Origin of the sequence: Flavobacterium sp. (assembly GCF_043756175.1) — a bacterium.
GTDB lineage: Bacteria > Bacteroidota > Bacteroidia > Flavobacteriales > Flavobacteriaceae > Flavobacterium.
Window position 1 is genome coordinate 1 of the sequence record NZ_JAYURN010000067.1, and the last position, 57,671, is coordinate 57,671.

A 57,671-nucleotide genomic window follows, 5' to 3' on the forward strand; every position below is an offset into this window, starting at 1 on the left:
AAATTAGCCGGTTTTCAATGGATTCCTAACACTAATAAATACACATATTATGTAGAAAACGGAACCAAATTAATGCTTGCAAATGCAGTTGACAATAAATCATCGCTAATACTAAGTCTCGATGATTTAAACCAATCATTAGGTTCAAAAATAAATTCATTTTTTGGTTACCAATGGAAAAACCAAAACACATTGAACATTTCAAATAGTTTGAAGTTTTATAGTTACGAAGTTTCAACAAAACTTGGTAAAACCATTCAAGAAACACCAGCATCTGCCGAAAATCAGACTTTTGATAATGCTAATGAAAATTTAGCTTTTACCGAAAATAACAATTTATTTTTCTTTAATAAAAATAAAGAAAAAATTACGGTTACAAATAATTTTGATAAAAATATAGTTTCTGGACAAACAATTTCTAGAAGCGAATTCGGAATTTCTGGAGGGATTTTCTGGTCCCCAAAATCGGCTTATTTGGCTTTTTATCAAAAAGATGAAACCAATGTAGCTGATTATCCTTTATTAGATATTACTGAAACTCCGGGGAAATTAGAAAACATAAAATACCCAATGATTGGTCAGAAATCAGAAAAGCCAAGAGTTGGAATTTATAATGTAGTAACGAACAAAACAGTTTTTATTTTGCCAAAAGGAAATCAAGAAGACTATTTAACGAATCTTTCTTGGACACCTGATGAAAAATATATTTTGATTGCAGAAGTAAATCGTGGGCAAAACGATATGAATTTGAATGTTTACGACGCTAATTCTGGTGCTTTTGTACGTACAATTCTAAACGAGAAAAGTGATAAATGGGTAGAACCAGAACATCCTGCATTTTTCCCAAATACTACATCTAATAATTTTGTTTGGATTTCAGAAAAAGACGGATTCAATAATTTATACTATTATTCGATTGAAGGAAAATTAATCAAACAACTAACAGCCAATAAATTCCCAGTTAGAGAAATCATTGGTTCAAATAACGTTGGAAACGAAATTTATTTTAAAGCAACAGGAGAAAACGGAACCAATATGTTAGCTTATAAAGTAGATTTAAAAGGAAAACAAACCTTAATCACCAAAGATTTAGGAGTACATAATTGCATTCCAAATTTTGATGGAAGTTATTTTTTCGATGAATATTCGAACCACGCAACACCAAGTAAATCATTGTTGTATGACAAAAAATTAGTTGTAAAAACACTTTTAGAAAGCAAAAATAAATACGATGGTTACGAAATAGGAACTTCGGAAGTGAAAACCATCAAAAGTGCTGATGGAACTACCGATTTATTTACCCGTCTAATCAAACCAAGCAATTTTGATGCTTCAAAAAAATATCCAGTTTTAGTCTATGTTTACGGTGGACCACATGCTCAAATGATTACAAATTCTTATTTAGATGGTGCAAATCTTTGGATGTACTGGATGGCAGAACAAGGTTATTTAGTCTTTACAGTAGATAATCGTGGGTCTGACAATCGTGGTGTTGCTTTCGAAAGTGTTATTCACGGACGATGCGGTTCTAACGAAATTGATGATCAAATAAAAGGTGTAGAGTATTTAAAATCATTGCCTTATGTTGATGAAAATAGATTAGCAGTTCACGGTTGGAGTTATGGCGGATTTATGACAAGTTCGTTAATGTTGCGTAAACCTGATACTTTCAAAGTTGGTGTTGCTGGCGGCCCAGTAACTGATTGGAAATGGTATGAAATCATGTATGGCGAACGTTATATGGACACTCCAGCTGAAAACCAGAAAGGTTTTGACGAAGCAAATACACTAAATTATGTGAAAAACTTGAAAGGAAAATTATTACTTATACACGGTACAAGTGATGATGTTGTGGTCATGCAACACAACTTTGCTCTTGTTAAGAAATTTGTAGAAGCAGAGAAGCAAGTTGATTTTTTCCCTTACCCAATGCACAAACACAATGTGCAAGGAAAAGACAGGGTTCATTTAATGAAGAAAGTTTTGGATTATGTAATTGAGAATAACAAGTAAGCATACTATACCTGACAAGTTTTGAAAACCTGTCAGGTTTTTTTTTTCTAAAACACAGACATTCCTGTTTTTGTAGTCAACAATTCTAAAGCACTCATTCCGAGCTCAGAATTTCCTTTTTCATTGAGTCGTGGTGACCAAGTCGCAACTACAAAGTTTTTAGGATATAAAGCTGCAATTCCGCCACCTATACCACTTTTTCCAGGCAAGCCCACTTTATAGGTAAACTCTCCAGATTCATCATAAAAACCACACGTTTGCATTAAAGCATTCAACCGTTTTACTTGACTTTTAGTCAAAATTTGTTCTCCTGAAATGGACATGCCTTCATTCGCAAAAAAGAAAAACGAATGAGCCAATTCTTTACACGTCATTTCTAAAGAACATTGGTGAAAATAAAAATCAAGAACGGCATCAACATCATTATTTATATTACCGAATGATTTGAGAAAGTTAGCCAAAGCTGCATTTCTAAAACCTGTATCTTTTTCAGATTTGGCTACTTTTAGATTGTAATCGATAGTTTCGCATCCAGAGATTTTATGAATAAATTTTAAAAAATCTTCTTTTGGATTCTCTAAACTAGAAACTAACATATCAGCAATAACTAAAGCTCCAGCGTTTATAAATGGATTTCTAGGAATTCCTTTTTCGTATTCTAATTGCACCAACGAATTGAATGCACTTCCCGATGGTTCTACCCCTACTCGTTCCCATACTTTTTCGTCTAAAAAAGAAAATGCCAAAGCTACAGTCAACGCTTTTGAAACCGATTGTATAGAAAATTTTTCGTCACTATCACCTATTCCAAAATCTTGATGATTGATGGTTGTAAGATGAATTCCAAATTTACTTGCCTCGATTTTTGCTAGTTCAGGTATTGATGAGGAAACACTTCCAATTGTTGGAAGTGATTTTGTTTCTTGGTATATTTCTTTTAGAATCTGCTCGTAATTCATTTCATTCTTAAATTAAAAAAACAAAGATAAAAAGTAAGGCTTCGATTTCCCGAAGCATTTTAATATTAAAAAAAACAATTTAATTCTTAATCACTTTACTTGTTGCAGTTCCTTTTTCAGAATTTACTTTAAAAAAATACATTCCTGATGGCAATTTTGAAATATCGATATTGTTAGAGGTGCTATTTAAATTTTGGTTTAACAATACTCGTCCATTGATATCGTATACTTGCAAAGTTAGATTATTCAAATCGCTAAACTGAATCGTTACATTATTTGTTGCTGGATTTGGGAAAATGCTTAATTTTGATGCTAGCTCAAAACTAGAAGTTCCTAAAGTGTTTGTAGCAAAATCAAAATACACCGGAGCAGACCAATCGCAACATAATTCTTTTACACGTAGACGCACACTATAATTAGCTGGCGATCCAACAGTTGGTACTGTCCAATTAGCAGTTTGTGTTGTGAAAGTTGCTAGAGGCGAAGCTGTTGATGCACTTGCTAAAAATACAACCCATTCATATTGAACTCCCATTGTAGTAGTATCAAACAAATAACTTGCACCTTCAGAAGTGGTCGATGACATGGTAGTATTGAATGTTGGTAAGTTTCGAGTTTTTACAATCGATACAAAATTATTGAAAGCATTCCCATTATTAATGTTTTTATAACCAATGGAATTATATGTTGTTATAATTGTTGGTGAAGTTGTTGTATAACTAGAAGTTGTCGCTGTTAAATCATTGATGAAACTTGCTGTTGGTTCTAACGCCCAAACACCTGAAGCACTTGTTAAAACAACCTCAGAATTAGTACAACCATAATAATTTGCGGTTATTGTTGGATTTGGAATAATCGTAACCGATGGCGAAGAAAATACAAAATCTGTACATAGTTGACTTGTAAACCCGCTAGCACCCGCTCTACCAGCACCGCCAGCACCGCCAGCACCGCCAGGACCACCAGCACCACCTTCACCTATTTCAGCAGTACATAATGTATTTCTAACTCCGCCGATTCCACCGTTACCGCCAGTACCACTGTTACCGCCAGCACCACCAGTTCCAAAAGCGCCATTTATTAAAGTCGTTTGAGTAATATTTGCTCCAGTTGAACTTAAAGTTCTACAGATTGAAAAAGATGACCCTCCGCTTGTTCCACTTTGACCGCCTGTTCCGCCTTGACCGCCACCTCCGCCGCCTGCGCCTCCATTACCAGGGCCATTATCACAGAATGTACAACTTTGGCTACCGCCACCGCCACCGCCTTTACCCCCGGCTCCGCCGCAACCGTTAGCTCCTGTTCCTCCCGTTGCACCAGGTACAAAAAAACCAGATACAAACGTACCGCCAAATGCAGCTGTTCCTACAACTCCTGCAGCTCCTGCAGCCCCTGAGGCTCCATTTTGACCATCACCTCCCGGGTCTCCACAACCGCCACCAAATCCACCTGTTGTACCTGCGGCAGCACCACAAGAACCATTACCGCCATTTCCTCCAGTTTTACCACTATTGCAAGCAGTTTGTCCACCCGAACCTCCGGCGCCACCGCCACCGCCATTACGGCCAGTACCTGCTGTGCCTGCTGTGCCATTTGCATTTATTACACCTGTACCTCCAGCACCTGTACCTCCGGCACCTGTACCTCCGGCACCTCCAGTTCCACCATTACCATCCACATCGCAAGAACCGTTACCGCCAATAGTTCCATTAGCACCTGGAAGTCCATTAGTACCTGGAGCTCCATTTACGCCCGAACTTGCATTTCCGCTAGTAATAACACACCTACTTATTGTGTAGTTACTGCAGTTATTTAACCAAACGGCATAGTTTGACTTACCTCTGTTTGAGGGATCTAGACCTGCAACATTGGTTGTTGTAATATTTAAATCTGTCAATCCCCAACCGCTTGTACCATTTGCTTTTATACCCATACGATGCGTAACACCTGACGCAATTTCTTCACCAGAAAAATTTATCGTTGTTGTGGCCGAACTTGATTTAGTCCAAACACCAGTCGAAACGGTGAATCTTCCCTCAATTTGTACATTGTTCGGTAAATTAATTATTGAGGACTCGTTGTAAACACCAGCCTCCATTCGAATAGAGGTAGTTGTAGCAGTGAGCAAAGTCATCGCATAACTTAATGTTTGTACTGGTAATGGTTGTGTACCTGGATTAACATTGTTTCCTGTTGTTGAAACATAGATGTAATCGCAAGTTTGAGCCAGTAAAGAACTTGTTAGTATAAATGTAAAAATACTAAGTATTATTTTTTTCATGAAATCAAATTTATATATTGTGAATGTTTGAGGTAAAACTAAACTATTAAAACGAAAAAAAACTGTTTTGCAAAAAGTAAATTCTTGAATTCAGCAACCAAAATCCGTTTTCCAGTTCTGCATAGCTAAGATCTAACTTAATAATCAGTTTTGGTTATTTTTACAAAAAATAAAACATAGTTTTCTTTTCTTAGATACACTTTAATTTTAAACGAAATTATCCTAAAAAGTTTATGTTTTCTGTTTTTTCTTTCTTGCTGCGGGAAACAATATATTATTTAAAATTAATCGGAAACCCGGCGAATTTGGGTGTAAATCTAAAACCGTAGGTTCATCACCTACTCGATGTTGAAAATCTTCGGGATCATGACCACCATAGAAAGTAAAAAAACCTTTTCCTTTTTGTCCATGTATATAACGTGCTTCTTCGTTAATTTGGTTTTCTCCTAAAACCAAGACATTTGTTTTTATTAATTGTCTATCGAAAGATGTTGTTTGCCCCATAAACCCTTTGACTAAGGATGTGTGGTTTTGGCATAACATAGTTGGAATAACATCCCATTTTGCTGAGAATTCCATAAGCGTAAAATAATCTTTTTCGAAAGGAACTTGTCTTTTTTCAGTCATATCTATATTCGAAAATTCATAATGCTCGGGTTTTCTGTCTAAGATAAAATCTTTGAAAGCAAATGTTTTCGAATAATCAATTTTCGATTGGTAATTGGCTTCGCTCACATCTCCATCAAACATAGGTTCGCAAATATCGACTCCTTCGGCAGCCAATGCAATATCGAAACTATCGGTTGCAGAACACATGGCAAACATGAATCCACCACCAATAACAAAATCTCTAATTTTCCTGGCTACAGCTCCTTTTTCTTCGGAAACTTTGTTAAATCCTAGCTTTTTTGCCAATGCTTCGGCATCTTGTTTTTGTTGAATATACCAAGGTGCCGTCCTATAAGCTCCAAAAAACTTACCGTATTGTCCTGTAAAGTCTTCGTGATGCAAATGCAACCAATCATACAAAATTAATTGATCACTCAATACTTCCTCATCATAGATTATAGTAAACGGAATTTCTGCATAAGTTAAAACCATAGTCACTGCATCGTCCCAAGGTTGCTTCCCTGGTGGAGAATAAACCGCAACTTTAGGCGCTTTTTCTAAGACGACGGTTTCCATATTTTGTGATGGAGAAGAAATATCTGCGAGGATATTATTAGTTTCAGTATCAGAAAGCACTTCAAAACTTACGCCTCGTATTTGACATTCTTTTCTAATTTCAGAAGCATCTGGCAATAAAAAAGATCCACCACGATAATTAAGCAACCAACTTGCCTTATATTGTTTATCTAGGGCCCAATAAGTAATTCCGTAGGCTTTGATATGGTTTTTTTGTGAAGTTTCATCCATAGGAAGCAAAATAAAATTTGCTTTCACAGAAAACGAAAAGAGGATTATTAAACTAACGAATAACTTCTTGAACTGCATTATAATTTTTAATTTCAAAGATAATAGTTTTAATGTATGAAAAAAGATAAAAATGTTGATTCAAAATTTTAACCAATAGATTATAAATAAAAATTAAATGTTTTATTTCTAGATTTTATTTTGAAAACTAAAATTAAACCTTATATTTGCACTCGCTTACACGGGGTGTAGCGTAGCCCGGTTATCGCGCCTGCTTTGGGAGCAGGAGGCCGCAGGTTCGAATCCTGCCACCCCGACTAAAGTCTTTTCATTTATTTGAAAAGACTTTTTTTTGTTTATTCCATTTATGTTTTTTGTTTATATACTTTAAAGTGAATCTAATAATAGGTATTATATTGGGCAATCTAACAATCTTGAAGATAGGATTCACAGGCATAATTCCGGATATGACATTGCAACAAAATCAGGCTCTCCTTGGAAATTAATTCATCATTTCCAATTACAGACTCGTTCTGAAGCAATGTTATTAGAAAAGAAAATCAAAAAAAGAGGTGCTAAACTATTCCTAGATGACTTAAATAACGAACAGTAATAGCGTCAAGCCAAGGCGTGAAGGCCGTCCCGCTTAGAAGCGGGACCACCCCGACTAAAGTCTTTTCATTTATTTGAAAAGACTTTTTTTTGTTTATAAAGCACGAAAATTACTTTACCTACAGACATACAATACATAAATGTTGTTATATTTACAATCATAATGTTTTACAATTGTACTATGGAAATATTTTCACTTGTTCTCGCTATCGGTTTTTTATTTTATATTTCTAATACCTTAAAATCAAAATTTGACAAAATAGATGAAAGATTTAAAGAGCTAAAGAAATTAGTAGAGCAATTAAAGGTAAACGAAAAAGTAACGCAGCCAATTACTTCTCCTATATATGAGAAAGAAAAACCTATAGCAACTTTTGAAGAAGCAAAACAAGCCATAATTACTCCTGTTATTGAAGAATTTAATCCAGAAATACACAAAGAAATAGTTTTCTCTCCGTTAGAGAGCCAAAATATATCAAAAACAGAAGAACCAAAACCTATCCAGAAACCTTACATTTCTGTTCCTCCCAAAAAATCATTTTGGGAGAATTTTAAAGAAAAAAACCCTGATTTAGAAAAATTTATTGGCGAGAATTTAATTAGCAAATTAGGAATCCTAATTCTTGTTCTTGGAATTAGTTATTTCGTAAAATATGCTATCGATAAAAATTGGATAAACGAACCTGCTCGAGTTGGTATTGGCATTCTTAGTGGCGCTTTGGTTATGGGAATAGCTCATAAGTTAAGACTACAATATGCTGCATTTAGTTCGGTTTTTGTAGCTGGAGCTATTGCAATTTTTTATTTCACAATAGGAATAGCTTTTCACGAATATCATTTATTTAGTCAAACAGTTGCTTTTATAATTATGGTAGCTATTACTGGATTTAGTGTGTTTATTTCCTATTCCTATGATAGAATAGAACTCGCTGTACTTTCCTTAATTGGTGGTTTTGCCGTTCCATTTATGATTAGCACTGGCTCAGGAAACTATTTTGTATTATTTAGTTATATTATTATTTTGAATGTCGGAATTTTGGCATTAGCCTATTACAAAAAATGGAGTTTGCTTAATACGTTAGCATTCATTTTTACAGTACTACTTTACGGCGGTTGGTTATCGACCGAAATAAATGAACCTAAACCTCATTATCTTGGTGGTTTACTATTTGGATTTGCCTTCTATTTTATATTTATTCTAATAAACATCATTAACAATATAAAAACAAAAGGTGTTTTTACCAAAATACAACTATCCCTTTTAGCACTAAACACTTTCTTATTTTATGCTGCTGGAATGGTAATTTTATCTAATTATCATCCTGAACTAAAAGGTTTGTTCACAACATTTATTGCGCTTTTAAATCTAACTTATGCTTGGTTCTTATACAAGAAATTTGGGTTAGACAAAACGGCGATTTATTTACTAATTGGTCTTACACTAACATTTGTAACACTTGCAATTCCTATTCAGTTTAACGGACATTACATCACTTTATTTTGGGCTGTTGAAGCTGTTTTACTTATTTGGTTAGCACAAAAATCTGAAACAACCAGTTATCGTTTTGCTTCGGTAATTGTACATTTCTTGATGTTTATAAGTTTAATCATCGATTGGGGGAAAATTTATGGAGGTAATAGTATTCTGAATATTATAATTAATCCAATTTTTATAACAGGATTATTCGCCATTGCTTCATTATTCGCTATTTATTATTTATTAAGAAATGAAAACGAAAACTATAAACAGTTCGGGATTACTTTTAACCCCGAAAATTACAGGAAACTTGCTTTCTTACTAGGAATTATTCTTAGCTATTTTGTAGGAATTATCGAAGTTAATTATCAAGCTCATGATTATATTCAGAATCCAGATTCGGCTATTGCATTTCCAATAGTTTATCACTTATTATTTCTTGCTACACTGTCTTACATTGTACTTAAAAACAAAAACGAATTTGCTTACAATTTCGCAACAGTTATAGCCGTTGCAAATATTTTCTTATTTACATTTTGGTTCTCAAATTATGCTTTTTCCGAGCACGAACAATATATCAGTACTGGAATTCATCAAAGAATTGCTTTTTATTTACATTATTTTTCGCTGGCAATTATTATTTATTTTGGATACCAATTATACAAAATGGAAAAAGATAAAGTTATTTCTGAATTCTTTAATAAAAACATCTTTATCTGGATTTCAGCCTTCTATATTATATTTTTAGCTAGTACCGAAATAATGCTTCACGGATTAGTAATCATGAATTCGCCAGTTACTCTACAAGATATAAAAAGCAGTGCTATGTATGCCGATTACAAAACGGATATTGAATATTTACGTAGTCTGATTGCTTACGATTTCATTTCAGATGCAAGAACTCGAATCTGGAAAGCTAGTTTTCCAATTTTATGGGGATTTTTAGCCTTTATTTTCCTAATTATTGGAATAAAAAAACAAAACAAAACCATACGAATAATTGCATTGTCTTTACTCGGATTAACTGTTCTAAAATTATTTGTGTACGATATTAGTAATGTTTCCGAAACTGGAAAAATTATTGCATTCATATTATTAGGTGTTTTAATTTTGATAATATCGTTTGTATATCAAAAAATAAAAGTTTTGGTTATTGATGATGTAAAGCCAGAAGAATCTGAAGAAATGAACAAAATTGATGAGAATGAATAAATTTTTTATCCTATTATTTATTGCAAACTTATCGTTTGCACAAAATAATATTACAACAGCAAAAATAAAATCTGACGGAAAAGACGGTTTACACAAACTAGTTTTACCAACGCAACTTCGTTCATTATCGAATGACGATTTGAGTGATTTTAGAATTTTTGACAGCAAGAAAAATGAAGTTCCCTATTATTTTGAGGCCAGAAGTAATCAATCTAGTAATACTAAATTTGTTCCTTATAAAATTATTTCTAAAACTGTTGTACCAAACAAAAACACGGTTCTAATTTTCGAAAATCCAAAATCGACAATCAATGAAGTAATACTAGAAATGGCTAACTCAAACATTACAAAATCCTATAGTATTAGCGGTAGTATGGACAACGAAAAATGGTTCGGATTAGTAAACGATGATTTTTTGTCACCTGTTTACCCTGAAGAATCTTCATCAGGATTTTCGACAGTTTCTATTCCAATTTGCTTTTACAAGTATTTAAAAATAGATTTCAATGACAAAAAAACACTTCCGATAAATATTTTAAATGTTGGTTATTTTAATTCGAAGACTTCAAAAAACACATTACTAAACGTTTCATATAAATCAAAATCTGTAACAGAACTTAAGCTAGAAAAAAAGACACGAATTCGAATTAATTTTGACAATCCTCAAATTTTAAATCAGATTTCATTTGCTATTTCTAATCCAAAACTTTACAAACGAACTGTCTCTGTATACAAAAAAGCAACTCGAAAAGTAAAGTATAAATTTGAAAACTATCAAGAACAATTGGCTAGTTTCGAGCTAAATTCTGAAACAAATAATACATTTGATATTTCTCAAATTTTCGAAAAGGAGCTTTTAATAGAAATAGAAAATCAAGACAATCAGCCACTAATTATTTCTAATATACAATTTTTTCAAGTTCCAATTCATATAATTACCGATTTAAAAGCTAACGAGAATTATACCATTACAACAGGAAATAAAGATTTAAACATACCTCAATATGATTTAGAAAACTTTAAAAATAGTATTTCTACAAATCTACCAAAAGCTCAAATTATTGAAACAAAACAAATTAAAAACAACGCTGAAACTACAGTAAGTAAAACATTATGGCAGGAATCTTGGTTTATGTGGGTTTGCATTTTGGTAGGAGGAATTGCCATTGCCTATTTTGCAACAAGTTTAGCAAAAGATATGAATAACAAATCTTAATTATAAAAAGATAAATTCCTATTTTTGCTCCATTAAACGACACACTTATGCTGATTATAGGAATTGCAGGCGGAACAGGTTCAGGAAAAACAACCGTAGTTCATCAAATCATGAACCAGTTACCAGATACCGAAGTAGGAATTATTTCTCAAGATTCTTATTATAAAGAAACTCAAAATTTAAGCTACGACGAACGTTCACAAATAAATTTCGATCACCCAAGAGCTATCGATTTCGAATTATTAGTACAACACCTCAAAGATTTAAAAGCAGGAAAAACAATAGACCAACCTGTATATTCGTTTGTAAAACACAATAGAACAGACGATACCATTTCTACTCATCCAAGAAAAGTAATGATTGTAGAAGGAATTTTGATCCTAACAAATCCAGAATTACGCGAATTATTTGACATCAAAATATTTGTTCATGCCGATTCAGACGAACGACTAATTCGCCGTCTAAAACGTGATATTGCAGAACGTGGTCGTGATATGGAAGAGGTTTTAAACCGATACCAAACTACACTAAAACCTATGCACCAGCAATTTATCGAGCCAACAAAAGCATTTGCCGATATTATCATTCCAAACGACAAATACAACACCGTTGCTATCGATGTGGTAAGAGCAGTAATAAACCAACGAATTTCATAAATTATTTATATATTGTCACCCTGAGCGTAGTCGAAGGGTGGAGCTATTTCCCGCTATTCGTTACAATCTTTTCTCCCGAAAAAAAAGCGGGAAAAAAGGATTTTTACTGCTATCGGGGCTAAAAACCAGTAAAAAATGAACAATCCATTCAAAAACAAAATTCCGTACAAAATCCTACTCAATAAGTATGTTATTGTATCCGTGTTTTTTGTAACTTGGATATTGTTTCTAGACAATTATTCCTATCTAGATCATCGTGTTCTCAACAAAGAGATAAACGAACTAGAAGACAATAAAATATATTACCAAGAAGAAATAAAAAAGGACAAAGACCAAATAAAAAAGCTAAAAAATCCAGCCCAAATAGAAAAATATGCTCGCGAAAAATACTATATGAAAAAAGACAGCGAAGACATATACATCATCGAATTTGAAGGAGATACTTTAGAAAAAAATATTAGATAAATCGTACCAACACAAACCATAAATACAAACATTTTGGAAACCAATTTATTCAGCGATTTCGATTCCCTTTCCTCAAAACAGTGGAAACAACAAATTCAATTTGAACTAAAAGGTGCAGATTATAATGAAACTTTAGTTTGGGAAAGTCCAGAAGGAATTAAAGTAAAACCATTTTATCACAAAGACGAAGATTATAAAACAACAAATATTGTTACTGAAGCTTCAAATTGTACAATAGTTCAAAATATCTTTGTTTTCGATATCGAAAAATCTATTCGCAAAGCAAATGATTCAATTGCACGTGGTGCCGAAAGTGTACGTTTCACGATCGAAAACGAAGATTTAGACATCACAAAATTACTGTCCGAAATAGCTTTAGATAAAATTCCTGTTTATTTAAATTTAAAATTCTTATCAGCAAATTTTATCAAAAAAGTAAACGAAATTGCATTGTCTAAAAATGCAATTATTAATTGCTTGGTCGATCCAATTCACCAATTGACTTCCGATGGAAACTGGTTTGAAAGTGAAACAAAAGACAATTTTGATGTTTTAAATTCCATTTCTAAAGAATGCAAAAATGTATCATTCATTAATATAAATGCAACTTTATATCAGAATGCAGGAGCTAATATGGTGCAACAATTGGCATACACATTAGCACATACAAATGAATATTTCAATCATATTCAAAATATAAACCAACCCATAACTATCGAAGTTTCGGTAGGAACAAATTATTTCTTCGAAATAGCTAAACTAAGAGCTTTACGACTACTTTTCAACACACTAGCTAAAGAGTATAATCATAATTTCGATTGTCATATTATTGCAACACCAACCAAGCGTAACAAAACATTATACGATTACAATACAAATATGTTGCGCACTACGACAGAATGTATGAGTGCTATTCTTGGCGGCGCAAATGCGGTTGCAAATTTAGCTTATGACGCTATTTACCACAAAGACAACGAATTTGGCGACAGGATTTCACGCAATCAATTGTTAATATTAAAGAAAGAAAGCTATTTTGATATTGTAAACAATCCAGCCGACGGAACGTATTATATAGAAAATTTAACAGCGCAACTTGCCGAAAAATCATTACTTTTATTCAAAGAAATTGAAGCAAATGGCGGATTAATAAAACAACTGAAAGAAGGAAATATTCAGAAAAAAATACAAGAAAGTGCTCAAAAAGAGCAAGAATTATTCGAATCTGGAAAAGAAGTCCTTTTGGGAACTAATAAATATCCGAACAAAAATGACAAAATGACTCATGATTTAGAATTATTTCCTTTCGTAAAAATAAAACCAAGAAAAACATTAATCACACCAATTATCGAAAAAAGATTGGCAGAAAAAATGGAACAAGAAAGACTAGAAACCGAAAAATAAAACATATGAAAACTATCCTATCATTTATAATACTATTTGTATCACTGAATACCTTTTCTCAAACAAAAAAATTAGAAGTTACCAATAACCAAACAGGTAAATCTATTCTTTTTCAAGAAGCACAACGTGTAAAAGTTACTACTGTAAAAAGAGAAAAATTAGTTGGAATCTTAACATTCGAAAATGCAGAAAGCATTGCTGTAAATGGTGTTCCCGTACAAATTGACAACATAAACAGTATTAAATACTTTCCTAAAAAAGGAAGAGCCCTAAAAAATATTGTTTTAGGAACAGGATTGGGATTAGTAGCAGGATCTGGTGTTGCAGCCGCATTTGGAAACGGAAATGCCTTTTCATTATTTGCCATAGGAGCTGGAACAACAGTTGTTGGTGGACTCATTGGTAATAGCAACAAAACCTATATTAAACAACGAAGTACATTCAAAATAATTGAATAAAGTAATGCGTAAAAACGTTCAACATATTTCATTAGAAAAGACAGAAACCAAAAACCAAGAGGCAAAAGGCAAAAGCTACCTAACAGCCGAAGGGATTGAAGTAAAATCTGATTATTCAGAACAAGACACCAAAAATCTCGAACATCTTGATTTTGGAGCTGGCTTTGCGCCAAATTTACGCGGACCTTACGCTACAATGTACGTTCGCCGACCTTGGACCATTCGCCAATATGCTGGATTTTCGACAGCCGAAGAAAGTAATGCTTTTTACCGCCGTAATCTAGCTGCTGGACAAAAAGGCCTTTCTATTGCGTTCGATCTACCTACACACAGAGGTTACGATTCTGATCACGAACGTGTCGTGGGCGATGTAGGAAAAGCAGGAGTTGCCATAGATTCGGTAGAAGATATGAAAGTATTATTCGATCAGATTCCACTCGACGAAATGTCGGTTTCTATGACGATGAACGGTGCCGTATTACCAATCATGGCTTTTTATATCGTTGCTGCTGAAGAACAAGGTGTAAAACCAGAATTGCTTTCGGGAACCATTCAAAATGATATTCTAAAGGAATTTATGGTACGAAATACCTATATCTATCCACCAACGCCTTCCATGAAAATCATTGCAGATATTTTTGAATTTACGAGCAAAAAAATGCCAAAATTCAACTCTATCTCTATTTCAGGTTATCACATGCAAGAAGCGGGAGCTACCGCCGATATTGAATTGGCTTATACTCTTGCCGACGGTTTAGAATACATTAGAACAGGACTAGCAACAGGAATGAAAATCGATGAGTTCGCTCCTCGCCTATCTTTTTTCTGGGCAATAGGAATGAATCATTTTATGGAAATTGCCAAAATGCGAGCTGGCCGAATGATTTGGGCAAAATTAGTCAAACAATTTGAACCAAAAGACGATAAATCATTAGCTTTAAGAACGCATTGCCAAACATCAGGCTGGAGTTTGACCGAGCAAGACCCGTTTAACAATGTGGCGAGAACCACTGTAGAAGCCATGGCGGCAGCCTTTGGCGGAACACAATCTTTACACACCAATGCACTTGATGAAGCTATAGCTTTACCAACAGATTTTTCGGCACGAATCGCTAGAAACACCCAAATATACATTCAAGAAGAAACTAAAATTTGTAAAACTGTCGATCCTTGGGCTGGAAGTTTTTATGTAGAAAGTTTAACCAACGAAATAGCCGATAAAGCTTGGGCACTCATCGAAGAAGTCGAAGAATTGGGCGGTATGACAAAAGCCATCGAAGCCGGAATTCCTAAATTACGTATCGAAGAAGCCGCAGCCAGAAAACAAGCTCGTATCGATTCTAGTCAAGACATCATTGTTGGGGTAAACAAATACCGATTAGAAAAAGAAGATCCGTTGCATATTCTCGATGTTGATAATCAGATGGTTCGCAAACAACAACTCGAACAATTAGACAGAATAAAAGCAACTCGTGATAACGAAAAAGTTCAGAATTCACTCAAAAAACTAACACTTTGTGCACAAACTGGCGAAGGTAATTTGCTAGAAATAGCGGTAGAAGCGGCTAGAAACAGAACCACTTTAGGCGAAATTTCGGACGCATTAGAAACCGTTTTCGGACGATACAAAGCACAAATTAAAACATTTAGTGGCGTGTATAGTAAAGAAATAAAAGACGACAAAAGTTTTGAAAAAGCAAAACAACTAGCCGACGAATTCGCCAAAAAAGAAGGTCGCCGTCCTAGAATTATGATTGCAAAAATGGGGCAAGACGGACATGATCGTGGCGCAAAAGTAGTCGCCACAGGTTACGCCGATGTCGGTTTTGATGTCGATATAGGTCCATTATTCCAGACACCTGCCGAAGCGGCGAAACAAGCCGTGGAAAACGACGTACACATTTTAGGCGTTTCCTCATTAGCTGCAGGACATAAAACCTTAGTACCACAAGTTATTGAAGAACTCAAAAAATATGGTCGTGAAGACATTATGGTTATTGTAGGCGGTGTAATTCCCGCACAAGATTACCAATATTTATTTGATGCTGGAGCAGTTGCCGTTTTTGGCCCTGGAACAAAAATTAGTGAAGCTGCGATTAGTATTTTGGAGGTTTTAATTGGGGATTAGTTTTACACATTAACACCTGACAAGTTTTTAAAACCTGTCAGGTGTAGAAATTATTTAGCGATTAAGATTTGATGGAAAATAATTTTAAAAAATAAAATGGTTTTGAAAACCTGTAACTAAATTATATGCAAGACTTTCAGCCACTAGAAAACGGAAAATATTATCACATATACAATCGAGGTATAAATAGTGATACTATTTTTAAAGAGAATGACAATCATGAGTATTTCCTAAGATTATATGACACACATATTGACCCGATAGCCGAAACTTATGCTTGGTGTTTAATGAAAAATCATTTTCATTTTTTGGTTAGAATAAAAGATGTTGACGAAATAGATACTGAAAAGAAAATCCAACCTTCACAATCTTTTTCAAATTTATTTAATGCATACACGAAAGCTTTTAACAAAAGTTATAACAGACATGGCTCTCTTTTTGAAAGACCTTTTAGAAGAAAAGAAATAAATCATAATAAATATTTTCAAAATGTTATAGCATACATTCATAATAATCCTGTACATCATAATATTTGCGACCATCCTTTAAATTATCCTTGGAGTTCTTATATTACTTGCCTCTCAGATAAACCAACAAAACTTAAAAGAAAAGAAGTTATTGAAATATTTGAAGATATAGAAAATTTCAAATATGTTCATGAATTAAAAAATAATGATTTTTCAATTGAAACAATATTAGGAATTTAAATTTGACACCTGACAGGTTTTTAAAACCTGTCAGGTGTAGAAACCGAAAAACCAAAATTAGTGAAGCTGCGATTAGTATTTTGGAAGTTTTATTGGCAGATTAAAATAAATAGAAATAAATAATTATAAAAACACTGACTGAAAAGTTGGTGTTTTTTTTATAAAAAAAATTAAAAAAAATCATTATATTTCTATTTTTCTTGTATTAAAGAAATTTTTTATCAATACTTTTGCTAATAAACATTTTTTTATGTCGAAAAAATTAACTTACATCGATTTATTTGCTGGCTGTGGTGGACTTTCATTAGGTTTACATCAGTCTGGATGGAAAGGTGTTTTCGCTATTGAAAAAAGTCCAGATGCATTTAAAACACTTGAATATAATTTAATAAATCAAAAAGACCATTTCAATTGGCCTCAATGGTTACCTCAGAAACCTCATGAAATAAATGAAGTTTTAAAAGAATATAAATCTCAACTTGAAAAACTAAAAGGAAAAGTGACAATGATAGCGGGAGGACCGCCTTGTCAAGGTTTTTCTATGGCAGGAAAACGTAATGAATATGATTTAAGAAATGACTTAATTAATTCTTATATTAATTTTGTGAAAATTGTAGAACCAAAAATTATTTTCTTCGAAAATGTAAAAGGTTTTACAATGGAATTTAAAAAAAATAAAGAAAAAGGAGTTGCCTATTCCTCACAAGTTACTCAAAAACTTGATGATGCAGGATATTATGTAAAAGGTCAATTAGTGAATTTTGGAGATTATGGAGTTCCTCAAAAAAGAACTCGTTTTATTCTTATAGGAATTAAGAAAACTTTAAAAAATGCTACACAAGAAAAGGCAGAAGCTTTTTTCAATTCCTTAGAAAACAATAAATTTGATTTTTTAAAAGAAAAAGGATTAAACACAAATACTAATCTTCAAGACGCGATTTCCGATTTATTCAAGAGAAACGGATTAGAAGAAACTCCTGAATATCCAAGTTTTCAATCTGGTATTTATGGAAAAGAAAAAGGTAATTATCAAAAACTAATGCGCGAAGGTGTAAGTAATAAAATTGCTGATAGTCACCGTTTTCCAAAACACTCTTCAATAATTATCGAAAGATTTAAAAACATTCTGGAAGAAACCAAAGACAGACGAAATTTAAACATAAGCAAATCAATTCAAGAGAAATATAGTATTAAAAAACGTACTGTTATTCCTCTGAATAGCATAGACAAAACACCTACAATAACCACTTTGCCAGATGATTACATTCATTATTCCGAACCGCGCATATTAACTGTTAGAGAATATGCAAGAATTCAATCTTTTCCTGATTGGTACAAATTTCAAGGAAAATATACAACAGGTGGAAAATTAAGAACACAAGAAGTACCAAGATACACTCAAATTGGAAATGCAATTCCGCCTCTTTTTAGCGAACAAAGTGGATTGATTCTTAAACAACTAATTAGTTAATGAGCGATAGCAACAAGTTACATTTTAAAACTAACATTCAATTAAAAAGTATTATTGGTAAAGACCTTATCAATGATGACAATATTGCTATTTTAGAATTAGTCAAAAATTCGTTTGATGCTGATGCTAAAAAAGTAGAAGTACAATATTTGAATCTTAAAGGAAATGACGACAATGCCGTTGTTGAATTTTCAGACAAAACATCTAGGCTTATTATCAAAGATAATGGTTTAGGAATGGATTTGAATGACATTCAAAATAAATGGTTAAACATTGCCTATTCTGAAAAAAAATCTAATAATCGCCAACATAATAGAATGATGGCAGGAGCAAAAGGAGTTGGAAGATTTTCTTGTGATAGATTAGGAGAATATTTAAATCTTTATACAAAAAAAAGAAACTCTGACGATTATTTACTTTTAAAAATTGATTGGAAAAAGTTTGAAATTGATGACAATACCAAAGAAATTCAAAGTATTGATTTAGATTACGAAACTTTAACAAAAACTGAATTAACAAATAGGAATATTGAAGCTTTTGAGCAAGGAGTTTTATTAGAAATCATCAAACTAAGAAGTAATTGGGTTTATGAAACAAAAGATGCAAGAAACTGGAATACTGATAAACTAGTAAATCTTAAAAAATATCTTGAAAAATTAATCAATCCAAATCAAGCATTTGAAAAAAATGATTTTGGTATTTTTTTAAATGCTCCTGAATTCATTGAAGAAAATAATAAAAAAGAAGAACACGAAAAATTTATTGGAAAAATAGAAAATACTATTTTCGAAAAATTAGATTTCAAAACTACAAGCGTCGAAAGTGAAATTATTGATGATGGGAAAGTCATATTCACAATATTAAAAGATAAAGGACAAACTATTTTTTGGATTAAAGAAAAGAATGTTTTTTATCCAAAAATTAAAGACATAAAAGTGATTTTATACTATTTAAACACTTATACAAAATCATTTTTCACAAAACAAACAGGAGTACGTCCTGTTGATTATGGTTCAATCTATTTATTTATGAATGGATTTAGAGTAACTCCATATGGGGAAGATGGTAATGATTGGTTAGGCTTAGAACAAAGAAAAGGTCAAGGATATGCACGCTTTTTGGGAACAAGGGATTTAGTTGGTAGAATAGAAATATTAGATAATGATAATGATTTTCAAATTGTATCAAGTCGTGAAGGAGTAAGAAGAGATGAGAGCTATAAGGCTTTAACTGATACTGACGGATATTTTTTTAAATCTTTTAGAAGATTAGAAAGATATATTGTTAATGGTCTTTCTTGGGATAGTTCTTTTTACGATAAAGATGATCCGAAACTGAAAGAAATTGAAAATAAAATAATCAGAGGAGATATTAATGAAGATGAATTAATCTTCAGAGAAGATGATATAACTAAAAAGAGGAGGGTTTACGAAAGTATTCATTCGATAATTTCTGCAAAAGCAGATAATGTTTTAGAGCTCTATATCAATGAGGATTTAATTTTAAATAAAATTGAAGAAGAAAAACTTAATGCTGAAAGAGAATTTGAGCAATTAATTTCTGATTTTGAAAACAAAAAAATTGACGGAGAAACATTAAATCGCATTCTTCTAAAAAAAGCTCTTGATAATAAAGACCTAGAAAAACAGATTAATGATTTATCTAAATATAATACAAACGATGCAACTACAAAGGCTATCGCAGAATTGCAATTATTTAAAGATACAATCGGAAAACAAACCAAAATAATTGAAGATTTAAGGAACCAATTAGAACGAGAAAAATTAGAACGAGAAAAACAAGAGAAAATAATTGAAGGTTTAAAGGCCGAGAAAGATAGTGCTGAAATAAAATTTGTTGAAGCCGAAAAAGAAACTGAAAAAGTTAAAGCCGAGAAAAAGTTAATTGAAGAAGAACTTGTCTTTGAGCAAAAAAAAGGGATTTTTAAAGGTGCTTTAATTGGAACTGATAAAGAGCGAATAGTTGGACTTCAACATCAAATTTTTCATTCCTCCAGTCGAATTGAAAGAAATGTAAAATTGCTAGTTGAGCATTTGAAAAAAAGTAATTTAGATGAAAAAACAAAAAAACACATTTCTGTTATTTCTTTAGAAGCTTCAAAAATAAATTCCATTGCAAATTTTATTACTAAAGCAAATTTTAATTTAAAAGCAACCGAAATTAAAACAGATATTCTAAATTTTATAAAAGAATATTTAGATGAAATTTATATAAATGAAAGTTCAATCATCGATTCAAAAATCGAAGAATTTATAATTGACTTTTCTAATGACATCAATTTTATAATTGATTTAAAACCTCTTGAAATATCAACTCTTATTGATAATTTAATCAATAATTCCGAAAAAGCTAATGCAACTAAAATAAAAATAAGAGCTTTTAAAAATGATAATAAATTAAATATAGAATTTGAGGATAATGGTGTCGGAATAAATTCAAATATTATTGATAAAGCATTTGATTTTGGAGAAACTACTACAAATGGATCTGGAATTGGTTTATTCCAAGTATCAGAAATAGTAAAAAATCTCAGTGGGGAAGTTTACATAGATAGAGAGTTTAGAAATGGTACAAAAATTATAATTCAGCTATAAATGAAAATAGAATATAAAATACTTTGGTTAGATGATAAAATTCAAGACTTCATCGATGATGAATTAATACTTGAGATTGAAGAACATCTTATGAATGAAGGATTTAATCCGCTAATTATAACTTGTTCTAAAATTGAAGATTTTTATTCTAACTTAAATAATTCTTATGATTTAATTTTAACAGATTTTCATTTAACTGAAACCTTAAATGGAGATAAAGTTGTTGAAGAAATAAGAAAACCTGAAAACGCAATATTTACTGAAATTCTTTTTTACACAGCGCAAGCAGACTTAAAAGACACTGATAAAATCAGTAGAATTACATTTTTAGAGACTAATAAAAAAGTTGGTAGACACTCTGAAATATTAGTTTCTGAAATAATAGCCTTAATAAATCTAACCATTAGGAAGTTTCAACATATTGTTAATATGCGTGGAATGATAATGCATGAAACTAGTAGCTTGGATGCTCAAATGTTAGAGATCATAAACTCTTCTTTCACAAATGAGAATATAAATCTTTTAGAACTTTCTAATTCGATTTATGATCAACTTAATGAATTATTCGACCGTAAAAATGAAGTAGTAAACCAATGTAGAGAGAAAGCTAGTTTTAAAAATTTAACAAAAGACAATTTTATATTTAGTTCAGATTATAAAATTCAAACTTTAAAAAAGATAATTGAGAGTTTTGATGATATCCAAGATTTTTCAGATGATTATAAAGAAAGTATTAATTCAATTAGAAATAAATTTGCTCATGCAATCTTGGAAGAAGACGAAAATGGAAGGAAATATTTTAAATATAAAGAAGAAGGAATAAATTTTGATGAAAATTTGTGTAAAGACATTAGAAAAAAAATAATATTACATAAAAAAAATTTAGATAATCTTCAATCTAAATTTTAATTATTTACCCACTCCCAAAATCACATCAAAAAACACAGAAATTTTTATTTACTATGCGTGCATAATAAATATTTTTACTACATTTGAAAATCAAAAATAAAAACTATGAATTTTTCAGCAAAAATGCTTCGTGATAATGCGCTTTCAGACAAAGTAATTGTAGTAACTGGTGGCGGAAGTGGCTTGGGTAAAGCCATGACAAAATATTTTCTAGAATTAGGTGCAAAAGTAGCCATTACTTCTCGTGACTTAGAAAAATTACAAAATACAGCCAAAGAATTAGAAACTGAAACTGGCGGAAAATGCTTGCCATTGCAATGTGATGTCCGTCATTATGACCAAGTAGAAGCGATGTTGGCAGAGGTTCTAAAAACTTTTGGTCGTGTAGATGTTTTGTTAAACAATGCTGCTGGAAACTTTATCTCTCCTACCGAAAGATTATCGGCAAATGCTTTTGATACCGTAATAGATATTGTACTAAAAGGTTCAAAAAACTGTACGTTAGCTTTCGGAAAACATTGGATAGATACCAAACAAACCAATTGTAATGTTTTAAATATTGTGACTACTTATGCTTGGACAGGTTCTGCTTATGTGGTGCCAAGTGCTACGGCAAAAGCTGGTGTTCTTGCCATGACTAGAAGTCTAGCTGTAGAATGGGCAAAATACGGAATCCGTATGAACGCTATTGCGCCTGGACCATTTCCTACAAAAGGTGCTTGGGACAGATTATTACCTGGAGATCTTGCCGAAAAATTTGATACTTCAAAAAGAGTTCCGTTGCGACGCAATGGTGAACACCAAGAATTAGCCAATTTAGCTGCTTATTTAGTTTCTGATTTCTCAGCATATATAAATGGTGAAGTTGTAACTATAGATGGTGGTGAATGGTTGCAAGGTGCTGGACAATTTAACGATTTGTCTGCAATTCCTAAAGAACTTTGGGATCAGTTAGAAATGATGATTAAAGCAAAAAAGAATAAATAAAGAATATCGTAAATTTAAAAAAAGAGATCCCAAAAAGATCTCTTTTTTTTAGCCCACATAGGAACGATATCCTTTTTATCAAGCCTTTTCGGCGATACAAAAAGATATAGTGGATAGCTGGATTGGCTCCTAAAAACAGTAATCTATAAACTTTGCAATTTTGTTAACAAATAAGATTTCCTAAACTCATAAAAAATTGTATTTTTACGACTCAAAATTTCAAAAATAAAATGGGTAAAATCATTGCAATTGCTAATCAAAAAGGTGGTGTTGGAAAAACCACAACATCTATAAACTTAGCAGCATCTCTAGGTGTTTTAGAACAAAAAGTCTTATTAATTGATGCTGATCCACAGGCAAATGCCAGTTCTGGATTGGGAATTGATGTAGATAATGTCGAGATTGGAACTTACCAAATTCTCGAACACAGCAATACGCCTGAAGAAGCTATTATAAAAAGTTCGGCACCAAATGTAGATGTAATTCCTGCTCATATCGACTTAGTCGCTATCGAAATCGAACTTGTCGACAAAGAAAACAGAGAGTATATGCTTAAACAAGCCTTGGCTTCTGTTAAAGACAAATACGATTATATTATTATAGATTGTGCGCCATCATTGGGTTTATTAACTCTGAATGCATTAACATCGGCAGATTCTGTGGTGATTCCTATTCAGTGTGAATATTTTGCTTTGGAAGGTTTGGGTAAATTATTAAACACGATAAAAAGTGTTCAAAAAATACACAATCCAGAATTAGATATTGAAGGTTTATTGCTAACGATGTATGATTCTCGCCTTCGATTATCGAATCAGGTGGTTGAAGAAGTTCAAAAACACTTTAACAATATGGTTTTTGAAACTATTATCCAGAGAAATACTAAGTTGAGTGAAGCACCAAGTTACGGAGAAAGTATCATAAACTATGATGCAACAAGTAAAGGAGCTGCAAATTATTTGAGTTTGGCTCACGAAATTATTAAAAAAAATGCTAAATAATATATGGCACTAGCAAAAAAACAAGCAATGGGTCGTGGTCTTTCCGCTTTATTGAAAGATCCAGAAAATGATATTACCTCTGTTAAAGATAAAAATGCAGATAAAGTTGTTGGAAATATTATCGAATTAGAGTTAGATCTTATCGAAATAAATCCGTTTCAACCTAGAACTAATTTTAATGAAGATTCTTTACAAGAATTGGCTACTTCTATTAGAGAATTAGGTGTGATTCAACCCATTACAGTTCGTAAAACAGAGTTTAATAAATACCAATTAATTTCTGGAGAACGTCGTTTGCGTGCCTCAAAAATTGTAGGTTTAACAACTGTTCCCGCTTATATTCGTTTGGCCGATGATAATGAATCATTAACCATGGCTTTGGTCGAAAATATTCAACGTCATGACTTAGATCCAATCGAAATTGCTTTATCATACCAAAGATTAATCGACGAAATTCAACTTACACAAGAACAAATGAGTGATCGTGTGGGTAAAAAACGTTCGACAGTGGCTAACTATTTGCGTTTATTAAAATTAGATCCAATTATTCAAACAGGTATACGCGACGGATTTATCTCTATGGGACACGGTCGTGCGATTATAAATGTCGAAAATCATGACATTCAAACTGATATTTACCAAAAAATTGTCAGTCAGAACCTTTCAGTTCGTGAAACCGAAGCATTGGTAAAAAACTACCAAGAAAGTTTAAAACCAAAAACGGAATCTACAGTAAAATCATCGTCATTTGAAATTAATGACAATGAGAAAAAATCATTTAATGATTATTTTGGTACTAAAGTAGATGTAAAAGTAGCTGGGAACGGAAAAGGGAAAATTACAATTCCTTTTCACTCTGAAGAAGATTTTAATAGAATTATCAAACTAATAAAAGGTTAGTGAAAAATTGGTTTTACATAGTGTTTTTTGTCACTGTTTTCGGAAATTTTTCTGGATTTAGCCAAGATGATTTAAAACTAATTACTTTAGACACTACATCAACAAAAATTAACCCATTAGCTCCTGCAAAAGCTGCTTTTTATTCGGCACTTTTACCCGGATTAGGACAAGCTTACAATAAAAAGTACTGGAAAGTACCTGTTGTTTTTGCAGCTATTGGAACAGGAATTTATGCTTACTCTTGGAACAAAAAAAAATACACCGAATATCGTGATGCTTACAAAGAAAGATTGCTTTTAGGCACGCAAAGTACCGATGCGTTTAATAATCAAAACACTGGTGGTGTATATTTAAGTGAAGAAAAACTAATTATTGCACAAAAACAATTTCAACGTCAAAAAGATTTGTCTTTGCTTGTAACTGTTGCGCTATATATTTTAAATATTGTTGATGCTAATGTTGACGGTCATTTACGCCAATTTAATGTAAATGGAAAATTAACCGTTAGACCAGATATATATAAAAATGATACTGACTATACTCAAAATTTAGGGTTAACTTTAAATTATAATTTTTAATGAAAATTGCATTATTAGGTTACGGTAAAATGGGCCAGGTCATAGAACGAATTGCTTTAGAACGTGGTCATGAAATTGTACTACAAAAATCAAGCACGTCAACCTATGAAGGCCTTGAAATCGCAGATGTTGCTATCGATTTTAGCATACCAGATAGTGCCGTTTGTAACATAAAACAATGTTTTGATACTAATATACCAGTAGTATGTGGTACCACAGGTTGGTTAGAACATTATAACGAAATGGTTTCGCTTTGCGAGGAAAAAAACGGAAGTTTTATATACGGATCTAATTTTAGTTTGGGTGTAAACATTTTCTTTGAATTGAATAATTATTTGGCAAAAATGATGTCAAAATTTAATCAATACAAAGTATCGATGGAAGAAATACACCACACGCAAAAGTTAGATGCACCAAGTGGAACAGCAATTTCACTAGCCAAAGGGGTTATCGAAAATTCTGATTATACTAGTTGGACTATAGAAAAACCAATCGAGAATCAGATATATATTGATGCCAAACGAATAGAAAATGTACCTGGCACACACAGTATCTTTTATGACTCTAGTGTAGACCAAATAGAAATAAAGCATACTGCTCACAACCGTGAAGGTTTTGCGCTTGGAGCCGTTATCGCTGCCGAATGGCTTGTGAATAAAAAAGGTGTTTTTACAATGAAAGATGTCTTGAATTTAGATCGTTAGATTTTTAGACTTCATAGATCATTAGAAAATAATCGATAAACAGAGAATATAAAACAAAAGAAATTAATAAAATTTAGATATTTAAAACTTTAATATAATCTAAGAAGTCTAAAAATCTAATAATCAAACAATCAGAATTATGACAATATTACAATGGTTTATCTTTTTCCTAGTACTTCAAGTAGTGCATTATTTAGGGACATGGAAATTATACGAAAAAGCAGGTAGAAAATCATGGGAAGCAGCCATTCCTGTGTACAACGCCATCATTTTAATGAAAATTATAAACCGCCCAACATGGTGGACAGCTTTATTATTTGTACCAATTGTAAACTTAATTATGTTTATCGTTGTTTGGGTAGAAACTTTAAGAAGTTTTGGCAAAAACACGACTAAAGACACCATACTTGGTGTGGTAACTTTAGGTTTTTATATTTATTACATCAATTATTTCGAAGAGGCAACTTACAAACGCGACAGAAGTTTAGTTGCGACTACAAAAACTGGAGATACTATAAGCTCTTTATTATTTGCTATCGTAGTAGCAACCATGGTTCACAGTTATGTATTACAACCTTTTAATATTCCTTCTGCATCGTTAGAAAAATCTTTATTAATTGGTGATTTCCTATTTGTAAGCAAATTTCATTACGGAGCAAGAACGCCTAAAACAGCCGTTGCTTTACCAATGGTGCATGATAGTATTCCTCTAATTGGAACGAAATCTTACCTTAGTTGGCCACAATTACCTTCATTTAGATTCCCAGGTTTAGAAGCCATCAAGCGAAATGATATTGTAGTTTTTAACTGGCCAAATGATACGGTTTATAGGTTTTTTGACACTTCTAAACGACATGTAGACAAACCTCTAGACAAAAGAACAAATTATGTAAAACGTTGTCAGGGAATTGCTGGAGATAATCTTTCGATAAAAAACGGAGATGTTTACATAAATAACAAACGATTAATTCTCCCTGAAAGATCAAAAATTCAATATTCTTATACGGTTGTTACCGATGGATCTGTTCTTGATGGAAAATACATCATGCAAGATTTACAAATTACAGATGGTGTTTATGCTATAGCCGAAAACACTTATTTATTTAGAGCAGTAACTGATGAAGCAGCAGCTAAAGTAAGACAAATAACAGGTGTAAAATCGGTAACAAAGAACATAAATACAAAACCAGATTTGGCAGTTTTTCCTCATAATCAAAACTGGAATATCGACAATTATGGTCCAATATATATACCTGAAGCTGGAAAAACTGTGGCTTTAAACAAAGAGTCATTGCCTTTTTATAGAAGATTAATTACTGTTTATGAAGGAAATAAATTGGAAGAAAAAGGCGGTCAAATATTTATAAATGACAAACCTGCAACAAACTATACTTTCCAACAAGATTATTACTGGATGATGGGAGATAACAGACCAAACTCTGAGGACAGTCGTTATTGGGGATTTGTTCCGTTTGATCACGTAGTTGGAAAACCTGTATTTATATGGTGGAGTATCGATCCTAATTTGCCTTGGTCACAAGCCATCGATAAAATTCGTTGGGACAGATTGTTTTGCACTGTTGGCGGAGACGGGCAGCCAACTTCTTACTTCAAATATTTCTTAATACTTTTAGTAGGCTGGTTTGGATTTGATTATTTTAGAAAAAGAAAAAAATAGTCCCAAGTCTTAAAGTCGAAAGTCATAAAGCTAGAGTTAATACTGGAGCTTCAAGACTTTCGACTTTATGTCTTTCAAACTTTAGACATATTATAACCGAATGAACATTCTCATACACCCAACATATTTTCCATCTATTAGTAATTTTGTGGCGATAGCAAAAGCTGATTCTGTAACTTTTGAAATGGAAGATAATTTCCAGAAGCAAACCAACAGAAACAGAATGTATTTGTATAGTCCAAACGGAGCTTTTATGCTAAATATTCCTGTAAAAAACTCGAATAGTAAGCAAATGACCAAAGATGTAAAGTTGGAAACTACTTTCGATTGGCAAAAACAACATTTTAAAACATTAGAAGCTTCTTACAGAAATTCTCCTTTTTTTGAATATTATGAAGATGCATTGATGCCGATTTTTACAAAAAAACATACTTTTTTGATGGATTTAAATATTGAAACCATCGAAATTGTTTCAAAATGTTTGAAACTTGATTTTACACCACAAAAAACCATCGAATATTTTCATGAAGTAAATGGTTTAGATGATTTTAGAGTATTAGCAAACGGGAAAAAAGACAACAATACTTTTAATTCTTACACTCAAGTATTTCAAGAAAAACAAGGTTTTATAAACAATCTCAGCATTTTAGATTTGTTGTTTAACGAAGGACGATTTGCGTTAGATTATTTAAAAAATCAAACGTTGCAGCTTTAATCAATAGACAATCTAGTCATTACTGGAAGATGGTCTGAGTTTACAAAATCAGGAAAATTAGTAAAGCTTTTTACACGCATTTTGCTATCTGCAAAAATATAATCGATACGTGCAGGATAATATTTAAAACTATATGTTTGTCCAAATCCTTTTCCTGCTTCTTCAAAACAATCTTGCATATTTCCTTTTATACTTCGGTAAACATAAGAAAAGGCACTATTATTCATATCACCACAAATTACAATTGGGTATTTGCATGACTTTTTATGGTTCATAATAATCTCACCTTGTTGCTGTTGCTTTTTGAAAGCTTCACTGATTCGATTAAAAATAATTTGAGATTTTTCTTGATTGATTCCTTCCACATTTTCATTAATTTCCTTAACATCGGGCGAAATTTTTATTGATTGTAAATGTATATTGTAAACTCTCACTAAGTCCTTCCCTATTTTTAAATCGGCAAAAATCGCATTATTATTAGATTCTGGAAAAGCCAATTCGCCTTCGTTTACAATAGGAAATTTAGAAAAAATTGCTTGTCCTGTTCGTATTTTATTTCCGTGCATGAATATCGCTCGGTATGGATATATTTTTAAGTCAATTTTAGCAGAAGCAGAAGTCGAATATTCCTGAATACACAACACATCTGGATTGTTTTCGTTTACAAAATATAAAATATCTTGTGCTACATTATCTCTTGGAATCCAGTCGAAAAGATTCAACAATCGGACATTATAACTCATCACAACAAAATCTTTATCTGAAGTTTCTATGTCTTTTGATGAGAATTTATAAAATTTACTGATAAACGTAATTCCTAAAATAAGCACTAATCCTGACAAAACCATTTGCCTCTTGAACTGCAGAAACCAATACACAAAAAACAAACCGTTTACTATTAAAAATAAAGGTAAAATTAATGTGAGAACCGATAAAAATGGAAACCAATTAGGCGCCAAAAATGGTGAAAAATAAGCAAGAAAAGTCAATATAGTTAAAACTATATTACAAAAAAAAGCTAATTTATTAAACCAAGAGAGGTTCTTCATTTTCTTACTTTATTGAATTCCAACACAAATAAACGATTTATATCTTTAAGTCGAAAGTCTTAAAGTCAAATGTCGAAAGTAAAAATATAAAGCAATCCATACTTTCGACATTTGACTTTATGAAATTTGTCTATTTTCCAGCTTTAAACAAAAATTCTTTTTCGTCGGCTGTCAAACTATCATAACCTGATTTGCTAATCTTATCTAAAATTTCGTCAATTTGTTGTTGTGTTTTGTCTTTTGTCACAATTTTGCTCGCTGTTTTAGCAACGTTTATAGGCTTTGGGTTTCGATGTACTTTCTTAAATGGTGTTGCTTTTTTTGGTGAAAACAAACTGGCAAACCAATCGATTATTGTATTGAAACCTCGGGTTAAATCAGTTCCGTTTTGTAATAATTTAATATATACAAATCCGAATAAAGCACCACCAAGATGTGATAAATGTCCGCCAGTATTTTCTAAAGGCAACTGAATTAAATCGACAACTAGATACAATATGGCAATATGCCAAAGCTTGACCGAACCCAACAATGCTAAACGAATTTCCATAAAAGGTTGGTAAGTCATTGTAGCAAAAAGAATTGCCATAACAGAAGCTGAAGCTCCAACCAAAAGTGTATTTTGATTAGATAATGAAGGTAAAAACGTATAACAAACTAAATATACAATTCCTGCAAAAATGCCTCCCAAAACATACAAACCAAATAATTGCTTTTGTGTGAAAAACGTAACGAACAATCGACCCGAAAAATGAAGCATAATCATATTAAAAAGAAGATGTAAAAATCCGCTATGAAAAAATGAATACGAAACAATGGTCCAAGGTTTTAACACTAAACCACTGAAATTATTAGACAGCGCAACATAATTAAAATAATAGATCTTAATATGAAACAACTGCAAAACAGCAAATACAATTTCGGGAATAGCAAATAGCAACAGGTTCCAAAAGATTAATTTGGTAGCCATATCGCCATTTTTGTATTGCAGTTTTAAATCGTCTAAAATATTCATTTTATTTTTCTATTAATATTGATTTTTGACATTGTCATTGATATTTTTAATTCCAACGATTGTCATTAAAAGAGTTTTTCTTCCAATACCACATGATAATAAACCCTATTAATGCACCACCAACATGGGCAAAATGAGCAACACCTCCACCAAAAATCGAATATCCTGTTAAACCTGAAAATAAATCTAAACCAACTAAAACTGGAACAAAATATTTAGCTTTTACAGGAACTGGAATAAACATTAATGCCAATTCCGCATTTGGAAACATGAAAGCAAAAGCAATTAATAATCCGTAAATTGCTCCTGATGCTCCAACAGCGGGTACAGAATATGAAGACATTAAATTATCGAATTGTGAAGTTGACAATATTTCTTGCCAAGAAGTATTGTATTTTCCATCTATTAGAACTTTTAAAACATCAGTAGCTGAATTTCCGTTGGCTGTCAAAATATTTAAACTATCGTGAAAGTAGTAATAATTCATTCCTGAATGAACTAAAGCCGCTCCTAATCCGCATGAAAAATAAAAAAATAAGAACTTTTTGCTTCCCCAAATATTTTCTAATAAACTTCCGAAAGATACCAAAGCAAACATATTGAAGGCAATATGCATCAATCCGCCGTGCATAAACATGTGTGTTAGGGGTTGCCAAATCTTAAAACTTGGATTTTCAAAATAATACAATGCCAAAAGTTTTTCGGCACTTGGTACTGCCATACTACCAAGAAAAAATATAATATTAATTATCAGTAATTGCTTAACTGCAGGTGTCAAATTATTCATCATATACTAAATTTTTTATCTAAATCTTCTACACTGAGTGTGATAAAAGTTGTTTTATTAAAAGGAGAAACTGTTGCTTCTTTACATGCAAATAAATTATTTACGAGGTTTACTTGCCCTTCTTCGGTAAGATAAGTACCTGTTTTTACAGCTAAACTTCTTGCCATACTTTTTGCCATACTATCCATTTGGCTAAAACTACTATCCGGAACTTCGTCTTGCAAATCGCTTACTAATTGCTCTAAAACAATCGAAACTTCACTTTCAGAAACCGTAACTGGTAATCCCGAAATAACAATCGAGTCTTTATTTATAGATTCAAAAACAAAGCCAGTACTTTCTAACGATTGTTGTATTACTTGTATTAATGCGATTTCGTTTCCTGAGAAATATAAAGTTATTGGAAATAACAATTGCTGGCTATTGGCTTGATGAATCGTGATATTGGTCAAAAATTGCTCATACAAAATGCGTTGGTGCGCTCTTTGCTGATCTATGATTAACATACCCGATTTTATAGGATTTACAATGTATTTTTTATGAATTTGATAGGTTTTCGTTGGTGCTTTTTCTACTTCCGAATCAGAAAATAAAGAACTTGTAACCGTTTCCGATTCGAAACTCATCTCGCCAATATCTATCGATTTTGTATCTAAGCCAACATATAAACTTTCCCAATGCGGCAAATTCTCTGTTTTTGGTTTATAACTAAAATTAGCTTGTTTTTTTTCTTCTTGAAATGGATTAAAATTACTATCTACCTGAATTGTTGGTGTTTCCGCTTCTTTATTTTGATAACTATAAGGTGTGTCTAGATTAAAATCTCTTTCGAAATCTAAAACTGGAGCTACGTTAAATTGTCCCAAACTATGTTTCGCTGCAGAACGTAAAATAGCGTATAAAGCTTGTTCGTCATCAAATTTAATTTCTGTTTTTGTGGGATGAATATTAATATCAATAGTATGTGGAGGCACATTCAAATACAAAAAGTAACTCGGTTGCGCTCCGTCTCGAAGTAATCCTTCGTATGCATTCATTATAGCATGATGCAGATAGCCACTTTTTATAAATCGGTCGTTTACAAAAAAGAATTGTTCTCCTTTATTTTTCTTAGCAAATTCAGGTTTTCCTATAAATCCTTGTATCGATACAATATCTGTAGTTTCCTGAATTGGAACCAATTTCTCATTGGTTTTGCCTGAAAATATATTTACAATTCGTTGTCTTGCATTCGATTGTGGCAAATTAAACAATTCGCTTCCGTTATGATAAAAAGTAAAATGTATGTTGTGATGCGCTAAAGCTACACGTTGAAATTCATCGATAATATGACGCAATTCGACAATATCAGATTTCAGGAAATTACGTCTCGCAGGAATATTAAAAAATAAATTTTTGACTAAAAACGACGTTCCTTTAGGCAAAACAGCAACATCTTGTGACACAAATTTACTGCCTTCAATAATAATATGCGTTCCTAATTCTTCTTGGTCTTGCTTGGTTTTCATTTCTACATGCGCAATGGCAGCAATAGATGCCAAGGCTTCTCCTCGAAACCCTTTAGTATGTAGATCAAACAAATCTTCTGCTTGACGAATTTTTGAAGTGGCATGACGTTCGAAACACAAACGTGCATCGGTAACCGACATTCCCTTACCGTTATCAATCACTTGAACCAATACTTTTCCTGCTTCTTTACAAATTAGTTTAATATCGCTTGCTCCTGCATCGATAGCATTTTCCAACAATTCTTTAACTACAGATGCCGGTCGCTGAACGACTTCGCCAGCGGCAATCTGATTGGCAACATGATCAGGAAGTAATTGAATTATGCTTGACACTATTGAATTTTAGGTTTTGAGTTATTAGGTAAGGTATTAGTTTAAAAACCATCGCTTACAAATTTAAGGAAAAGGTTTTGGATTTTGATATTAAAGATTTCTTAAAAAAATAAAAACCTACTAAAATTATCTAGTAGGTTTTTCTCTTTTTATAATTTATTAAGATTTACTCCTCAATCTTCAAAGGCAAACCTTCTATTTGTAACTGATTTGCACTTAATAATTTTTCACTTTGAAACTGATGTCCCAAATTAGCTTGTTGTCTCAAGTAAGCCATTTTTATTGCAGCAATAGCGGCTTCAGTTCCTTTGTTTCCGTGTATCCCACCACTTCTATCGATAGATTGTTGTTCGCTATTATCGGTTAGCAAACAAAAAACAGTAGGTACATCTGACAAAACATTCAAATCTTTTACACCTTGAGTCACGCCTTCGCAAACAAATTCAAAATGCATTGTTTCTCCTTTTATCACGCAACCTATTGTAATTACTACATCAGGTTTTTGTGTTTCAATCATTTTTTTTGCTCCGTAAATAAGCTCAAAACTTCCAGGAACATTCCAACGAATAATGTTTTTGTGCAACGCACCACAATCGGTTAACGCTTCAATTACACCTGAATATAATCCTTCGGTAATATGATCGTTCCATTCTGAAACAACAATCCCAAACCGAAAGTCTTTCGCGTTTGGGATTGTGTTTTTATCGTAATTTGATAAGTTTTTATTTGCTGTAGCCATCTTTATTTAAGATTGCAGATTTTAGATTTTAGATTTCAGAAAAAATCTGAAATCTAAAATCTAAAATCTAGTTTATTGTGCCATTCCTATTAAAGCATCGATATTTTGAGCTTCCGGAGTTGTATCAAAATTGTCTTTAATATCTGTGAAATATATTAAAGCCTCTTCTTTTTTTCCTAAAGACATCGCTGTTTGACCTGCTTTTAATAAAAAACGTGGTGTTGTAGCATCATTTTTATTACTTTCTGCTGCTTTAACGTAAAATTCTAAAGCTTGTTCTGGTTTTTTTAACTCTGAATAAGCATCACCAGTTGCACCAATTGCCATAGCATTTGTAAAAGCATCATCTGATTTAAAATTTGCTAAATGATCAATCGCTGCCTGAAATTTCTTTGTGTTTAATAAAGCCATTCCAGCATAATATTCTGCTAAATTCCCAGCATCTGTTCCTGAATGAGATTTGATAATATCAAGAAAACCTTGTTTCCCATCTCCTCCATTTAGTGCTAAGTTATATAATGAATCGCTTGCAGTTCCTTCTACAGCTTTCTTAAAATATTGTTGTGCTTGGAACATATCACTCGCAGCTTCACTTTCCTTCGGTCCAGAAATAAATTTATTATACAATAAATACCCTGCTGTAATCAAAGCTATTCCACCTACAATAGATAAAATGATATTTTGGTTTTTTGCTACAAATTCTTCCGTTTTAGAAGCTGTTTCATCTAATGTATTTAAAACATTAGCAACATTACTCTCTTTTTCATCAATATTGATTGTATTTTCAATATCATTTACATCAGTATCTACTTTTTCTTCTTCAGGTTTTGAAGCTTTATATCCTCTTTTATTATAAGTTGCCATTTATAGTTTAATTTAATGAGTTGCAAAAATAAAATTTTTATTCATAAATAAAAGATGTTTTACGGTTATTTTTAATAATTTGCAATCCTAATTGAAATGTCCCACAATATATAGTCTAAAAAGGACATTCCTACGTATTATATGTATCTAAAAAAAATCTCTTTATTTAATTTTAAAAATTTTAGCGACGCTAGTTTCGATTTCGAACATAAAATAAATTGTTTCGTAGGAAAGAATGGTGTTGGAAAAACAAATGTACTTGATGCAATTTATCATTTGTCGTTCGGCAAAAGTTATTTTAACACATTGGCTGTTCAAAATATAAAACATGATGAAGATTTTTTTGTGATTGATGGCGAATTCGAAAAACAAGAAAGAACCGAAAATATCCTTTGCAGCTTAAAAAAAGGGCAAAAGAAAATCCTGAAACGCAACGGGAAAATATATGAGAAATTTTCGGATCATTTGGGTTTTATTCCGCTAGTAATTATTTCTCCAACTGATGCTGATTTAATTCGTGAAGGAAGCGAAACCAGACGAAAATTTATTGACAGTGTGATTTCTCAATTAGACAATCAATATTTACAAGAATTAATTTTGTACCAAAAAGTATTAAGTCAACGTAATGCATTGCTTAAATATTTTGCAGTCAATCGTGTTTTCGAAACTGGAACTTTAGACATTTATAACGAACAATTGAATGATTTAGGGCAAAGTATTTACGAAAAGAGAAAGCAATTTTTAAATGATTTTATTCTCATTTTCAATTCGTTTTATCAAAATATTTCAAATTCAGCCGAAACGGTACAATTGGAATATGAAAGTCAGCTAGAAAACAAGGATTTACTATCTCTTTTACAAGAAAATATAAGCAAAGACCGAGCATTACAATATACAAGTGTTGGAATTCACAAAGATGATTTGTCATTTAATATCGAGCATTATCCGATTAAGAAATTTGGTTCACAAGGGCAACAAAAATCTTTTTTGATTGCTTTAAAATTGGCTCAATTTGAATTTGTAAAAAAACAAAGCGGAGAAAAACCTATTTTACTTTTCGATGATATTTTTGATAAATTAGACGAAACTCGTGTCCAAAAAATTGTAGCTATGGTAAACAATGATGATTTTGGTCAGTTATTTATTTCCGATACGCATTCCGAACGAACAGAAAACATTGTGAAAATGACACATCAGCGTTATAAAATATTTAATCTTTAATTGTTATATTAGCTAAAAAAATTTAAAATGAAAAAAATAATTTCTATTCTATTAATTGTTGTGATTTTTACAAGTTGCAAAGGTCAAACTTCAAAAGCCATACAAACTATTGATGTAAAAGCTTTTGCAGAAAAACTACAAACGACTAAAAAACCTCAATTACTTGATGTTAGAACACCCGAAGAATATACTGTCGAACACATAGAAAATGCAACAAACGTGAACTGGAACGGAACTGATTTTGTAGCTAAAGCCAGTAATTACGACAAAGCAAAACCCATTTTTGTGTATTGTAAAGTGGGTGGAAGAAGTGGTCAAGCATCCGAAAAACTAGCCGAATTAGGGTTTACACAAATATACAACCTTGATGGTGGTATTATGAAATGGAACGCTAGTGGAATGGCGCAACCAAGCAACAAAATTATAGGAATGTGTGAACAGGAATTTAATGAACTATTAAAATCTGACAAAAAAGTAATGATTAATTTTTATGCCGAATGGTGTGCTCCGTGTAAAAAAATGTCACCTTACATTCTCAAAATGCAAGAAGAATTGAAAGGCAAAATAAATATTGTAAGATTAGATGCCGATAAAAACAAAACTCTTGTAGACACCCTAAAACTTGATGGCTTACCTGCAATCATACTTTATGAAGATGGTAAAGAAATCTGGAAAAACATAGGTTATATTTCTGAAGAAGATTTAAAAAAACATTTATAAAATGATTACCAAAGAAGCAATTCAGTTTATTGACGACCTAAAAGCCAATAATAACACAGAATGGATGCATGCCAACAAAAAACGATACGAAAGTTACAAAAAAGACTATCATCAGTTTATTGCATCGGTGTTGGAAGAAATGAAACCTTTGGATAAATCGTTAGAACAGTTAGAAATTAAAAATTGTACTTTTCGTATTAATCGTGATATTAGATTTTCTAAAGACAAGCAACCTTACAAAGCTAATATTGCGCTTTGGTTAACCACTAATAAAAATAGAAAAAATAGCCCTGGTTATTACATTCATTTCGAAAAAGGAAGTTCGTTTATCGCTGGTGGCGTTTGGTGTCCAGAAGCAAATGAGCTAAAAAATATTCGCAAAGAAATTGCTTTTTTTTACGATGATTTAGAGGCAATTGTGAGTAATCCAACTTTCAAAAAAGAATTCAAAGAAATTACTCGAGAAGAAAGTAATTTATTAAAAAAAGCTCCAAAAGGCTATGAACCAAACCATCCTGCTATCGAATTTCTAAAACTAAAAAGTTATACTTGTTCGCAAAAAATTGACGATAAATTATTTTTAGATAAAGATTTTTCAAAAAAAATAGCACAAAAACTAATTGCTTTAAAACCACTAAATGAGTTTTTAAATCGAGCTTTAGAAACTGAAGAATAAATATTATAATGCAAAAAAAACGAATTCTTTTTCTTGGAGAAACCTATCGTGCCGACGCCATAACTTGGATGAATGGCTTGAAGGAGTTTGGTGATTTCGAAATCGTAACTTGGGAATTACAAACCCGTAGTTCAGGTATTTCTAGAATAAAAAGATTAATCGAACTATCTAAATCCTTTCTAACTATTAGAAATACTGCAAAAAAATTTAATGTAGATATGGTTATTGCTGAAAGAACCACAAGCTACGGATTTCTTGCAGCACTTTCAGGAATAAAACCTATAGCCATTGCGCAACAAGGTATAAGCGATTTATGGCCAGAAAATTCTCTTTTGTTCCCATTTAAAAAAATTCTTCAAAATTATGCCTTCAAAAAATCGGATTTAATTCATGCCTGGGGGCCAGTTATGGTAACACACATGCAAAGTAGTGGTGTAAACATGAATAAGGTTATGGTTTTACCAAAAGGTGTAAATCTAGATTTTTTCGAATTTCAAAACAATAATGATGAATCAATTATCAAAGCCATTGTGACTCGTTCTTTGCTTCCAGAATACAAGCATGATATTATTTTGAAAGCTTTTGCAATACTAAAAAATCAAAATATCCCATTCGAATTAACAATTGTTGGAGATGGGATTTTATTAGAAAAATTAAAGAAATTAAGCACCGAATTAAATATTGAAGACATTGTAATATTTACAGAAAGAATTCACAATAACGAATTACCAAAACTACTTCAAAATTCAAATATTTACATAAGCATGCCAACAACCGAAGGAGTTTCGGCATCCTTATTTGAAGCGATGGCTTGTGGTTGTTTTCCTATTGTGACTGATTTACCCGGAAACAGAAGTTGGATTACCCAAAAAGAAAATGGAGTTTTAGTCGAGTCCGAAAACACTAAAAAACTAGCCAAAGAAATTATTTGGGCTTTCAACAATCCTGAAATTAGACAAAAAGTAGTTTTTGAAAATAGAAAATTTGTAGAAGAAAATGCCAATTATGCTATTAATATGAAAAAAATTGCAAACAAATATCATGAATTAATCAAACAAAAATCTAGTTAATTTATGTGTGGTATAAACGGAATATTTCATCTTAATAACAAATCGGCCGATAAAAATCAGCTTGTAAAAATGCGCGATGTTCTCGAGCATCGTGGTCCAGATGATGCAGGTGTTTTTATCGAAAACAACATTGGTTTGGGTCATCGAAGATTATCTATTATAGATACTTCATCGGCAGGACACCAACCTTTTTATTCCGAAAACGGAAGATATATTATTGTTTTTAATGGCGAAATATACAATTACAAAGATTTTTATCCTGAGTTAGAAAATAAAGGCCTAAAACTAAAATCTGGCTCAGATACTGAAGTTTTACTCAAATTATACGAACTATATGGTTTAGAAATGTTGCCTCGCCTAAACGGAATGTTCGCTTTTGCCATTTGGGACAAAATAGAAAAAAAACTCGTTTTGGCAAGAGATAGAATGGGTGTAAAACCTTTATATTACTCGTTATACCATAATACTTTATACTTTGCATCGGAACAAAAAGCACTATTTGCAGCAGGAATTCCTATACAAATATCAGAAAGTGGATTAGAAGAATATTTCTTTAATAGATTTGTAGCTGGCGAAAACACTTTATACAACTATGTTAACAAGCTTTTGCCAGGACACCACATGACTATTCATGAAAATGGAAATACAAAAACCATAAAATGGTGGAATCTTAAAGAAGAAATACAAAATCACAGTCACATTCTGAATCCTAAAAAATGGTTTGAAGAAACCTTTTTCGAATCGGTAAGACTACGTATGGTAAGTGATGTTCCTGTTGGTGTTTTACTTAGTGGCGGATTAGATTCTTGCTCTATTTTATCTTCATTATATCATCAAGATTACAAAAACATTCAAACATTTAATATTGGTTTTTCAGAACAACAACACAACGAATCCCATTTAGCAAAAAATATTACTGATCAATTCAATTATGAATTTAATTCTATAAAAGTTGAAGGTGATTCACTTTTTGATAATTTATTAGAATCTACTTATTTTCAGGACGAACCACTCATGCATCTAAACGAGCCTCATTTACTTTCCGTGTCCAAACTAGCCAGCTCTAAAGTAAAAGTTTTACTTTCTGGCGAAGGCGCAGATGAGCTTATGGGTGGTTATGTACGCTACAAAGCCTTAAAAAACCCTTCGTTATTAAAAATTATTGGTCAAGTCAGTAATTTAGAATATTTTAACAACAATCCGAGGTATGATAAGTTAATTCGCTATTCAAAAATCAACAATAAAACAGAGTTAATCTTGTTTAACAGTACCAGTATTTACCCCAATGATATTAATTCATTTTACGGACCAAGAATAAAACCACTAAACGAATATCGTTATCAAATCATAAAAGAAGCACAGGAATTATATCCTAATAGCACGCAAAGACAAGCGTTATATTTTGATCAACATACTTATATATGTTCGCTCTTAGATAGAAATGATCGTTGTACTATGGGAGCTTCTATCGAATGTCGTGAGCCGTTTTTGGATCAACGTTTAATTGCTGGTTTAGGAACACTTGATGACAAATGGTTGTTTTCTGGCAAAAAAGGAAAATATATTTTAAAATCTTCGATGGAAGACAAACTGCCTCAGGAAATTATTAATTTCAGAAAAATTGGACTTAGCGCACCATGGCATAGCTATCTATTATCTAATAATAAATTTAGAGACGAATTGCAAAATTTTGCAAAAAGTGAAATTTTCAATATGCCTTTTTTAGAAAATCTAAACGGCAAAAAAATTGTCGAACAGATCGAAAAGGGTGACAAAAAAATAATTCCATACATCTTACCATTATTTATGTTACATATTTGGCAGAAAAATTACTTTGAGAAGTTTGTTTAAAATTCTTTATCCTATTTTTGCATATAAAATTGATTTTTGATGAATATAATTCCTAATTTTTCTCTAAAAAAACACAACACTTTTGGTATCGAAGCCAAAGCAAAACAATTTATAGCAGTACATTCTGTCGATGATTTGAAAACCGTTTTACAAGAAAATTTAACAGAAAAAAAGTTTGTTTTAGGCGGCGGAAGCAATATGTTGCTCACACAAGATATTGATGCATTGGTTATTCATATCGATTTAAAAGGTAAAAAAATAATCAAAGAAGATGAAAATTTTGTTTGGATAGAAAGTCAAGCTGGCGAAAACTGGCACGAATTTGTACTCTGGACCATCAACCAAGATTTTGGGGGATTAGAAAACATGTCACTTATTCCAGGAAATGTTGGCACAACACCTGTACAAAACATAGGCGCATACGGAACCGAAATTAAAGATACTTTTGTTTCTTGCGAAGCGATGAATATTGAAACTCAAAAAATGAAAACTTTTACAAATACCGAATGTCATTTTGGTTATCGTGAAAGTATTTTTAAACACGAAGCAAAAGACCAGTATATAATTACATCGGTTGTTTATAAATTAACAAAAAAAGATCATAAGATAAATATTTCTTATGGAGATATTCAATTACAATTAGCCAATAAAAATATTGTAAATCCAAGCTTAATAGATGTTTCTAATGCTGTAATTGCTATTCGTCAGAGCAAATTACCAGATCCAAAAGAATTAGGAAACAGCGGAAGTTTTTTTAAAAATCCTATTTTATCAAAGTCGGAATTCGAACCCATTCATAAAAAATTTCCAGAAATGAAATTTTACGAAATTTCAGAAACCGAAGTAAAAGTTCCTGCGGGTTGGCTCATTGAGCAAGCTGGATTCAAAGGAAAACGATTTGGCGATGCGGGAATTCACAAAAATCAAGCTTTGGTTTTAGTCAATTATGGCAATGCAACTGGACAAGAAATTCTAAATGTATCCAAAGATGTACAAAAAACAGTTTTCGAAATGTTTGGCATTCATATAGAAGCCGAAGTAAATGTGATTTAAGTAAAACAAACCACATTATGAATAATAAAAATATCCTTTCTACTTCAAATTTGAGTATTGGTTACAAAACCAAGAACACAACGATTACTATTACTCAAAATCTTAACTTAAATTTTCAGCAAGGCAAACTTATTACTTTAATTGGCGCTAACGGAATAGGAAAATCAACATTATTAAGAACATTAACAGGGATTCAAAAACCTATTTCTGGAGATGTTTTATTAAATAATAAATCGATTGAGAGTTATGACAACAAAACATTAGCTCAAAATTTGAGTGTGGTTCTTACCGAAAAATTGCCTCCTAGTAATTTGACAGTTTACGAATTAGTTGCGCTAGGAAGACAACCTTATACCAACTGGATTGGAAAACTTTCTGCAATAGATATTCAAAAAATAACTGAAGCCATACAACTTACAAATATTGAGCATTTATCAGATAAAAAGCATTTCGAAATTAGCGACGGACAATTACAAAAAGTATTGGTCGCAAGAGCTTTAGCACAAGACACACAACTTATTATTCTTGACGAACCTACGACACATTTGGATTTATTACACAAAGTTTCTTTGTTTAAATTACTGAAAAATTTGTCGAAAGAAACAGGGAAATGTATTCTTTTTTCGACTCACGATATAGATTTAGCCATTCAATTGAGTGATGAAATGGTAATTATGACAAATGAAATAGTTATACAAGATGAACCTTGCAATTTGATTACCAAAGGGGCTTTTAATACTTTATTTAAAGATGACAATATTCTTTTTGATGACCAAAAAGGGAAATTTATTTTTAAATAATTAGTATTTATTTCACATCTGTTCATCATAAATAGTTGTAATTTTATGAAAATTTAAATCTTTTAAGATGAAAAAAATATTCCTTACTTTATTCTTCGTGGCAGCAATCTCTTCACAAGCACAATTAAAACCTATATCTTATTTAGACGGAAATCAAAAATTAGAAGGCCTGTTAGCACAACCTAAAAAAACTCTTAAAAATAAAGCTGGAGTTTTGGTTTTACCCGCTTGGATGGGAATTGAAACCAATGCAAAAACCAACGCTACTGAATTAGCAAAACTAGGATATATTACTTTTGTTGCTGACATTTATGGTGTTGACAAAAGACCAACAAACACAAAAGAAGCAGGTCAACTGGCTGGTTATTTTAAAACTAATTATTTAGAATATCACAAAAGGATTCAACTAGCGCTAGACCAATTGATAAGAGCTGGTGCAAATCCTGATAAAATTGCCATTATTGGATACTGTTTTGGTGGAACTGGAGCATTAGAAGCTGTTAGAGCTAATTTTAAAGTGAATGGCGTGGTTTCTTTTCATGGTGGTTTAGGCAAAGACGCTTCGAGAGTAATTGACCCTATTAATACTAAAGTTTTAGTACTTCATGGTGCTGATGACTTTTTCGTATCAGATTCAGAAATCAAATCTTTTCAAGACGAAATGCGCACCGCAAAAGCAGATTGGCAAATGGTTTATTATGCCGATGCAGTGCATGCTTTTACACATAAAGACGCTGGAAATAACAAAAGTACTGGTGTAGCTTATAACGAAAAAGCGGATAAACGTTCTTGGCGTGCGATGTTAGATTTTTTTAATGAGATTTTTGGAAAATAATTATTTAAAATTAATCTGCCTTCTCGCCTCACCTACTACAAATGCTACCGAATTAGCAATGTTATAACTCCTAATCTTATCAGACATAGGGATAGTCAAATGATTTTCGAATAAGTTTAAAATTTCTTTGCTTAGTCCTACACTTTCCTTACCAAAAACCAACCAATCCCCTTCCTGAAATTCGGCTTCATAATAAGATTTTTCAGCATGGGAAGACATTAAGAATACTCTAGATTTATCTGGAATTTGATCTATCCATTCTTGTGTGTTTTGATATTGATTCCAATCTAAATGCACCCAATAATCCAATCCAGAACGTTTCAAATTTTTATCATTAATCTCAAAACCAAACGGATGAATCAGATGCAAACGATTTCCAGTTCCTACACACAAACGGCCAATATTCCCCGTATTATTAGGAATTTCTGGTTCTACTAAAACTATATTCAACATTTCTTATTGATTTTTGATATTGTCATTGATTTTTGAGAAATCGCTTGTTTCTAAAACTTCTCCTACTTGTAAATTATTTAAATGTACATTTCCTATACGAATTCTTACCAATCGCAAGGTAGGAAAACCGACAGCTGCAGTCATTTTTCGTACCTGACGAAATTTTCCTTCGGTTACCACAATCGAAGCCCAAGAAGTTGGCCCGTGGCGATCGTCACGAATTTTCTTACCTCGCTCTCCGAAGTTAGGTACTTCATTAACAATAAAAGCTTTGCAAGGTTTGGTCATATATTTTGCACCATCGAAACCTATTTCGACTCCGTTTTGTATTTTTTGAATTCCTTCCTCCGTAATAATACCGTCAACTTGAACATAATATTCTTTTTCGACTTTTTTGCTACGAACTATTTCACTCATTTTCCCATCTGTTGTCAGCAATAATAAGCCTTCTGAATCTTCGTCTAATCGACCAATAGCCATAATTCCTTCGGGAAAATCGTGTAATTCTCCTAACAGTTTTTTCTTTCGTTTTAGTTCATATTTAAACTGAGATAAATATCCGTAAGGTTTGTGAATAATGAAATGTTGGTGAATAGTCATTTTGCAAAAATAACATTTAGTTTGGTGATTTTAATTTATTGTCTCAGATATTCCTAAAAACAGAATGAGACTGCTCTTTCCCCAAAGAAGCAATCCCATTCATAAAAAAAACAATTTCAAGCAACTATTTTTAAAAACTAATATTTCACAAAATTTAAAAAGTTATAAAAAATTACAATTATGGGCATGTGATTAAAGTCCTTACTAATGCTCCTGTATTATCTACGGTAATTCTCCAACATCTGCTATCAGGACTTTTTAATATAATCCCAGAACCAATACTATCAATATTAACATCTCCTCCTGAGACTTGCAAAATAGATTTTGGATTAACATTACCAATACCTATATTACCCGCAGGCGCAACAAATAATCTAGTAGAGCCATTTGTCATCAATCGGACATCTTTCGCTGTTCCAGTTCCTGTACCTATATATAGGGATTCTCCTTGGCATGTAAGTGAAGCATAACTTCCTTTGAAAGTAAATATATCTATATTTGAAGTACCCGCTTCTACTCTTAAATACGAACTTGTATTAGTCCCTAAAGTACCAACTTTTAAATTAACGCTAGCACCTAAATCAAAAGAGATTTCATTTCCGTTTGCAGGTCCTTGAAAATATAATCTATTTGTATTTTGAGTTACTATTCTATCTCCTGTTAATGTACCATTATTAACATATATATTATCTTTTACTGAGGCATCACCTACTCTTATCCATTTTGTACCATTATTATAATAACTTCCGGGTGTTACATCTCCTGCTGTTGCAGTGTTATAAATTGTCATTCCTGCAACATGCGAAAGCAAAGGCGAAAAATTAGTTGTTGCAACCAGTGGCACTCTTGGCAAAAGCAATCCTTTGTTTGCAGAAAAAACATCTAACATTGAAGATTCGTTTGGACTAGTTGTGTTTATACCAACTTGTGCATACAAATTTGTTATACACAAAAACAGAAAGCAAAATAAAAATTTAGTCATGGTCATTAGTTTTAATATTTGTGGGATATTTTAATAAAAAGCAATATTTTATTTTGAGTAATCTATTGCTCATTAATTTTTGACAAAAGTAAAGTCAAATCATAAAAAGCCTGTTTTTTTAACTTACGCAAATATACTTAAGAGAGAATTTAATTTAAAACCTACTGATTTTTAATGGTTTACTAAAGTTAAAATAAATACGTTTTTTTTATAAAAATAAAAAGTATGTTGTTAAATTTATTTCTAAAAATTACACTAAATTATTTTTTGAGCTTTATTATATCATTTTGAATATTATTGTCAAAAACTAAAAGCAAACCCGATTTTTTTTGGACTGGTTTTTGTATATTGGAATCAAATATTTTCTATTACTTTGCCTTCATTGTAAATTAGCCTGAAATATTTAAAAATGCGATACATAAAAGTCGCTGTAAAGTTTTCAATAAAAATTAGAATAAATATATAATTAGCAATAAATGCCCAATAACACTAGAAGCAAAGAATATTTAGAAGAAAAAAGTAAAATCATAGTAAAAAACTTAGTTTTTAATGCTGCTATGTTTTTTTGCTATTTTCTGTTTGATTTATATCATCATATATATGTTAGCTGTTTAATAAATTTATTTGTATTTATTTCACTTTTATTACTAACACGTGTAAAAGATAGGCATAATACTAAAAAACAAGTACTTGTATTTGTTTCATTAAGTTTAGTGAATTTTTATTTTTCATCTCAATGTGGTTATGAATCTGGACTATTTCTGTATTATTTTAGTTATTTATTATTCATATCGCTATTTTTTAACTATGAAAATGATAAGAGAGAAATTATCATTGTGCTAACAGTCCTTTATTTAGAAATTTTACTATTATTTATAACTGACTTTTCATTGTTTCAATGTGATATATACACTCCTGAGATAAAAAAGACTTTGTTCAAGTTTACAGTATTTGGCATATGTATTTGCACCATTTATTATTCCTATCTGATACATATAAAACAACAATTGCTGTTGAAATATATGCACAAAACAAATGTTATCAATACAAAACTTGAATTTCTTGAAAGCAGAAAAATAGTTGGTGAATCCGATTTAAAAACACTCACTGATTTAGCCGTAAAAGGAGATAAAAATTTCTTTGTGAAATTTGAAATTTTATATTCTTTCTATTGTGAAAAATTATTACAAAAATGTCCAGATTTAACACAAAGAGATTTAGAATTGTGTGCTTATTTAAAACTAAATTATTCGACAAAAGAAATAGCAAATTGCACAAAATCGTCTGTTAGAGCAATAGAATCTAGAAAATATAGGATTAGAAAAAAGTTTAACATTCCAAAACAGGACGATATGAATGTTTGGATGATGAATTTCGAAAACACCGTAAAGTCTCAAAAATTAAAACAGTTACCTAATAATGATTTTAATACCAAAAAAATTGAATTACAAAAATTTGCAGATTTTTCTCCATACCCATTAATCATTTCTGAAAATAGAGAAAACAAAATTATTAATGTTTTTTTGAATGATATTTTTATTGACGAAATTGGTTACGATTTAAAAGATATCCCTACGATAGACGAATGGTTCACAAATGCTTATCCAGATGAAAAATATAAAAACGAAGTAATTGCCGAATGGACAAAAAAAGCAACAGAAAAAAAAGAAAACGAGTATGTAAAAATGAAGGCACATATTACAAGAAAAGACAACAAAAAAAACTGGTACGAAATTAAATCGACAGTAATAAACGATATAAACATTGTACTTCTGGTAGATATTGATAAAGAAATACAATTTCAAGCCGAACTAAAAAGAATAAACAAAAATAATGATAAAATTTTATCTATTATTGGTCATGACTTAAAAACACCCATTGCAAATTTAATGTCATTATCATCTCTTTTTAAATCTGGCGATATAACCGAATCAGAATTTCTAGAAATGGTAGAAGCCATCAACGAAGGATCAACCGAAACATTAGGGCTTTTAGACAATACCTTAAATTGGGCTAAATTAAATTTTGAAGAAATACAAACAAAAAATGAAGTTACAAATATCAAAAATATAATAACACCAATTATTGAGGTATATAAAACTATAATTAATAACAAAAAAATTACATTCAATCTCAATTTAGATAAAAAGTTTGAAGCAAATTCAGATCCTGAATTAGTAACAATAATTATTAGAAATATTATACCTAACGCAATCAAATTCACTCCAGAAAATGGTATTATTACTGTTAAAACGTTAAAAAACAAAATTAGTATTACTGATAATGGTGTTGGAATGTCCGACGATAAAATAGCCTCAATTTTAAGAAAAAACTATTCGTCAGAAAACGGAACCGAAAACGAAGTTGGTTTTGGCATAGGTTTACAACTAGTAATGAATGTCTGCGAAAAACTAAATTGCAAATTAAACATAAACAGTATAGTTAATGAAGGCACTAAGATTTCAGTAGTTTTTTAAATTAAAATTCACCCGACAGCACATTCTTATAAAATAAACCTAAATTTATTTATTAACTTTACAACAAATCATTAATTAATGAATTCATCTATTTTAGTACTTATTACATTTATAACTGCACTCTCCATTGGAGTTTTCATTGGAAAAATTATTTTTTCAGCAAAATCTCAATCTGAAAAAAATATTTTAGAAGAAAAATTAAATGCGTTAAAAGAACAATCTCAAATCGAGAAGATTTCTTTTGAGAAAAATTTACTTCAAATTAATACAGAAAAAGAACAAATTCGTACCGAAAAAGAAGTTGCAAACATTCAACTTGCAAAAAAAGAAGCCGATTTCGATTCTCTTTTAGAAAAAAATAAAGACCAAAAACAAGAAGTCGAGCAATTGCAAGAAAAATTTACCAAAGAATTTGAGAATTTGGCTAATAAAATTCTAGAAGAAAAAACCAACAAATTTACTGAGCAAAATAAGGAGAATATGAAAAATATTCTTTCGCCTTTGCAAGATAAAATTCTTCATTTTGAGAAAAAAGTAGAAGATACACACAAAGAAAGTATCGACTATCATGCTGCTTTACGTCAGCAAATATTAGGCTTAAGTGAAATGAATGCGCAAATGAGTAAAGAAACTTTAAACCTTACTAAAGCCTTAAAAGGCGATAGCAAAATGCAAGGGAATTGGGGAGAATTAGTCTTAGAACGTGTGCTGGAAAAATCAGGATTAGAAAAAGGTCGTGAATACGAAGTGCAACAAAGTTTTACAACTGCCGAAGGCAATCGTGTTTTCCCAGATGTTGTGATTAATTTACCAGATGGTAAGAAAATGATTGTCGATTCGAAAGTGACTTTAACTGCTTACGAACGGTATATAAATGAAGATAATGACGATTTAAAAACGCAACATTTAAAAGATCATGTACTGGCTATAAAACGTCATGTAGAACAATTAGGCGACAAAAATTACCATGATTTATATCAGATAGAAAGTCCCGATTTTGTGCTTTTATTTATCCCAATGGAACCTGCTTTTGCATTGGCACTAAACGAAGATACAACCTTATACAATAAGGCTTTCGAGAAAAATATTGTGATTGTTACACCATCAACATTATTAGCTACATTGCGTACTATTGATAGTATGTGGGCAAACCAAAAACAGCAAGAAAATGCGATGGAAATTGCACGACAAGCTGGTGCTTTATATGATAAATTTGAAGGTTTTGTAACTGATTTAATAAAAATTGGAAAGAAAATTGACGAAAGTAAAATAGAATATTCGGGTGCGATGAATAAACTTGTAGAAGGAAAAGGAAACCTGATTACTAGTGTCGAAAAACTAAAGAAAATGGGCGCTAAAGCAAAAAAAGCTTTACCTGAAAGTATTATAAATAGAGCCGAAACAAACGAAAACAATCTTTTAAACTAAATATTATGTTACGAAAAATCCTTTTTATCTTAATTACAACCATCATTTTAGGAATTACTGGTTACTTTACTTTTTTATATTATGCAACTTATAGCGAAGGCGTTCGTTCTGGTGAGTTAATAAAAATAAGTAGTAAAGGAATGATTTTTAAAACCTATGAAGGCGAATTAAGTCAAGGTATTTCGGGAGCTAAAATTTTTACTTTTTCTGTTTTAGATAAAGACACAAAGGTTATTGAAGAAATGAAAAACATGCAAGGTCAGTATGTAAAAGTGACATATGTAGAACGTTACAAGACTTTTCCTTGGTGGGGTGATACAAAATATTTTGTAACCGATGTTCAAAAAGAGAAATCTCCACATCTTAATAGATAAATATGAATACTGTTTTCAAAACCGTAAAAGCATCAAAAGTTACCATTTCTGAACTGATGTTGCCTTCGCATACTAATTTTTCGGGAAAAATACATGGTGGTTATATTTTGTCTTTATTAGATCAGATTGCGTTTGCTTGTGCCTCAAAATTCTCAGGCAATTATTGTGTAACTGCTTCGGTAGATACGGTTGATTTCCTGAATCCTATAGAAGTTGGCGAACTAGTAACTATGAAAGCCTGCGTGAATTATGTGGGCAAAAGCTCGATGATTATTGGTATTCGAGTAGAAGCAGAAAATATTAGAACTGGAGTTATCAAACACTGTAATTCTAGTTATTTTACGATGGTTTCTAAAGATACTGAAGGAAAAAATGTATTAGTTCCAGGACTCATTTTATCAAATCATGACGAAATACGTCGTTTTTATAATTGTATAAAAATGATTGCAGTTAGAAAAGAAAAACAAGAACATGAGGAAATTTTCGATTTCAAATCTGAAGAAGCTATATCAAATTTAAAAAACTATAATGTTCAGGTTCCTATTTCTTAAAAAACTCTGACTAAATTAAATCCAAAAAAAACATCTCCTTTACTCCAATCTCCAGTTGTATTTCCTAAATATCCTGCTTCATGTATTCCTTGCGAATTGGTAAAATGCATCTGAAATACGTGTCCACCGGTTTCGATGTCGACACCAACTGAAAGCGGATTGTTATATATAGATGTTGATGTTCTGTTTAGATGGGCTGCATAATCCATATTTAAGGAAACACGTTTCGATAGTTTGTATCGACCACCAAAACCTAACGCAAACTGGCTATTATCTTGCGAATCATCTACCACAAAGTTTTCATGAAAATAAGTAGGAGCTATTTCTAACGATAACTTATCGGAAAACTTTCTTGAAACTAGTAACTGATTTACATAAACCATTCTGTCATTAAACTTCATTTTGGGATAAATTGATTGTTTCAATAAGTTATTAGATGCTAAACTATTAAAACCAACAATTGTAAACGGGAAACCATCTTCAACTTGAGATTTTAATAAATATTTTACTGAAAAATCATAAGCTTGTTCACTTCTTCCCGCAGATAATGCTATTTTGTCCGAAATACCATAAACAAATTTAATTTGAGTGACGGCATTATCTAACCCGAAAAAACCTTTAAATCCATCTTGTACAGAACCAAAACGATGTGCAATAACGAGATACAGTTCTTTTTTTCCAAGCAATTTAGTCGATTCTAGGTTTACGATTTTCATCGCTTTAAACGCAGATGTTACTTTCTGATTCGTTTCTGTCGAATCTATTTGTGAAAGTAAATCGTCTTGTGCAAAAATTATTTGTGAAAAAGCAAGTAACATTAATAAAAGTATATATTTCATAGATCTATTTCTTAATTTACAATAATTTTTTTCCAAGATTTGTCATTTGCGTTTAATAATTCTATTAGGTAAACACCTGATGACAAACCTTTAATAGTAACCTCAACAGCATCTAAATTATTTACCATAATTGTTTTTACAAAAACACCAACTTGCGAATACACATTTATTTTATCTAATCCTGTTTTAGTTTTTATCATAAAATCTCCGTTTGAAGGATTTGGATAAATTTGAGTCGCATTTAGAGAAAAGTCTTCGAGTCCTAAAGCAGTTCTAGTTAGAGTTAAAAAACCACGTTCAGTAGGGTTGTTTCCATGATAAGCTAAAGCAACAGAAGTACCTTGATTGTAAATTATATTTATGCTTGAAGTATTATTTAAAAAAGTAAAATCTCCAGAAGACACTAAAGGTCTAGTGGCAACAACAGTTCTTGTAGCACCTGCCACATTATCTGAAACAATTGTCCAACTTTGTGATGCATCTGCCGAAGGAGTTGATTGACCTCCTGATGGAGTATAATCTCTATTTGCTGTTGAATTCCAGATAAACATATCAGTTACCGTTGACATCGTGCTTCCTCCAAAACCTATTCCTAACCATCTAGTATTAGAACCTGTTAGTGTCATTGTTGCTGTTGTAGCATTTGTATCTATTTTCAAAGTTCCTGTTCCAGTTAAATTAACAACCCCTGTTGTAAACTGTCCAAAAGAGCTAACTCCTACAAATAATAATAATAATAAAGTAATTTTTTTCATCTTTTTAGTTTTTAAGTTGGTTTATAATTTCTTGATTTCCTGAAAACACAGCAAACTCAAAAGCAGTTTTACCGTCTTTGTCTTTGTGTGTCTTGTCTGCTTTATATTTTAATAATAAACTCATAATATTAGTATTCCCGAACATAGCAGCATATATAAGTGGAGTCGTTCCATTACTATCGGCAATATTAGGATTCGCATTATTTTCTAATAATAATTGCACCAATTCAACTTGTCCTTTATAAGTGGCTGCCATAAGAGGCGTTCCCATATCACTAGAAGTGTCGATAGTTTTGCTGTTTTCTATTAAGAATTTTGCTACTGCCACATTTCCTTTGTAACAAGCTAATATTAGGGGTGTAAAACCATTTTCATTTTTAGTATTTATTACCTCTGAGTCTTTATTTACTAAAATCTTCAACTCTTCAATATTTCCTAAACGTGCAATATTAAAAACATTATTTTGCGAGAATCCACTTGATGAAAATGCCATCAAAACAATACTTAAAAAAGTTATTTTTAAAAGAGATTTCATTTTCTAAAATTATATTTATCAAATTTAACAAATGTTTTGTTATCTTATAAATGTTTATTTATAAATTTAACAAAAAAAAACGAATTGTTTAACTTATCTTTTAATTATTATGAATATAAAGCTTCTTTTTACAACAGCTATTTTAATAACCTTATCGTCTTGTAGCAACGATAGTACTTCGGATCTTGTAACACCAACAAATAATGCAGTGACTATTAAGTATAGTTCAGACATTGCTTCAATCATAAACAGTAATTGCTTAAGTTGTCATGCGTCTCCGCCAGTAAATGGTGCTCCAATGCAACTTACGACCTACGATGATGTAAAAAATGCAATTCTTACAGGAGGTTTAATTGATAGAATTTCTAGAGCCCAAGGTTCGGGAGGAATGATGCCAGATGCAGGAAATAGACTCCCACAAGCAACTATCGACAAAATTATAAAATGGCAAACTGATGGATTTGTAAACTAATGAAAAAAAGACTTATCTTATTTGCCCTAATCCTCATGAGCTATTTTGCAATTGCTCAAGATAAAATACTAACAAAAACTGGTCAAATTACTTTTGAAGCCTCAATACCTTCGTTTGAGGAAGTTAAAGCAACCAATAAACTTTCGGCTTGTGTACTAAACACAAAAACGGGAGAAATTGCTAGTGTGTCTATGATAAAAAGTTTTAAGTTTAAATCGGCTTTGATGCAAGAACATTTTAATGAAAATTATATTGAGAGTGATAAATATCCGAAAGCCATTTTTAAAGGAAAAATTGAAAATTTCGACATATCGAAACTAACAAATCAAAAACAAGAATTTATTATAAATGGCACAATAGAATTACATGGTAAATCTAAAAACATTTCAGTTCTTGCAAAGATTTATAAAAACGAGAATACGACCAGTATCATATCCAATTTCATTTTAAACACCGATGATTTTAATATCGATTTGCCTTTTCTAATTAGTAATAAAGTTTCTAAAAAAGTAGAAGTTAGTTTAGATTATAATTTGCTATAAAATTATATCTCAATTCGTTCGTGTAAATTCAGTTTATCTATATGAATAACTGTTTTTGTGTTGTCATTACTATGTTCAAACATTTGTAGGAACTTCGCTCCATATACAATTTCCTTAAAAATATAAGAGGTCCTAATTGCTACTGTATTACTAAACATTTCGTCAAAAGCTTTTAAGAATACTAAAATTTCGCCTTTTTCATTAGCGAAATCTTCTTTAGTATATTCGTACAACGGACTTTCTTCTGTAATATGATGCACTAATGTCCAGCTTAATGTTAATGCATTTATTGTATTATATTCTAAATCTAAAGGGAAAAATCGATTTACATTTACTCCATTTTCTTCAACCGTCATGGCTAATGTTAGTTTTGCTTCAGCATCAGTCAAATTTGTATTTTTGTAGGAAGCAACACGAATCATTAATGCTTTCCCCCCTTGAAAAGGAGCAATTATAGCATTTTCTGAAAATTTCAGATGTGCTTTGGGTTTACTAAATCGTCCGTATAACAAACCTGTTGCTAATGCAAAACCCAAAAGCCCCGACAATGCTTCTGTTGCCGCAATAGCACTCGTTAAAAATCCTTGAGGACTTATATGTCCATATCCTACAGTTGTAAAAGTTTGTGCACTAAAAAAATAAGCCTGAGCAAACTTTTCTATTTCAGAACTAGCAACAATGCCGTTTAGGTGTTCGACACCAATGAAATAGTAAATGGAAGCAAAAATAAAATTAATCAAAATAAAAACTCCAAAGATTATCATTTGAAATTTCCATGCTGGCAAACGCAAAAGTGTGTGAAACCAACTAATCTGGTCAAAAAAAGGCAAACCTCTTTTTTCTATATTAGCAGCGCCATTTTTATCTAAAAATCGGCCGCCATAATTGGCCGCATTGGTTCCAAAACCAGTTTGATTGTCTGTTTTTATATTTTTTTTTTCTTTTTTAAATACTTTCATAAAGTAAATTTAAACCATTTTATTTCATAAAAAAAGCCCAAATAGGGCTTTTAAATTATTTACTCAAATACATTTTCCTTCTCGAGTATAACTCATAAAACTGATCGTCTTTTAAATCATCTATAAATAAAATGCTTTCGCCAGTAGATTTCATTTCTGGACCAAGAGCTTTGTTTACATTTTGAAATTTACTGAAAGAGAAAACGGGTTGCTTAATTGCATATCCTTTTAGTTGCGGGTCGAATGTAAAGTCTGTAACCTTATTATGGCCTAACATAACTTTTGTTGCATAATTCACATAAGGTTCGCCATAGGCTTTTGCGATAAACGGAACCGTTCTCGAAGCTCTAGGATTGGCTTCAATAATATAAACTGTGTCATCTTTTATGGCAAATTGTATATTTATTAACCCAACAGTTCTGAGGGCCACAGCAATTTTCTTCGTATGGTCTTTTATTTGTTGCATGACAAATTCGCCTAAATTAAATGGTGGCAAAGTCGCATTCGAATCGCCTGAGTGGATTCCACAAGGCTCTATGTGCTCCATGATTCCTATAATGTACACATTCTCTCCGTCGCAAATAGCATCGGCTTCAGCTTCGATTGCTCCATCAAGATAATGATCCAGTAGTAATTTATTTCCTGGAATGTTTTTTAATAAATCGATAACGTGCTCTTCGAGTTCTTGTTTGTTGATGACGATTTTCATTCCTTGTCCTCCTAAAACATAAGATGGTCGAACGAGTAATGGAAAATCTAAAACATCAGCTAAAGCACTTGCTTGGTCTGCATTTTCTGCAATTCCAAATTGTGGAAACGGTATTTGAAGCTCCGTTAATAATTCGGAGAAACGTCCTCTATCTTCGGCTAAATCTAAAGCGTCGAACGAAGTTCCCAGAATTTTAATTCCGTATTTAGATAATTTTTCAGCAAGTTTCAATGCTGTTTGACCTCCTAATTGTACAATAACTCCTTCTGGTTTTTCATGACGAATAATATCGTAAATATGTTCCCAAAAAACAGGTTCGAAATACAATTTATCGGCTGTATCGAAATCGGTCGAAACCGTTTCTGGATTACAGTTAATCATAATGGTTTCGTAACCACATTCCTTTGCAGCCAAAACACCATGCACACAAGAATAATCGAACTCAATTCCTTGTCCAATTCTATTTGGTCCAGAACCTAAAACCACTACTTTCTTTTTATTAGTTACTATACTTTCGTTGTGAACGTATTTTTCGCCAGTTGCAGTTTCTATTTCTGCTTCAAAAGTAGAGTAATAATAAGGTGTTAATGCTTTGAATTCGGCAGCACAAGTATCCACTAACTTATAAACTCTGTTAATATTTTGTTCTTCACGCAAAGTGTAAACTTGACTTTCCAAACAACCCATCATGTGAGCAATTTGTCTGTCGGCAAAACCTTTTTGTTTAGATTCTAGTAATAAATCTCTAGGTAAAGTATCAATTTTATATTTAGAAATTTCTTTTTCTAAACTGTATAATTCTTCATATTGTTTCAAAAACCACATGTCTATTTTTGTGATTTCGTGAATACGTGACAACGGAATTCCCATCGCAATCGCATCATAAATTACAAAAACACGATCCCAACTGGCATGAGTTAGTTTATCGATAATTTGTTCGTAGTTTTTGTATCCTTTTCCGTCTGCTCCTAACCCATTTCGTTTAATTTCAAGCGATTGCGTTGCTTTATGCAAAGCTTCTTGAAACGAACGTCCAATTCCCATAACTTCTCCAACCGATTTCATTTGAATTCCCAAAGTTCTGTCGGCTCCTTCAAATTTATCAAAGTTCCATCGTGGAATTTTTACAATAACATAATCTAAAGTGGGTTCAAAAAGAGCTGAAGTCGATTTGGTAATTTGATTTTGAAGTTCATCAAGATTATAACCCAAAGCCAATTTTGAAGCGATTTTAGCAATTGGATAACCCGTCGCTTTTGATGCTAATGCTGATGAACGTGAAACACGAGGATTTATTTCAATCGCTACAATATCTTCTTTATCATCTGGTGAAACGGCAAATTGCACGTTACAACCTCCTGCAAAATTACCGATACTACGCATCATCAAGATTGCATAATCTCGCATTTTTTGAAAAGTTGTGTCTGACAAAGTCATCGCTGGCGCTACTGTAATAGAATCTCCAGTATGAATCCCCATTGGGTCCATATTCTCGATAGTACAAATAATAACTACATTGTCATTTTTGTCACGAAGTAATTCTAATTCGTATTCTTTCCAACCCATTAATGCTTTGTCGATAAGCACTTCGTGAATGGGTGACATTTCTAATCCGTAAGTTAGTTTTTCGTCGAAATCCTCTTTTTTATAAACAACAGCAGCTCCTGTTCCTCCTAAAGTAAATGAAGGACGAATTACTAACGGAAAACCGAATTCTTGTGCAATTTCTTTTCCTCTAAGATAAGAAGTGCAAATTTCTGCAGGAGCAGAAGGAACTCCTATTTTACTTAGAAGTTGTTTAAATTGCTCCCTATCTTCTGTGATATTGATAGCTTTAACGTCTACACCAATCATTTTTACGCCAAAGTCTTTCCAGATTCCTTTTTCGTCAGCTTCCAAACAAAGATTTAAAGCTGTTTGTCCACCCATTGTCGGTAAAACTGCATCAATTTGCGGGTGCTCTTTTAGGATTTGAATTATAGATTTGGTAGTAAGTGGCAACAAATAAACATGATCCGCCATACTTGGATCGGTCATAATAGTTGCTGGATTGGAATTGATAAGAATTACTTCGATTCCTTCTTCACGAATAGAACGTGCTGATTGTGATCCTGCGTAATCAAACTCACAGGCTTGCCCGATTACGATTGGTCCTGAGCCTATAATTAAAACCGATTTAATTGAATTGTCTTTTGGCATTGTTTGTTGTAGTTAGTTGTGTGTTATAGCCCCGATAAAAATGTAAATCCTTTTTATTTTTTCTTTAAAAATAAAAAAATTGAAGTGAATAGCGGGAAATAGCTTCAAAGATTTATTAATATTTATGAACAGGTTTAAAAAAAAGCCGCTACTAATAAAAGTAACGGCTTTATATATGATAATTAAATCATTATTTTTTGTGTCTTGGTTCGCAAGAAACAGTCAATTTATGTCTTCCTTTAGCACGACGACGAGCTAAAACTTTTCTTCCATTTGCAGAAGCCATTCTGTCCATGAATCCGTGTTTGTTTCTTCTTTTTCTTTTCGATGGTTGGAACGTTCTTTTGCTCATTTTGTGTATCTTTAAATTCTTGTATAAATATCTTGTTGTAGGTTTCTTTCAAACCGAGTGCAAATATACAATGATTTTTTTTTCTTGCAAGTGGTTTTATAAAAATATTTTAATTCTTTTACTATATTTGCCATTCATTATAAAAACACTATTATGTTTCATAGAAATATTAAGCTTGTAATAGCATCTCTCATTATATTTACTGGGATTTGGCAATTTACCGAAGGGAATATTGGAAATGGTATTTTCCTTATTTTATTATCTGCAATCCCTATTTTCTTATATTTTAAAAACGAATTTATTCTTTTAGCCTTTTTAAAATTAAGAAAACAAGATTTTGTAGGTGCACAAAACTGGTTAAATAAAATTA

The 57,671-nt window shown here is 31.7% G+C and carries 52 protein-coding genes, 1 tRNA gene and 1 pseudogene (1 of these 54 running past the window's edge); 36 read left to right on the forward strand and 18 right to left on the reverse strand.

Annotated elements, in window-relative coordinates; all coding sequences use genetic code 11:
• Positions 1 to 2,013 (forward strand): DPP IV N-terminal domain-containing protein (locus ACH2BP_RS04520; protein WP_395057449.1); only part of this gene is annotated, 2,013 nt, incomplete at its 5' end.
• A gap of 47 nt (positions 2,014 to 2,060) precedes the next feature.
• Here ACH2BP_RS04520 and ACH2BP_RS04525 read toward each other — a convergent pair.
• The 3 genes from ACH2BP_RS04525 to ACH2BP_RS04535 form a co-directional block, all read right to left on the reverse strand.
• The gene (locus tag ACH2BP_RS04525; protein ID WP_395057451.1) at positions 2,061 to 2,972 is read right to left on the reverse strand and encodes a glutaminase; all 912 of its coding nucleotides are present in this window, start codon (positions 2,970 to 2,972) and stop codon (positions 2,061 to 2,063) included.
• A gap of 79 nt (positions 2,973 to 3,051) precedes the next feature.
• Positions 3,052 to 5,253, reverse strand: a complete 2,202-nt coding sequence (locus ACH2BP_RS04530; RefSeq protein WP_395057453.1) for a T9SS type A sorting domain-containing protein — start codon at positions 5,251 to 5,253, stop codon at positions 3,052 to 3,054.
• Positions 5,254 to 5,484: 231 nt separating this feature from the next.
• Positions 5,485 to 6,747: an asparagine synthetase B gene (locus ACH2BP_RS04535; protein WP_395057455.1), complete on the reverse strand. Its 1,263-nt coding sequence runs from the start codon at positions 6,745 to 6,747 to the stop codon at positions 5,485 to 5,487.
• Positions 6,748 to 6,908: 161 nt separating this feature from the next.
• Here ACH2BP_RS04535 and ACH2BP_RS04540 point away from each other — a divergent pair.
• From ACH2BP_RS04540 to ACH2BP_RS04635, 20 genes and pseudogenes are all read left to right on the forward strand, one after another.
• A tRNA-Pro gene (locus ACH2BP_RS04540) sits at positions 6,909 to 6,983 on the forward strand.
• An 89-nt stretch (positions 6,984 to 7,072) separates the two neighbouring features.
• Positions 7,073 to 7,279 (forward strand): annotated as a pseudogene (locus ACH2BP_RS04545) (GIY-YIG nuclease family protein); the annotation flags it as partial.
• A gap of 180 nt (positions 7,280 to 7,459) precedes the next feature.
• Positions 7,460 to 9,967 (forward strand): DUF2339 domain-containing protein, encoded by a 2,508-nt coding sequence (locus ACH2BP_RS04550; RefSeq protein WP_395057457.1) that lies wholly within the window; start codon positions 7,460 to 7,462, stop codon positions 9,965 to 9,967.
• Positions 9,960 to 11,183 (forward strand): hypothetical protein, encoded by a 1,224-nt coding sequence (locus tag ACH2BP_RS04555; protein ID WP_395057459.1) that lies wholly within the window; start codon positions 9,960 to 9,962, stop codon positions 11,181 to 11,183. The genes ACH2BP_RS04550 and ACH2BP_RS04555 overlap by 8 nt, the downstream gene beginning before the upstream one ends.
• Positions 11,184 to 11,230: 47 nt before the next feature.
• A complete protein-coding gene (gene udk / locus ACH2BP_RS04560; protein WP_395057461.1) occupies positions 11,231 to 11,839 on the forward strand; it encodes a uridine kinase in 609 nt (202 codons plus the stop codon).
• Positions 11,840 to 11,974: 135 nt separating this feature from the next.
• The gene (locus tag ACH2BP_RS04565; RefSeq protein ID WP_395057463.1) at positions 11,975 to 12,304 is read left to right on the forward strand and encodes a septum formation initiator family protein; all 330 of its coding nucleotides are present in this window, start codon (positions 11,975 to 11,977) and stop codon (positions 12,302 to 12,304) included.
• Between the two features lie 33 nt (positions 12,305 to 12,337).
• Positions 12,338 to 13,705 (forward strand): methylmalonyl-CoA mutase subunit beta, encoded by a 1,368-nt coding sequence (locus tag ACH2BP_RS04570; protein WP_395057465.1) that lies wholly within the window; start codon positions 12,338 to 12,340, stop codon positions 13,703 to 13,705.
• Positions 13,706 to 13,710: 5 nt separating this feature from the next.
• Positions 13,711 to 14,163, forward strand: coding sequence for a hypothetical protein (locus ACH2BP_RS04575; RefSeq protein ID WP_395057467.1), 453 nt, complete (start codon positions 13,711 to 13,713; stop codon positions 14,161 to 14,163).
• A 4-nt stretch (positions 14,164 to 14,167) separates the two neighbouring features.
• On the forward strand, positions 14,168 to 16,291 hold the full coding sequence (gene scpA / locus ACH2BP_RS04580; protein ID WP_395057469.1) for a methylmalonyl-CoA mutase: 2,124 nt from the start codon (positions 14,168 to 14,170) through the stop codon (positions 16,289 to 16,291).
• Between the two features lie 125 nt (positions 16,292 to 16,416).
• Entirely contained in the window at positions 16,417 to 16,998 is a 582-nt protein-coding gene (locus ACH2BP_RS04585) for a transposase (RefSeq protein WP_395057471.1), read from the forward strand.
• Between the two features lie 250 nt (positions 16,999 to 17,248).
• Positions 17,249 to 18,469 carry a DNA cytosine methyltransferase gene (locus ACH2BP_RS04590; protein WP_395057473.1) on the forward strand — a complete coding sequence of 407 codons (1,221 nt, stop codon included), beginning with the start codon at positions 17,249 to 17,251 and terminating at the stop codon, positions 18,467 to 18,469.
• The gene (locus tag ACH2BP_RS04595) at positions 18,469 to 21,084 is read left to right on the forward strand and encodes an ATP-binding protein (RefSeq protein WP_395057475.1); all 2,616 of its coding nucleotides are present in this window, start codon (positions 18,469 to 18,471) and stop codon (positions 21,082 to 21,084) included. The genes ACH2BP_RS04590 and ACH2BP_RS04595 overlap by 1 nt, the downstream gene beginning before the upstream one ends.
• Complete coding sequence (locus ACH2BP_RS04600) at positions 21,085 to 21,993, forward strand: hypothetical protein (RefSeq protein ID WP_395057477.1); 909 nt, start codon at positions 21,085 to 21,087, stop codon at positions 21,991 to 21,993.
• Positions 21,994 to 22,098: 105 nt separating this feature from the next.
• Positions 22,099 to 22,980: an SDR family oxidoreductase gene (locus ACH2BP_RS04605; protein ID WP_395048110.1), complete on the forward strand. Its 882-nt coding sequence runs from the start codon at positions 22,099 to 22,101 to the stop codon at positions 22,978 to 22,980.
• A gap of 230 nt (positions 22,981 to 23,210) precedes the next feature.
• Entirely contained in the window at positions 23,211 to 23,978 is a 768-nt protein-coding gene (locus tag ACH2BP_RS04610) for a ParA family protein (protein WP_395057479.1), read from the forward strand.
• A 3-nt stretch (positions 23,979 to 23,981) separates the two neighbouring features.
• A complete protein-coding gene (locus ACH2BP_RS04615; RefSeq protein WP_395057481.1) occupies positions 23,982 to 24,878 on the forward strand; it encodes a ParB/RepB/Spo0J family partition protein in 897 nt (298 codons plus the stop codon).
• A complete protein-coding gene (locus ACH2BP_RS04620; protein ID WP_395057483.1) occupies positions 24,878 to 25,456 on the forward strand; it encodes a DUF5683 domain-containing protein in 579 nt (192 codons plus the stop codon). Before ACH2BP_RS04615 ends, ACH2BP_RS04620 begins: the two co-directional genes overlap by 1 nt.
• Positions 25,456 to 26,160: a 4-hydroxy-tetrahydrodipicolinate reductase gene (gene dapB / locus ACH2BP_RS04625; RefSeq protein WP_395057485.1), complete on the forward strand. Its 705-nt coding sequence runs from the start codon at positions 25,456 to 25,458 to the stop codon at positions 26,158 to 26,160. The genes ACH2BP_RS04620 and dapB overlap by 1 nt, the downstream gene beginning before the upstream one ends.
• 139 nt (positions 26,161 to 26,299) lie before the next feature.
• The gene (gene lepB / locus ACH2BP_RS04630; protein WP_395057487.1) at positions 26,300 to 27,838 is read left to right on the forward strand and encodes a signal peptidase I; all 1,539 of its coding nucleotides are present in this window, start codon (positions 26,300 to 26,302) and stop codon (positions 27,836 to 27,838) included.
• A gap of 100 nt (positions 27,839 to 27,938) precedes the next feature.
• Positions 27,939 to 28,553, forward strand: coding sequence for a WbqC family protein (locus tag ACH2BP_RS04635; protein ID WP_395057489.1), 615 nt, complete (start codon positions 27,939 to 27,941; stop codon positions 28,551 to 28,553).
• Here ACH2BP_RS04635 and ACH2BP_RS04640 read toward each other — a convergent pair.
• The 6 genes from ACH2BP_RS04640 to ACH2BP_RS04665 all read right to left on the reverse strand — a co-directional run bounded on the left by ACH2BP_RS04640 (position 28,550) and on the right by ACH2BP_RS04665 (position 34,848).
• Positions 28,550 to 29,602, reverse strand: coding sequence for an endonuclease/exonuclease/phosphatase family protein (locus ACH2BP_RS04640; RefSeq protein ID WP_395057491.1), 1,053 nt, complete (start codon positions 29,600 to 29,602; stop codon positions 28,550 to 28,552). The genes ACH2BP_RS04635 and ACH2BP_RS04640 overlap by 4 nt on opposite strands.
• Positions 29,603 to 29,732: 130 nt before the next feature.
• A complete protein-coding gene (locus ACH2BP_RS04645) occupies positions 29,733 to 30,617 on the reverse strand; it encodes a rhomboid family intramembrane serine protease (protein ID WP_395057493.1) in 885 nt (294 codons plus the stop codon).
• 46 nt (positions 30,618 to 30,663) lie between these two features.
• Positions 30,664 to 31,404 (reverse strand): rhomboid family intramembrane serine protease, encoded by a 741-nt coding sequence (locus tag ACH2BP_RS04650; RefSeq protein ID WP_395057649.1) that lies wholly within the window; start codon positions 31,402 to 31,404, stop codon positions 30,664 to 30,666.
• Positions 31,404 to 33,245, reverse strand: a complete 1,842-nt coding sequence (mutL, locus tag ACH2BP_RS04655) for a DNA mismatch repair endonuclease MutL (protein WP_395057495.1) — start codon at positions 33,243 to 33,245, stop codon at positions 31,404 to 31,406. Before mutL ends, ACH2BP_RS04650 begins: the two co-directional genes overlap by 1 nt.
• 166 nt (positions 33,246 to 33,411) lie before the next feature.
• A complete protein-coding gene (gene ribH, locus ACH2BP_RS04660) occupies positions 33,412 to 33,984 on the reverse strand; it encodes a 6,7-dimethyl-8-ribityllumazine synthase (RefSeq protein WP_395057497.1) in 573 nt (190 codons plus the stop codon).
• Positions 33,985 to 34,056: 72 nt separating this feature from the next.
• A complete protein-coding gene (locus tag ACH2BP_RS04665; protein WP_395057499.1) occupies positions 34,057 to 34,848 on the reverse strand; it encodes a tol-pal system YbgF family protein in 792 nt (263 codons plus the stop codon).
• Between the two features lie 141 nt (positions 34,849 to 34,989).
• Between ACH2BP_RS04665 and recF the strand changes: the two genes are divergently transcribed.
• The 8 genes from recF (at position 34,990) to ACH2BP_RS04705 (ending at position 43,074) form a co-directional block, all read left to right on the forward strand.
• On the forward strand, positions 34,990 to 36,069 hold the full coding sequence (gene recF, locus ACH2BP_RS04670; RefSeq protein ID WP_395057501.1) for a DNA replication/repair protein RecF: 1,080 nt from the start codon (positions 34,990 to 34,992) through the stop codon (positions 36,067 to 36,069).
• A 27-nt stretch (positions 36,070 to 36,096) separates the two neighbouring features.
• A complete protein-coding gene (locus ACH2BP_RS04675) occupies positions 36,097 to 36,789 on the forward strand; it encodes a thioredoxin domain-containing protein (protein ID WP_395057503.1) in 693 nt (230 codons plus the stop codon).
• Between the two features lies 1 nt (position 36,790).
• On the forward strand, positions 36,791 to 37,465 hold the full coding sequence (locus ACH2BP_RS04680) for a DUF2461 domain-containing protein (protein ID WP_395057505.1): 675 nt from the start codon (positions 36,791 to 36,793) through the stop codon (positions 37,463 to 37,465).
• Between the two features lie 8 nt (positions 37,466 to 37,473).
• The gene (locus ACH2BP_RS04685; protein ID WP_395057507.1) at positions 37,474 to 38,535 is read left to right on the forward strand and encodes a glycosyltransferase; all 1,062 of its coding nucleotides are present in this window, start codon (positions 37,474 to 37,476) and stop codon (positions 38,533 to 38,535) included.
• A 3-nt stretch (positions 38,536 to 38,538) separates the two neighbouring features.
• On the forward strand, positions 38,539 to 40,386 hold the full coding sequence (gene asnB, locus ACH2BP_RS04690; RefSeq protein WP_395057509.1) for an asparagine synthase (glutamine-hydrolyzing): 1,848 nt from the start codon (positions 38,539 to 38,541) through the stop codon (positions 40,384 to 40,386).
• Positions 40,387 to 40,425: 39 nt separating this feature from the next.
• A complete protein-coding gene (gene murB, locus ACH2BP_RS04695) occupies positions 40,426 to 41,439 on the forward strand; it encodes a UDP-N-acetylmuramate dehydrogenase (RefSeq protein ID WP_395057511.1) in 1,014 nt (337 codons plus the stop codon).
• Positions 41,440 to 41,456: 17 nt separating this feature from the next.
• A complete protein-coding gene (locus tag ACH2BP_RS04700; protein WP_395057513.1) occupies positions 41,457 to 42,239 on the forward strand; it encodes an ABC transporter ATP-binding protein in 783 nt (260 codons plus the stop codon).
• Positions 42,240 to 42,306: 67 nt separating this feature from the next.
• Positions 42,307 to 43,074 (forward strand): dienelactone hydrolase family protein, encoded by a 768-nt coding sequence (locus ACH2BP_RS04705; protein ID WP_395057515.1) that lies wholly within the window; start codon positions 42,307 to 42,309, stop codon positions 43,072 to 43,074.
• On the opposite strand, the gene ACH2BP_RS04710 is transcribed toward ACH2BP_RS04705, so the two are convergent.
• From ACH2BP_RS04710 to ACH2BP_RS04720, 3 genes are all read right to left on the reverse strand, one after another.
• Complete coding sequence (locus tag ACH2BP_RS04710; RefSeq protein ID WP_395057517.1) at positions 43,075 to 43,527, reverse strand: tRNA (cytidine(34)-2'-O)-methyltransferase; 453 nt, start codon at positions 43,525 to 43,527, stop codon at positions 43,075 to 43,077.
• Positions 43,528 to 43,530: 3 nt separating this feature from the next.
• Positions 43,531 to 44,121 (reverse strand): pseudouridine synthase, encoded by a 591-nt coding sequence (locus tag ACH2BP_RS04715; RefSeq protein ID WP_395057651.1) that lies wholly within the window; start codon positions 44,119 to 44,121, stop codon positions 43,531 to 43,533.
• Positions 44,122 to 44,305: 184 nt separating this feature from the next.
• Positions 44,306 to 45,109 (reverse strand): hypothetical protein, encoded by an 804-nt coding sequence (locus ACH2BP_RS04720; protein ID WP_395057519.1) that lies wholly within the window; start codon positions 45,107 to 45,109, stop codon positions 44,306 to 44,308.
• 1,022 nt (positions 45,110 to 46,131) lie between these two features.
• Between ACH2BP_RS04720 and ACH2BP_RS04725 the strand changes: the two genes are divergently transcribed.
• From ACH2BP_RS04725 to ACH2BP_RS04740, 4 genes are all read left to right on the forward strand, one after another.
• On the forward strand, positions 46,132 to 47,586 hold the full coding sequence (locus tag ACH2BP_RS04725) for an ATP-binding protein (RefSeq protein WP_395057521.1): 1,455 nt from the start codon (positions 46,132 to 46,134) through the stop codon (positions 47,584 to 47,586).
• Between the two features lie 78 nt (positions 47,587 to 47,664).
• Positions 47,665 to 49,014: a DNA recombination protein RmuC gene (rmuC, locus tag ACH2BP_RS04730; RefSeq protein ID WP_395057523.1), complete on the forward strand. Its 1,350-nt coding sequence runs from the start codon at positions 47,665 to 47,667 to the stop codon at positions 49,012 to 49,014.
• A gap of 5 nt (positions 49,015 to 49,019) precedes the next feature.
• Complete coding sequence (locus tag ACH2BP_RS04735; RefSeq protein ID WP_395057525.1) at positions 49,020 to 49,388, forward strand: 6-phosphogluconate dehydrogenase; 369 nt, start codon at positions 49,020 to 49,022, stop codon at positions 49,386 to 49,388.
• 2 nt (positions 49,389 to 49,390) lie between these two features.
• Positions 49,391 to 49,939, forward strand: a complete 549-nt coding sequence (locus ACH2BP_RS04740; protein ID WP_395057527.1) for an acyl-CoA thioesterase — start codon at positions 49,391 to 49,393, stop codon at positions 49,937 to 49,939.
• Here the strand turns inward: ACH2BP_RS04740 and ACH2BP_RS04745 are convergent.
• Genes ACH2BP_RS04745 through ACH2BP_RS04755 form a run of 3 tightly spaced genes read right to left on the reverse strand, consistent with a single transcriptional unit; the run spans position 49,936 to position 52,068 of the window.
• Entirely contained in the window at positions 49,936 to 50,778 is an 843-nt protein-coding gene (locus ACH2BP_RS04745; RefSeq protein ID WP_395057529.1) for a DUF5777 family beta-barrel protein, read from the reverse strand. The genes ACH2BP_RS04740 and ACH2BP_RS04745 overlap by 4 nt on opposite strands.
• An 11-nt stretch (positions 50,779 to 50,789) precedes the next feature.
• A complete protein-coding gene (locus tag ACH2BP_RS04750; RefSeq protein WP_395057531.1) occupies positions 50,790 to 51,533 on the reverse strand; it encodes a T9SS type A sorting domain-containing protein in 744 nt (247 codons plus the stop codon).
• Positions 51,534 to 51,537: 4 nt separating this feature from the next.
• A complete protein-coding gene (locus ACH2BP_RS04755; RefSeq protein WP_395057533.1) occupies positions 51,538 to 52,068 on the reverse strand; it encodes an ankyrin repeat domain-containing protein in 531 nt (176 codons plus the stop codon).
• A 109-nt stretch (positions 52,069 to 52,177) separates the two neighbouring features.
• Between ACH2BP_RS04755 and ACH2BP_RS04760 the strand changes: the two genes are divergently transcribed.
• A complete protein-coding gene (locus tag ACH2BP_RS04760) occupies positions 52,178 to 52,540 on the forward strand; it encodes a c-type cytochrome (RefSeq protein ID WP_394759139.1) in 363 nt (120 codons plus the stop codon).
• A complete protein-coding gene (locus ACH2BP_RS04765) occupies positions 52,540 to 53,082 on the forward strand; it encodes a YceI family protein (protein WP_395057535.1) in 543 nt (180 codons plus the stop codon). The genes ACH2BP_RS04760 and ACH2BP_RS04765 overlap by 1 nt, the downstream gene beginning before the upstream one ends.
• A 2-nt stretch (positions 53,083 to 53,084) precedes the next feature.
• Here the strand turns inward: ACH2BP_RS04765 and ACH2BP_RS04770 are convergent, their stop codons facing one another.
• The 3 genes from ACH2BP_RS04770 to rpmH all read right to left on the reverse strand — a co-directional run bounded on the left by ACH2BP_RS04770 (position 53,085) and on the right by rpmH (position 57,301).
• On the reverse strand, positions 53,085 to 54,041 hold the full coding sequence (locus tag ACH2BP_RS04770; protein WP_395057537.1) for an ion channel: 957 nt from the start codon (positions 54,039 to 54,041) through the stop codon (positions 53,085 to 53,087).
• A 55-nt stretch (positions 54,042 to 54,096) separates the two neighbouring features.
• Positions 54,097 to 56,949 (reverse strand): carbamoyl-phosphate synthase large subunit, encoded by a 2,853-nt coding sequence (gene carB, locus ACH2BP_RS04775; protein WP_395057539.1) that lies wholly within the window; start codon positions 56,947 to 56,949, stop codon positions 54,097 to 54,099.
• Between the two features lie 190 nt (positions 56,950 to 57,139).
• Entirely contained in the window at positions 57,140 to 57,301 is a 162-nt protein-coding gene (gene rpmH, locus ACH2BP_RS04780; protein WP_007136275.1) for a 50S ribosomal protein L34, read from the reverse strand.
• A gap of 153 nt (positions 57,302 to 57,454) precedes the next feature.
• Between rpmH and ACH2BP_RS04785 the strand changes: the two genes are divergently transcribed.
• Positions 57,455 to 57,671, forward strand: partial view of a DUF2892 domain-containing protein gene (locus ACH2BP_RS04785; RefSeq protein ID WP_395057541.1) — the 5' portion only. Its footprint extends 299 nt past the window's final position; 217 of the gene's 516 nt are visible here — the first part of the coding sequence; its start codon is at positions 57,455 to 57,457; its stop codon lies off the right edge, out of view.

Excerpts from the sequence above, each read along its gene's own strand:
- ACH2BP_RS04525 (WP_395057451.1), bottom strand. The coding sequence starts at position 2,972 with ATGAATTACGAGCAGATTCTAAAAGAAATATACCAAGAAACAAAATCA.
- ACH2BP_RS04530 (WP_395057453.1), bottom strand. The coding sequence starts at position 5,253 with ATGAAAAAAATAATACTTAGTATTTTTACATTTATACTAACAAGTTCT.
- ACH2BP_RS04535 (WP_395057455.1), bottom strand. The coding sequence starts at position 6,747 with ATGCAGTTCAAGAAGTTATTCGTTAGTTTAATAATCCTCTTTTCGTTT.
- ACH2BP_RS04550 (WP_395057457.1), top strand. The coding sequence starts at position 7,460 with ATGGAAATATTTTCACTTGTTCTCGCTATCGGTTTTTTATTTTATATT.
- ACH2BP_RS04555 (WP_395057459.1), top strand. The coding sequence starts at position 9,960 with ATGAATAAATTTTTTATCCTATTATTTATTGCAAACTTATCGTTTGCA.
- udk (WP_395057461.1), top strand. The coding sequence starts at position 11,231 with ATGCTGATTATAGGAATTGCAGGCGGAACAGGTTCAGGAAAAACAACC.
- ACH2BP_RS04565 (WP_395057463.1), top strand. The coding sequence starts at position 11,975 with ATGAACAATCCATTCAAAAACAAAATTCCGTACAAAATCCTACTCAAT.
- ACH2BP_RS04575 (WP_395057467.1), top strand. The coding sequence starts at position 13,711 with ATGAAAACTATCCTATCATTTATAATACTATTTGTATCACTGAATACC.
- scpA (WP_395057469.1), top strand. The coding sequence starts at position 14,168 with ATGCGTAAAAACGTTCAACATATTTCATTAGAAAAGACAGAAACCAAA.
- ACH2BP_RS04585 (WP_395057471.1), top strand. The coding sequence starts at position 16,417 with ATGCAAGACTTTCAGCCACTAGAAAACGGAAAATATTATCACATATAC.
- ACH2BP_RS04590 (WP_395057473.1), top strand. The coding sequence starts at position 17,249 with ATGTCGAAAAAATTAACTTACATCGATTTATTTGCTGGCTGTGGTGGA.
- ACH2BP_RS04595 (WP_395057475.1), top strand. The coding sequence starts at position 18,469 with ATGAGCGATAGCAACAAGTTACATTTTAAAACTAACATTCAATTAAAA.
- ACH2BP_RS04600 (WP_395057477.1), top strand. The coding sequence starts at position 21,085 with ATGAAAATAGAATATAAAATACTTTGGTTAGATGATAAAATTCAAGAC.
- ACH2BP_RS04605 (WP_395048110.1), top strand. The coding sequence starts at position 22,099 with ATGAATTTTTCAGCAAAAATGCTTCGTGATAATGCGCTTTCAGACAAA.
- ACH2BP_RS04610 (WP_395057479.1), top strand. The coding sequence starts at position 23,211 with ATGGGTAAAATCATTGCAATTGCTAATCAAAAAGGTGGTGTTGGAAAA.
- ACH2BP_RS04615 (WP_395057481.1), top strand. The coding sequence starts at position 23,982 with ATGGCACTAGCAAAAAAACAAGCAATGGGTCGTGGTCTTTCCGCTTTA.
- dapB (WP_395057485.1), top strand. The coding sequence starts at position 25,456 with ATGAAAATTGCATTATTAGGTTACGGTAAAATGGGCCAGGTCATAGAA.
- lepB (WP_395057487.1), top strand. The coding sequence starts at position 26,300 with ATGACAATATTACAATGGTTTATCTTTTTCCTAGTACTTCAAGTAGTG.
- ACH2BP_RS04635 (WP_395057489.1), top strand. The coding sequence starts at position 27,939 with ATGAACATTCTCATACACCCAACATATTTTCCATCTATTAGTAATTTT.
- ACH2BP_RS04640 (WP_395057491.1), bottom strand. The coding sequence starts at position 29,602 with ATGAAGAACCTCTCTTGGTTTAATAAATTAGCTTTTTTTTGTAATATA.
- ACH2BP_RS04645 (WP_395057493.1), bottom strand. The coding sequence starts at position 30,617 with ATGAATATTTTAGACGATTTAAAACTGCAATACAAAAATGGCGATATG.
- ACH2BP_RS04650 (WP_395057649.1), bottom strand. The coding sequence starts at position 31,404 with ATGAATAATTTGACACCTGCAGTTAAGCAATTACTGATAATTAATATT.
- ribH (WP_395057497.1), bottom strand. The coding sequence starts at position 33,984 with ATGGCTACAGCAAATAAAAACTTATCAAATTACGATAAAAACACAATC.
- ACH2BP_RS04665 (WP_395057499.1), bottom strand. The coding sequence starts at position 34,848 with ATGGCAACTTATAATAAAAGAGGATATAAAGCTTCAAAACCTGAAGAA.
- recF (WP_395057501.1), top strand. The coding sequence starts at position 34,990 with ATGTATCTAAAAAAAATCTCTTTATTTAATTTTAAAAATTTTAGCGAC.
- ACH2BP_RS04675 (WP_395057503.1), top strand. The coding sequence starts at position 36,097 with ATGAAAAAAATAATTTCTATTCTATTAATTGTTGTGATTTTTACAAGT.
- ACH2BP_RS04680 (WP_395057505.1), top strand. The coding sequence starts at position 36,791 with ATGATTACCAAAGAAGCAATTCAGTTTATTGACGACCTAAAAGCCAAT.
- ACH2BP_RS04685 (WP_395057507.1), top strand. The coding sequence starts at position 37,474 with ATGCAAAAAAAACGAATTCTTTTTCTTGGAGAAACCTATCGTGCCGAC.
- asnB (WP_395057509.1), top strand. The coding sequence starts at position 38,539 with ATGTGTGGTATAAACGGAATATTTCATCTTAATAACAAATCGGCCGAT.
- murB (WP_395057511.1), top strand. The coding sequence starts at position 40,426 with ATGAATATAATTCCTAATTTTTCTCTAAAAAAACACAACACTTTTGGT.
- ACH2BP_RS04700 (WP_395057513.1), top strand. The coding sequence starts at position 41,457 with ATGAATAATAAAAATATCCTTTCTACTTCAAATTTGAGTATTGGTTAC.
- ACH2BP_RS04705 (WP_395057515.1), top strand. The coding sequence starts at position 42,307 with ATGAAAAAAATATTCCTTACTTTATTCTTCGTGGCAGCAATCTCTTCA.
- ACH2BP_RS04710 (WP_395057517.1), bottom strand. The coding sequence starts at position 43,527 with ATGTTGAATATAGTTTTAGTAGAACCAGAAATTCCTAATAATACGGGG.
- ACH2BP_RS04720 (WP_395057519.1), bottom strand. The coding sequence starts at position 45,109 with ATGACTAAATTTTTATTTTGCTTTCTGTTTTTGTGTATAACAAATTTG.
- ACH2BP_RS04725 (WP_395057521.1), top strand. The coding sequence starts at position 46,132 with ATGCACAAAACAAATGTTATCAATACAAAACTTGAATTTCTTGAAAGC.
- rmuC (WP_395057523.1), top strand. The coding sequence starts at position 47,665 with ATGAATTCATCTATTTTAGTACTTATTACATTTATAACTGCACTCTCC.
- ACH2BP_RS04735 (WP_395057525.1), top strand. The coding sequence starts at position 49,020 with ATGTTACGAAAAATCCTTTTTATCTTAATTACAACCATCATTTTAGGA.
- ACH2BP_RS04740 (WP_395057527.1), top strand. The coding sequence starts at position 49,391 with ATGAATACTGTTTTCAAAACCGTAAAAGCATCAAAAGTTACCATTTCT.
- ACH2BP_RS04745 (WP_395057529.1), bottom strand. The coding sequence starts at position 50,778 with ATGAAATATATACTTTTATTAATGTTACTTGCTTTTTCACAAATAATT.
- ACH2BP_RS04750 (WP_395057531.1), bottom strand. The coding sequence starts at position 51,533 with ATGAAAAAAATTACTTTATTATTATTATTATTTGTAGGAGTTAGCTCT.
- ACH2BP_RS04755 (WP_395057533.1), bottom strand. The coding sequence starts at position 52,068 with ATGAAATCTCTTTTAAAAATAACTTTTTTAAGTATTGTTTTGATGGCA.
- ACH2BP_RS04760 (WP_394759139.1), top strand. The coding sequence starts at position 52,178 with ATGAATATAAAGCTTCTTTTTACAACAGCTATTTTAATAACCTTATCG.
- ACH2BP_RS04765 (WP_395057535.1), top strand. The coding sequence starts at position 52,540 with ATGAAAAAAAGACTTATCTTATTTGCCCTAATCCTCATGAGCTATTTT.
- ACH2BP_RS04770 (WP_395057537.1), bottom strand. The coding sequence starts at position 54,041 with ATGAAAGTATTTAAAAAAGAAAAAAAAAATATAAAAACAGACAATCAA.
- carB (WP_395057539.1), bottom strand. The coding sequence starts at position 56,949 with ATGCCAAAAGACAATTCAATTAAATCGGTTTTAATTATAGGCTCAGGA.
- rpmH (WP_007136275.1), bottom strand. The coding sequence starts at position 57,301 with ATGAGCAAAAGAACGTTCCAACCATCGAAAAGAAAAAGAAGAAACAAA.